At 39.8% G+C, this 57,671-nt stretch carries 52 protein-coding genes (1 of these 52 running past the window's edge); 27 read left to right on the forward strand and 25 right to left on the reverse strand.

The window, feature by feature from the left end; translation table 11 throughout:
• The first annotated feature begins 258 nt into the window (after positions 1-258).
• The gene (locus I6F40_RS16380; RefSeq protein WP_007580571.1) at positions 259-669 is read left to right on the forward strand and encodes a CBS domain-containing protein; all 411 of its coding nucleotides are present in this window, start codon (positions 259-261) and stop codon (positions 667-669) included.
• Positions 670-727: 58 nt separating this feature from the next.
• Here the strand turns inward: I6F40_RS16380 and add are convergent, their stop codons facing one another.
• From add to cyaY, 8 genes are all read right to left on the reverse strand, one after another.
• Positions 728-1,729, reverse strand: coding sequence for an adenosine deaminase (gene add, locus I6F40_RS16385; RefSeq protein WP_024592609.1), 1,002 nt, complete (start codon positions 1,727-1,729; stop codon positions 728-730).
• Between the two features lie 126 nt (positions 1,730-1,855).
• A complete protein-coding gene (locus I6F40_RS16390) occupies positions 1,856-4,543 on the reverse strand; it encodes a CHASE domain-containing protein (RefSeq protein WP_166377852.1) in 2,688 nt (895 codons plus the stop codon).
• Between the two features lie 50 nt (positions 4,544-4,593).
• Positions 4,594-5,703: a heme biosynthesis HemY N-terminal domain-containing protein gene (locus tag I6F40_RS16395; protein ID WP_166377854.1), complete on the reverse strand. Its 1,110-nt coding sequence runs from the start codon at positions 5,701-5,703 to the stop codon at positions 4,594-4,596.
• The gene (locus I6F40_RS16400; protein ID WP_010554569.1) at positions 5,700-7,541 is read right to left on the reverse strand and encodes a uroporphyrinogen-III C-methyltransferase; all 1,842 of its coding nucleotides are present in this window, start codon (positions 7,539-7,541) and stop codon (positions 5,700-5,702) included. The genes I6F40_RS16395 and I6F40_RS16400 overlap by 4 nt, the downstream gene beginning before the upstream one ends.
• Positions 7,542-8,480 carry a hydroxymethylbilane synthase gene (hemC, locus tag I6F40_RS16405; protein WP_166377856.1) on the reverse strand — a complete coding sequence of 313 codons (939 nt, stop codon included), beginning with the start codon at positions 8,478-8,480 and terminating at the stop codon, positions 7,542-7,544. It abuts the gene before it with no gap.
• A 35-nt stretch (positions 8,481-8,515) separates the two neighbouring features.
• Positions 8,516-9,403 carry a DUF2914 domain-containing protein gene (locus tag I6F40_RS16410; RefSeq protein ID WP_166377858.1) on the reverse strand — a complete coding sequence of 296 codons (888 nt, stop codon included), beginning with the start codon at positions 9,401-9,403 and terminating at the stop codon, positions 8,516-8,518.
• 22 nt (positions 9,404-9,425) lie between these two features.
• On the reverse strand, positions 9,426-10,082 hold the full coding sequence (locus tag I6F40_RS16415; protein WP_007580555.1) for an alpha/beta hydrolase: 657 nt from the start codon (positions 10,080-10,082) through the stop codon (positions 9,426-9,428).
• Positions 10,079-10,402: an iron donor protein CyaY gene (gene cyaY, locus I6F40_RS16420; protein WP_002960979.1), complete on the reverse strand. Its 324-nt coding sequence runs from the start codon at positions 10,400-10,402 to the stop codon at positions 10,079-10,081. The genes I6F40_RS16415 and cyaY overlap by 4 nt, the downstream gene beginning before the upstream one ends.
• A 341-nt stretch (positions 10,403-10,743) precedes the next feature.
• On the opposite strand from cyaY, the gene lptM reads away from it, so the two are divergent.
• The 8 genes from lptM to I6F40_RS16460 all read left to right on the forward strand — a co-directional run bounded on the left by lptM (position 10,744) and on the right by I6F40_RS16460 (position 16,864).
• Complete coding sequence (gene lptM, locus I6F40_RS16425) at positions 10,744-10,938, forward strand: LPS translocon maturation chaperone LptM (RefSeq protein WP_166377860.1); 195 nt, start codon at positions 10,744-10,746, stop codon at positions 10,936-10,938.
• Complete coding sequence (lysA, locus tag I6F40_RS16430; RefSeq protein ID WP_166377862.1) at positions 10,939-12,192, forward strand: diaminopimelate decarboxylase; 1,254 nt, start codon at positions 10,939-10,941, stop codon at positions 12,190-12,192.
• A 64-nt stretch (positions 12,193-12,256) separates the two neighbouring features.
• A complete protein-coding gene (gene dapF, locus I6F40_RS16435) occupies positions 12,257-13,087 on the forward strand; it encodes a diaminopimelate epimerase (protein ID WP_166377864.1) in 831 nt (276 codons plus the stop codon).
• Positions 13,084-13,695, forward strand: a complete 612-nt coding sequence (locus I6F40_RS16440; RefSeq protein ID WP_166377866.1) for a DUF484 family protein — start codon at positions 13,084-13,086, stop codon at positions 13,693-13,695. Before dapF ends, I6F40_RS16440 begins: the two co-directional genes overlap by 4 nt.
• Positions 13,692-14,636, forward strand: coding sequence for a tyrosine recombinase XerC (locus I6F40_RS16445; protein ID WP_166377868.1), 945 nt, complete (start codon positions 13,692-13,694; stop codon positions 14,634-14,636). The genes I6F40_RS16440 and I6F40_RS16445 overlap by 4 nt, the downstream gene beginning before the upstream one ends.
• Before the next feature lie 10 nt (positions 14,637-14,646).
• Complete coding sequence (locus I6F40_RS16450; protein WP_197193209.1) at positions 14,647-15,354, forward strand: HAD-IA family hydrolase; 708 nt, start codon at positions 14,647-14,649, stop codon at positions 15,352-15,354.
• 28 nt (positions 15,355-15,382) lie between these two features.
• Positions 15,383-16,486, forward strand: coding sequence for a retroviral-like aspartic protease family protein (locus I6F40_RS16455; RefSeq protein ID WP_197193210.1), 1,104 nt, complete (start codon positions 15,383-15,385; stop codon positions 16,484-16,486).
• A 21-nt stretch (positions 16,487-16,507) separates the two neighbouring features.
• On the forward strand, positions 16,508-16,864 hold the full coding sequence (locus I6F40_RS16460; RefSeq protein WP_197193211.1) for a HopJ type III effector protein: 357 nt from the start codon (positions 16,508-16,510) through the stop codon (positions 16,862-16,864).
• A gap of 10 nt (positions 16,865-16,874) precedes the next feature.
• Here I6F40_RS16460 and I6F40_RS16465 read toward each other — a convergent pair whose 3' ends face one another.
• Positions 16,875-17,282: a GNAT family N-acetyltransferase gene (locus I6F40_RS16465; RefSeq protein ID WP_165722702.1), complete on the reverse strand. Its 408-nt coding sequence runs from the start codon at positions 17,280-17,282 to the stop codon at positions 16,875-16,877.
• 40 nt (positions 17,283-17,322) lie between these two features.
• Positions 17,323-17,628 carry a DUF6482 family protein gene (locus tag I6F40_RS16470; protein WP_024589642.1) on the reverse strand — a complete coding sequence of 102 codons (306 nt, stop codon included), beginning with the start codon at positions 17,626-17,628 and terminating at the stop codon, positions 17,323-17,325.
• A gap of 109 nt (positions 17,629-17,737) precedes the next feature.
• Here I6F40_RS16470 and I6F40_RS16475 point away from each other — a divergent pair, with 109 nt between their 5' ends.
• From I6F40_RS16475 to I6F40_RS16485, 3 genes are all read left to right on the forward strand, one after another.
• Positions 17,738-18,430 carry a pseudouridine synthase gene (locus I6F40_RS16475; RefSeq protein WP_166377876.1) on the forward strand — a complete coding sequence of 231 codons (693 nt, stop codon included), beginning with the start codon at positions 17,738-17,740 and terminating at the stop codon, positions 18,428-18,430.
• 102 nt (positions 18,431-18,532) lie between these two features.
• The gene (locus I6F40_RS16480) at positions 18,533-18,907 is read left to right on the forward strand and encodes a BlaI/MecI/CopY family transcriptional regulator (RefSeq protein ID WP_166377878.1); all 375 of its coding nucleotides are present in this window, start codon (positions 18,533-18,535) and stop codon (positions 18,905-18,907) included.
• Positions 18,908-18,916: 9 nt separating this feature from the next.
• The gene (locus tag I6F40_RS16485) at positions 18,917-20,125 is read left to right on the forward strand and encodes a M56 family metallopeptidase (RefSeq protein WP_166377880.1); all 1,209 of its coding nucleotides are present in this window, start codon (positions 18,917-18,919) and stop codon (positions 20,123-20,125) included.
• Positions 20,126-20,199: 74 nt separating this feature from the next.
• Here I6F40_RS16485 and I6F40_RS16490 read toward each other — a convergent pair whose 3' ends face one another.
• A complete protein-coding gene (locus I6F40_RS16490) occupies positions 20,200-20,583 on the reverse strand; it encodes an MAPEG family protein (protein WP_166377882.1) in 384 nt (127 codons plus the stop codon).
• Positions 20,584-20,822: 239 nt separating this feature from the next.
• Between I6F40_RS16490 and I6F40_RS16495 the strand changes: the two genes are divergently transcribed.
• The gene (locus tag I6F40_RS16495) at positions 20,823-21,701 is read left to right on the forward strand and encodes a DMT family transporter (RefSeq protein ID WP_197193212.1); all 879 of its coding nucleotides are present in this window, start codon (positions 20,823-20,825) and stop codon (positions 21,699-21,701) included.
• Between the two features lie 70 nt (positions 21,702-21,771).
• Here I6F40_RS16495 and I6F40_RS16500 read toward each other — a convergent pair whose 3' ends face one another.
• From I6F40_RS16500 to I6F40_RS16515, 4 genes are all read right to left on the reverse strand, one after another.
• Positions 21,772-22,089 (reverse strand): DMT family transporter, encoded by a 318-nt coding sequence (locus tag I6F40_RS16500; protein ID WP_007580521.1) that lies wholly within the window; start codon positions 22,087-22,089, stop codon positions 21,772-21,774.
• Complete coding sequence (locus tag I6F40_RS16505) at positions 22,089-23,621, reverse strand: bifunctional GNAT family N-acetyltransferase/carbon-nitrogen hydrolase family protein (RefSeq protein ID WP_010554553.1); 1,533 nt, start codon at positions 23,619-23,621, stop codon at positions 22,089-22,091. The genes I6F40_RS16500 and I6F40_RS16505 overlap by 1 nt, the downstream gene beginning before the upstream one ends.
• A 99-nt stretch (positions 23,622-23,720) precedes the next feature.
• Positions 23,721-24,569, reverse strand: coding sequence for an MBL fold metallo-hydrolase (locus tag I6F40_RS16510; protein ID WP_197193213.1), 849 nt, complete (start codon positions 24,567-24,569; stop codon positions 23,721-23,723).
• 79 nt (positions 24,570-24,648) lie between these two features.
• Positions 24,649-26,934, reverse strand: coding sequence for a penicillin acylase family protein (locus I6F40_RS16515; protein WP_197193214.1), 2,286 nt, complete (start codon positions 26,932-26,934; stop codon positions 24,649-24,651).
• A 156-nt stretch (positions 26,935-27,090) separates the two neighbouring features.
• Between I6F40_RS16515 and ycaO the strand changes: the two genes are divergently transcribed.
• The 7 genes from ycaO to folX all read left to right on the forward strand — a co-directional run bounded on the left by ycaO (position 27,091) and on the right by folX (position 35,784).
• Positions 27,091-28,851, forward strand: a complete 1,761-nt coding sequence (gene ycaO, locus I6F40_RS16520) for a 30S ribosomal protein S12 methylthiotransferase accessory factor YcaO (RefSeq protein WP_166377890.1) — start codon at positions 27,091-27,093, stop codon at positions 28,849-28,851.
• 115 nt (positions 28,852-28,966) lie between these two features.
• Positions 28,967-32,329 carry an ATP-binding protein gene (locus I6F40_RS16525; RefSeq protein ID WP_197193215.1) on the forward strand — a complete coding sequence of 1,121 codons (3,363 nt, stop codon included), beginning with the start codon at positions 28,967-28,969 and terminating at the stop codon, positions 32,327-32,329.
• Between the two features lie 43 nt (positions 32,330-32,372).
• Complete coding sequence (locus I6F40_RS16530) at positions 32,373-33,002, forward strand: YceH family protein (RefSeq protein WP_007580511.1); 630 nt, start codon at positions 32,373-32,375, stop codon at positions 33,000-33,002.
• A gap of 68 nt (positions 33,003-33,070) precedes the next feature.
• A complete protein-coding gene (nadE, locus tag I6F40_RS16535; RefSeq protein ID WP_166377895.1) occupies positions 33,071-33,901 on the forward strand; it encodes an ammonia-dependent NAD(+) synthetase in 831 nt (276 codons plus the stop codon).
• 225 nt (positions 33,902-34,126) lie between these two features.
• The gene (gene folM, locus I6F40_RS16540) at positions 34,127-34,846 is read left to right on the forward strand and encodes a dihydromonapterin reductase (RefSeq protein ID WP_166377897.1); all 720 of its coding nucleotides are present in this window, start codon (positions 34,127-34,129) and stop codon (positions 34,844-34,846) included.
• 22 nt (positions 34,847-34,868) lie between these two features.
• Positions 34,869-35,423, forward strand: coding sequence for a GTP cyclohydrolase I FolE (gene folE, locus I6F40_RS16545; protein ID WP_002962341.1), 555 nt, complete (start codon positions 34,869-34,871; stop codon positions 35,421-35,423).
• Between the two features lie 4 nt (positions 35,424-35,427).
• Positions 35,428-35,784 carry a dihydroneopterin triphosphate 2'-epimerase gene (folX, locus tag I6F40_RS16550; protein WP_007377309.1) on the forward strand — a complete coding sequence of 119 codons (357 nt, stop codon included), beginning with the start codon at positions 35,428-35,430 and terminating at the stop codon, positions 35,782-35,784.
• Between the two features lie 17 nt (positions 35,785-35,801).
• On the opposite strand, the gene I6F40_RS16555 is transcribed toward folX, so the two are convergent.
• Positions 35,802-36,236 carry a YqaA family protein gene (locus tag I6F40_RS16555; RefSeq protein WP_024607729.1) on the reverse strand — a complete coding sequence of 145 codons (435 nt, stop codon included), beginning with the start codon at positions 36,234-36,236 and terminating at the stop codon, positions 35,802-35,804.
• 227 nt (positions 36,237-36,463) lie between these two features.
• Positions 36,464-36,829, reverse strand: coding sequence for a DUF4870 domain-containing protein (locus tag I6F40_RS16560; RefSeq protein ID WP_007580507.1), 366 nt, complete (start codon positions 36,827-36,829; stop codon positions 36,464-36,466).
• Positions 36,830-37,013: 184 nt separating this feature from the next.
• On the opposite strand from I6F40_RS16560, the gene I6F40_RS16565 reads away from it, so the two are divergent.
• The 4 genes from I6F40_RS16565 to I6F40_RS16580 all read left to right on the forward strand — a co-directional run bounded on the left by I6F40_RS16565 (position 37,014) and on the right by I6F40_RS16580 (position 40,749).
• Positions 37,014-37,715 (forward strand): spondin domain-containing protein, encoded by a 702-nt coding sequence (locus tag I6F40_RS16565; protein WP_166377899.1) that lies wholly within the window; start codon positions 37,014-37,016, stop codon positions 37,713-37,715.
• A 10-nt stretch (positions 37,716-37,725) separates the two neighbouring features.
• Positions 37,726-38,463, forward strand: coding sequence for a spondin domain-containing protein (locus tag I6F40_RS16570; RefSeq protein WP_166377900.1), 738 nt, complete (start codon positions 37,726-37,728; stop codon positions 38,461-38,463).
• 62 nt (positions 38,464-38,525) lie between these two features.
• Entirely contained in the window at positions 38,526-39,251 is a 726-nt protein-coding gene (locus I6F40_RS16575) for a response regulator transcription factor (protein WP_166377902.1), read from the forward strand.
• A gap of 10 nt (positions 39,252-39,261) precedes the next feature.
• The gene (locus tag I6F40_RS16580) at positions 39,262-40,749 is read left to right on the forward strand and encodes a sensor histidine kinase (protein ID WP_166377904.1); all 1,488 of its coding nucleotides are present in this window, start codon (positions 39,262-39,264) and stop codon (positions 40,747-40,749) included.
• Positions 40,750-40,793: 44 nt separating this feature from the next.
• On the opposite strand, the gene I6F40_RS16585 is transcribed toward I6F40_RS16580, so the two are convergent.
• On the reverse strand, positions 40,794-42,968 hold the full coding sequence (locus tag I6F40_RS16585; protein WP_197193216.1) for a S9 family peptidase: 2,175 nt from the start codon (positions 42,966-42,968) through the stop codon (positions 40,794-40,796).
• Between the two features lie 139 nt (positions 42,969-43,107).
• Positions 43,108-46,806: a S8 family serine peptidase gene (locus tag I6F40_RS16590; protein WP_166377908.1), complete on the reverse strand. Its 3,699-nt coding sequence runs from the start codon at positions 46,804-46,806 to the stop codon at positions 43,108-43,110.
• A 229-nt stretch (positions 46,807-47,035) separates the two neighbouring features.
• Here I6F40_RS16590 and I6F40_RS16595 point away from each other — a divergent pair, with 229 nt between their 5' ends.
• The gene (locus I6F40_RS16595; RefSeq protein WP_165729344.1) at positions 47,036-47,506 is read left to right on the forward strand and encodes a DUF2721 domain-containing protein; all 471 of its coding nucleotides are present in this window, start codon (positions 47,036-47,038) and stop codon (positions 47,504-47,506) included.
• A 90-nt stretch (positions 47,507-47,596) separates the two neighbouring features.
• Positions 47,597-48,049, forward strand: a complete 453-nt coding sequence (locus tag I6F40_RS16600) for a c-type cytochrome (RefSeq protein WP_166377910.1) — start codon at positions 47,597-47,599, stop codon at positions 48,047-48,049.
• A 102-nt stretch (positions 48,050-48,151) separates the two neighbouring features.
• Here the strand turns inward: I6F40_RS16600 and I6F40_RS16605 are convergent, their stop codons facing one another.
• The 4 genes from I6F40_RS16605 to I6F40_RS16620 form a co-directional block, all read right to left on the reverse strand.
• Positions 48,152-51,319, reverse strand: a complete 3,168-nt coding sequence (locus I6F40_RS16605) for an efflux RND transporter permease subunit (protein WP_166377913.1) — start codon at positions 51,317-51,319, stop codon at positions 48,152-48,154.
• A 14-nt stretch (positions 51,320-51,333) separates the two neighbouring features.
• Positions 51,334-52,512: an efflux RND transporter periplasmic adaptor subunit gene (locus tag I6F40_RS16610; protein WP_166377915.1), complete on the reverse strand. Its 1,179-nt coding sequence runs from the start codon at positions 52,510-52,512 to the stop codon at positions 51,334-51,336.
• Between the two features lie 219 nt (positions 52,513-52,731).
• The gene (locus I6F40_RS16615; RefSeq protein ID WP_166377917.1) at positions 52,732-53,520 is read right to left on the reverse strand and encodes a PhzF family phenazine biosynthesis protein; all 789 of its coding nucleotides are present in this window, start codon (positions 53,518-53,520) and stop codon (positions 52,732-52,734) included.
• Positions 53,521-53,592: 72 nt separating this feature from the next.
• Positions 53,593-54,207, reverse strand: a complete 615-nt coding sequence (locus tag I6F40_RS16620; protein ID WP_166377947.1) for a PQ-loop repeat-containing protein — start codon at positions 54,205-54,207, stop codon at positions 53,593-53,595.
• A gap of 290 nt (positions 54,208-54,497) precedes the next feature.
• Between I6F40_RS16620 and I6F40_RS16625 the strand changes: the two genes are divergently transcribed.
• Positions 54,498-55,631 (forward strand): PepSY-associated TM helix domain-containing protein, encoded by a 1,134-nt coding sequence (locus I6F40_RS16625; protein WP_166377919.1) that lies wholly within the window; start codon positions 54,498-54,500, stop codon positions 55,629-55,631.
• Between the two features lie 453 nt (positions 55,632-56,084).
• Here the strand turns inward: I6F40_RS16625 and I6F40_RS16630 are convergent, their stop codons facing one another.
• Both I6F40_RS16630 and I6F40_RS16635 read right to left on the reverse strand, forming a co-directional pair.
• Positions 56,085-57,632, reverse strand: a complete 1,548-nt coding sequence (locus tag I6F40_RS16630; protein WP_197193217.1) for a PH domain-containing protein — start codon at positions 57,630-57,632, stop codon at positions 56,085-56,087.
• Positions 57,625-57,671: the 3' portion of a PH domain-containing protein gene (locus I6F40_RS16635; protein WP_166377923.1), read on the reverse strand. It continues 487 nt past the right edge of the window; only the last 47 of its 534 coding nucleotides appear in the window; its start codon lies beyond the right edge, outside the window; it ends in the stop codon at positions 57,625-57,627. Before I6F40_RS16635 ends, I6F40_RS16630 begins: the two co-directional genes overlap by 8 nt.

Consider the following 57,671-nt stretch of genomic DNA (forward strand, 5'->3'; position numbering starts at 1 on the left):
GGTCTTATTTAAGCTTCCAGCTAGACGAGAGGATAGAAGATATCCCCGATGGGTTAAGCCAAAACCATCTAAGTATCCCCATAAAAAGAAAAATGCCAGTCAGCTTAACTGACTGGCATTAACCTAATCGGTGCTTTTATTTTATATAACAACAAATACTTAATAGTTAAAACCTATCAATCTCATCAACATAAACAATTTCCTAAATCCCTATCTATAAACCATACTTTGTATAGAACATCAGCGGGAGAGACCCAAATGCTAAATACAAAAGTAAAAGATTTTATGCAACGCAAGTTGCCAAATATCACACCAGATACAGAAATGACAACAGCCATAGCAGAACTACAAAAATTTAAACTACTTGGCGCACCAGTATTTGATAAAGATAAATGCCTAGTCGGATTTATATCTGAGCAAGAACTATTAAAACCACTTACGCAAAGCAGTTATTTTTGTGATGGGATGGTTAAAGTATCGCAACTTATGCAAACAAAGGTAGTGACCGTTAGCGGCGATACCAATATTATTGAGCTTGCAGAGCAAATGCAGCCCGGTAAACCAAAAAACTACCCTGTTGTAGAGGGTGTTAAAGTAATCGGCATGATCAGCCGAGCAGATGTACTTAAAGCACTTTACGATAATTACATGAGCTGCCAAACACACTAAATTGCAGATAACAAAATGCCGCTTATAAAGCGGCATTTTTAATGTGTATTAAATAGAGTTAACGTGCGCTAACGATTGCTGAAAGTTCTTTTTTATCGCCATCGCTTAAAAATGCTATTTCTAATGCATTTTTTTGGGCTTTTTCCATATCAGCTTGAGATAAGCCCGCTTTAGGTGCTGCAACGGTATATTCGTACTCAATTTCAATGCCTTCAACCGCAGGGTCATCAGTATTAATACACGCTAAAATACCGTGATCTAAAAACTGTTTAAGTGGGTGCTTAGCTAAATCGTTTACTGTACTGGTTTGAATATTACTTGTTAAGCACGACTCAATACCAATACGGTTATCGCGTAAGTAATCCATTAGTTTTGGATCTTCAATAGCTTTAACGCCATGCCCTATTCGGCTTGCACCTAACTCATTAATTGCTTGCCAAATACTTGGAGCACCGAGTGCCTCTCCAGCATGAATAGTCGAAGCTAAATAAGCATTTCGTACTTGTTTAAAGTGCTCTACAAACAACTCACCAGGAAAGCCAATTTCGTCACCGGCTAAATCAACAGCGACTAAATCATTTTTAAATGCGAGTAAAGCATCAAGCTCTTTTTGACATGTTTTTACGCCATAAGTACGCGATAAAATACCAATCAAGTTAGCTTTTATATTTGCATCCTTTGTTGCTGATTTAATACCATCAACAACCGCCTCTACAACCCCTTCTGGGTGTAAACCTTGGCTTTGTGCCATGTAGTAAGGGCTAAATCGAAGCTCTACATAATCAAGGCCTTGTGCTTGTGCATCTTCAATGTTTTCAATCGCTATGCGTCTACACGCATCGTAGTCGCCAAGTACAGTGACACCCCAATCTAACTTTTGTAAAAAAGCCATAAGGTTTGGCTCAGGGTCAATAACTTGAACATGAGGAATTAATGCCTCAACGTTATCTGCAGGTAACTCTATATTAAACTGACGACCAAGTTCTAATATGGTTTGCGCACGTACATTACCATCTAAATGACGGTGAATATCTAGCAAAGGTAATTTTCTATTGATCATAATAGCAACCCAGTTTAGTTAAATTTGCGCGCATGATACGCAGATATAGTTATTTTTCAAGTCTATATGGTTTGCGTTAAGTTTAAGCGGTCATATGTCTGCTTTTTGTGCAAAAAATAACGTTACTTATTTATTTGATAAATAATGCCAAAGAGTTTTAAAAAGCGTATTTGCATCAATAGGTTTGGTAATATAACTATTCATTCCAGAGGCTAATGCCTTTTTAACGTCATCGTCATGGGCATTCGCCGACAAGCCAATTATTGGTAAATCAATTAACCCTAAGTCATTTCTAATTACTTTTGTTGCTTGGAGTCCATCCATTTTTGGCATCTGAATATCCATCAAAACAATATCGTAGCTATTTTCGGTTAGCTTTTCTATGGCTTCAAAACCATCATTAGCAATGTCGGCAATACACCCTTTTGTTTTTAAAATTGCACTGGCAACATGCTGGTTAAGTGGGTTATCTTCGACTAAAAGTAACTTATAGTTTACGAATGATAAGGTACTTACATCTATTTCGTCGTATTGCTGTTGAATTTGCTCTGCCTTTGGTAAAGGCGATATAAGCGGCAAACTAAATGTAAATGTAGAACCTTTACCTTCATAACTGACTAAATCAATTGCACCACCCATTAACTCAACCAGCTTTCTGCAAATACTTAACCCTAAGCCCGTGCCACCATATTGACGTGAGGTTGAGCTATCAGCTTGGGCAAATGGTTTAAACAATTGTTTTTGTGCTTCGCTACTAATACCAATACCCGTATCGTTAATACTAAAGTAAGTCATTTTTTTCGACTGCCAAATTTTCAGAGTGATCTCACCTTCCCCTGTAAATTTAACCGCATTATTGAGCAGATTCAGCAGCACTTGTTTTAAGCGGATTGGATCGGTATCAATGACCAAATTTGATGTTTTATCAAAATCGAGACTTAACTTTATTGATTTAATGTCAGCTTCAAACTGAAGTAAATTAAGCATTTCATCCGCTAAACTCGCTACATTAATAGGCTCTTGCATTAAGTCTAGCTTGCCTGCTTCCATTTTTGAAAAGTCGAGTACATCGTTTAATACCCGCAGTAAAACACCTAATGCACCATCTGCTTGCTCTATGTAGCTCCTAGCTTGTTGCCAATCGTTTTGCTGTAGCGCTAAATAATGCAGCCCCTTTATGCCGTTAATAGGGGTACGCACTTCGTGGCTCATATTCGCTAAAAACTGTCCCTTAATATGACTCGCTTCATCTGCTTTTTGTTTTTCTTTACGTAAAGTACGTGTTTGCTTAGCCACTTGTTCGCGAATTTGTATATTTGTACCAGTAACCGAAATCAAAAATGTAATCAGTAACCACACAAATAACATACCCACTATTTGTGCAAGCCAATAAACTAGCCAAGACGTTCTAACTATTGGTTCGTATAACTCGACCTGCCACATGCGCTTGCCAATTAATAATTGATACTCTTTAAAAAGCGTTTGCGAATTATTTATGTCAGCCATATAAATTGGCTGCTTTTTCCCTGGTATCGTTGTATCAAAAAAACTGGCTGAAATTGAGTTGTTGTGATCAAATAATAGTGTTTGCGATAAGCGTTTAGGGCTGACAATCGCTGCTACAAAACCTTGAAAATCATCTTCGGTAGACAACTCGCCAAAAACTGGATATAAAAAGAGTACACCCTGTTCGGCTGTATTTTGGACTAAATTAATTGGCTCACTTAGCGCAAGTTCATTAAGCTCTTTCGCTTTGCTAAGCGCTGCACCTCTTACTTTACTAGAAGCTAAATCAAACCCTAAAACACCTTCATTATCTTTTAAGGGATATACATATTTTACAGGAAAGTAATTACTACGAGTACCTGCAGGTTGCCAACCTCCATCAAGTGATTTTTCTTTTATGTATAAAGGTTTTCCTGTGGCTGTATTTTCATGTATTTCAAAATCTGCGAGCTTATTTGCTGGTACATAAGGTATCCATTCAAATGCTAAAATTTCTTGGCTATAGTCCAACTGCTTTGAAGTAAATTGTTTAAACTCTTTAAAATTAACGTCATCACTACTAGCAAAATATGCCGCTAGTAATCCTAAGTGAGCAGTAATACCGTCGAGCTTTTGGCTTATAGCATTTTGCACAGTAAGTATTTTGGCTTCTTGCTTTTGAATGTCTTTTTCTTTTTTAACACTGGCAGCGCCATAAAAACTAACGCTGATCAGTATATAAATTAATAGTGAAGGTAAAATTACCAACATACGGTGGCGTACTTGCGTGTAATTAAAGGCTGCGAGCATGAGTGGAGTAAATATAAGTACACCGATACTGTCACCAATCCACCATGCTATAAAGCTATCAAAAATAGCATGCATAGGGATCACATTATTCAATGCTAATAAGCTAGTTCCTACACCTGCTGCAATAACGCAGCATATTGGTCCTGCAACTATTAAGCTCTGTATACTGTGTTTTAAAGAAGATAGGTCCAGTGGCGCTTTTATAACATTTACTATAATTTGACGGCCAACCCAAGCCTGTAAAACAGAGGCTAAAGTAACGCAAATGGCCTGTAAAAAAACATTAAAGTGAAGAATATCGACTGCGTTATCAAGGTGAATTAAGTTAGTACAAAAAGCACCAATAATAAGGCCAATAAATGACTTACGTCCCCAAATTAAAAAGCTCGCTAAAGCAATTCCTGAGGGCGGCCAAGAGGCGACCGCATAGCCATCAACAGCAAGAAGTGAGTTACTAAAATACCCAGTAAAAAAATAAGCACAAGCCAAACTAAGGGTTAATATTAAAAACTTTCTCAAAGCTTGTGCTCCTGAACTACAAAAATGCTAAGTAGCTATAGTGTAGTCATTTATTGATATAAAACGAGTGCCTTTTCTGCCTGTGCACTATTTTTATAACTCAAAACAGCTTGTTCAGAAAACTGTTTTTTATTTTCCATATTCAGTGCTTTATCAAAAATTCTAGCTGCTAAGTCATAATCACCTTGCGCGTTAGCCAGGCAAGCCAATGCAAGTAATAATGAGTTATTTGAATCATCTTTTTTAAGACGATCTTGAATGCTTACTTGCAGTTTAGCTGCATCAGCAGACGTCGCTTTACTTAATATATTAGCCAGTTGCGCATGCTGTTCGTTGTGTTTAACCATTTTAATTAGGTCACCCTCAATAACAGCCAGTTGACCTGCTTGCGCCATTTGCATTAAATAGGCAGTGTGTGCATGAGCTTGCAGCTTTTTAGGAAGCTGTTTATATTTTTCACTCAGATTGTCTGCATCTAACGCATTAAAGTAGGCACTAAATAACTGCGTCCACTGTGCATCAGTAAGTGCTTTTTTGCGTAATAAACGCGGCAAAAAATCTTCCAGCGCACTAAAGTGTTGTTGCTGTACTAATACTTCTGCATAAAGTTTTAACTCAAGTGCGGTGGCTTTTTTAGCTTCTGCGCTAATACGCATTTGTGACTCAATCGCACTACTGTCGCCACTTGCCAACCATAGCTTTGCTACTTTTAATTGATGCTCTGGGCTTATTTCAAATAAACGCTCAAGTGCTTTATCTGCTTGATTATTAGCAAGCGCTGCTTTTGCAAGTAATGCTAAGCGTATATCTTCAAACTTATCTGGTACGCTATTACCCGATAGAGCCTGCTCTACATGCTCATAGTCATCGTTAATAGCACTCCACAACGCCTGTTCAATCGCTGCTTGTTTACGCTCTTGGCTACGTGCAAAAAAGCCATGTTTAGTATTATGATAAATCGATAATAAGTAGCGAATTAGCTTATATGTTAAATATAAAACAACAGCGGTAATGACTGCCATTATACAAAACGATACTATCGTGCCTTCTATCGTCGTATTGTTAAATGAAATAAGTACATAACCTTTTTCATCTAGCACAAATGGAGTAACCGCTAGTACAACAACAATAGCTACAATTAAAATAATTAGCCCTATCATTGCGCCCACTCCTTAACCTTTTGTGTACTATTTAAGGTTATTTTTGGATTAAAATTAAGCTGCTCTTTTTCGAGTTTAGACAACGCTTTAAGTACCGTTTTGGTTGCATCATCGTCTTGCTTAAAGTACTCACCAACTAAACGTTTTGCTTCACTTAAGGCGCTAAAGAAAATACTCGCCTGCTTACTCATAAGTGCATCTTGTGCCTGAGTTATATTAAGCTTGATTCGTTGATTAATTAAATGGCGCTCTTGATCTGTAAGTAATGGCTCAATGGAAACACCTTCGTGCTGGCGAATAGTAATAAAGCTATCCACAATTTTATTCCAGCTATTACTCAGGTTTTGCTGCCAATCACTCACGTCATCACTTAAAGCATTTTCATCTATTGCAGCCGCTTCTTCTGGCAAGTTAACCGCATTAAAAACTAAATTATCAACGCTATTAAGTGCACTGTTTAGCTGTAAATAAATAGCCTCTGTTGCTATAGGTTTAAGGCTATCAAGTGTTTGTATGTCTTGCATAATAGCTTGGCGAACTTCAACTGTTCCTGGGTGTTCGCTAAGTAATGCATCTAAGCGCTTTAAAACAGCACTAGTGCCTTGGTAATCTTTTTCAGCCCATAGTTTAAATTCAGCCATACGCTGTAAGCTGGTTACTTCTTGTGGGTTTAAAGACGAGCCTTGTTGCTGCGCTTTTTGCAGGGCTGCTTTTAGTTCTTGCTGATTTTGAGCTGCACTTTCACTTAGGGTTGCGGCTACTTTTTTCTCACTATTAAACAGCGCTTGCTGCAAATTAGATTGCGCCGATTTAAGTGCTTGCAGCTCTTGAACGAGTAACTTATTTTGCTCGCTTAACTCATTAACGGCTAGGTTTTGCGCCTTACCAGCATTTAATTTTTGATAAAACTCGTATCCAACACCAGAGGCCACAATTAACGAAATAAGAAGCGCAAGTGCTGCAACCTTACTTACCTTTTGTTTGTTTTTTTCTGTCGTATTTTTTGTAGCTGCTGGCTCTTGCTTAGCTGATTTAGCTGAGGCCGGGTTAGCTATTGTTGATGTGGCTTTTTCTGCCGTAACTGGCTTTGACTGTTCGCTCATGTTGCTACCTTGCTGATTTATGCAGGTAAACATAGCATTATCGCTAGCCCCTGCTGCAATGTGTATATTAGCCGAACTTACCTGTTGCAACTTTAAATAAGCGGCTATCCGCTCGCTTGCAACATAAAATCGGCACTGTTGTAACCATTGTAGTTGGTGTGCAGTAAGGCTTTTAAATATAGCATCAACTGCTGCATTACTTGTTATGACTATACCGTGTACATTCTGGCTTTTCCAGTGGTCTGTCCAGTTAGGGGTGATACTCTCTGTGGGTTCACGTTTGTACACAACACAATTATTTAAAAAAGCTCCACGCTCTTTTAGCGTTTTAGCTAACTCAGGGCGGCCACCTTGCCCCTTAACTAACACTATATTACTGCCATCAACCTCGGCGAGTGATTTGAGCGCAAGTAACCCTTCTGAATCATACTGCTTTGGTACTGCTGCGCGCACACCAAATTGCTCATATATAATGTCGGCTGTTTGTTGTCCAACCGCATAAAACTGCGCTTTGGTATTTATATCGGGTTTTAATTGCGAAAGTGCACTGACTGCATCTTGCGATATAAATATTATTTTATCTGCATTTAACAGCGGACTAAGTTCAGTGCTGGAGGGTGTTAAATGCGTTATTTTTAATACCGGAAATAAAGACGCCTGATAACCCGCTTGCTCAAGTTGCTGTGCAAGGGCTGCGCCTTTTCCTTCGGGCCGAGTTATCAGAATATGTGTCATTTATGCGTCTCTATAAACTTCAGCTAATATTTTGTCTGCGCCTTGAGCTAGTAATTTTTTAGCAAGCTCAATGCCTAGTTTTTCTGCATCATTTACATGACCAGTTACTTCGTCGCGTAAAATTTCGCTGCCATCAACAGCACCCACTAAACCACGCAAATGTACCTGCTCGCCATCAACTAATGCATAAGCACCAATAGGCACTTGGCAACCACCTTCTAAATGGCGATTCATCGCACGCTCTGCATTTACGCGAATACGTGTTTGAGTATGCTCAAGTGGTGCAAGTAATGCTTTTGTTACTTCATCATCAATACGGCACTCAATACCTACAGCGCCTTGACCATTTGCCGGTAATGACACTTCTGGCTCAATGTAGTCAGCAATACGCGACTCCATTTCTAAGCGAATAAGCCCTGCTGCAGCTAAAATAATAGCATCGTATTGGCCATCATCTAATTTACCTAAACGCGTATTTACATTACCGCGCAAATCACGAATATCTAAATCAGGGCGAAGTGCTTTAATTTGGCACTGGCGGCGTAAGCTCGAAGTACCCACAATGGCGCCCTGTGGTAGCTCGTTTAAATTTGCAAAATTGTTTGATACAAACGCATCACGCGGATCTTCACGCTCACAAATAGTATACAGCTCTAATCCTTCTGGGAACTCTACTGGCACGTCCTTCATAGAATGCACGGCAATATCAGCTCGGCCATCTAACATAGCTTGCTCTAGCTCTTTAACAAATAAGCCTTTACCGCCAATTTTAGCCAATGGCGTATCTAAAATTATATCCCCTTGCGTCGACATTGGGACTAATTCTACGCGCACATCTGCATGAAAACGCTCAAGCTCTGCTTTTACAAATTCGGCCTGCCAAAGTGCTAAGGCGCTTTTGCGCGTTGCGATGCGTACTAATTTTGTTTTTTCTGTCATAGGGGTATCCAATTAATTACTGCGTTTAGCTAGTTTTAGTCAGCTAAAATTCTAAATTCTTTTTGGGCAATTAAATTACCTTGCTCATCAACTACATCAACACGCCAATGGCCTGTCTGTGTGTCCATGATATTTTTTGTTGAGTACGTTCTGTAGCGAGGCGAAGTAACATTAAGTGTAATTTCAGCCATAGTCTCACCCTCAAACGACCAAACATGCTTAACTTGCTGGCCTTGAAGGTTTTTAATCTCACTAAAAAACGATACACCTTCATCAAACTGACTTAATCGAATATCAGCAGCAAACACATTAGTGGGCTCACGCTTACTTACTTTACGAGTAAGTACCGCACGGCTAATTTTACCCGTGTCTATTTGCGCGCCCAAAGCCACACTTGCCACTTGTGCTGTCGGCGAAAAACCTTCAGTGCCACTCAATGCGCCATCATCACTTTCTAACTCTAAAAGTAAGTCGCTTTGACTGGCTGGCTTAGCTACGTTTTGAGCTTCTGCGGTTTCTTCTTGCACATCATTATCAAGGTTTGAGTTTAACTCTGTATTAATACTTTCGCTTTGTTCAGTAACACTATCGTTGTTAGCCAATAAAACAGGGGGATTATTTACAAGCTCAGGCTCATTATGGGTATTGTTTACTGATGATTCAGGCTCAACATACGTTACTTCAACGTTTGTCTGGTTTTGAGCGTTATTGCTAAAGCTTAAAAATTGCTCCTGCTCATTTGGATGCTCACCTTGCTCTGCACTGGCTGACGTTGTTAAGCCATACACAACTGCTGCAGAGGTCATTAATACCAACATAGCAATACTCACAATACGACGCCAATTCCACTCGTAGCTTACCGTTGGTACACTCTCTTGTAGTTCGCGTTTAACATTTGCTTTAATAACTATTTTTTGACTCATATTGACCTCAGCGGTTCCAAAATTAGCTTAAACGAGCAATTAACCATTGGCGAATAGCTTGCAATTCTTCTGCGCAAACTTGGTGAGCCATTGGGTATTCTTGCCAGCTTACATCCATGTTATGTGCTGTTAATACTTCAAACGCACTTCTTCCCGCACTATGCGGTACAACGTTATCTTGGCTACCATGAGCCATAAATACGTTTAAATCAGTATGCTTTGCTTCATCAGCAAATTTTTGCGGCACACACATATAAGTAGAAAGCGCCATAACACCCCCAAGCTTTTGCTCAAAGCGCGGCGCTAAATGCAGAGACACAACACCACCTTGAGAAAAGCCAGCTAAAATAATTTTATTAGCAGGTATACCATTAGCAATTTCTTTATTAATTAACTCTTCTACCTTTGCAGCCGAATCCCTTACGCCTTGTTCATCGGCACGCTTATCTAATTCTATAGATTTAATATCGTACCAAGAGCGCATTTCCATGCCACCATTTATGGTGACCGGTTGTACTGGCGCATGCGGAAAAACAAACCGTATACCAAGCTCACTTGGTAAATTAAGCTGCGGAGCTACTGGCGCAAAACCATCCCCAGAGTCACCTAAACCATGTAACCAAATAACCGTTGCTTTGTGCTCACTTTGGGCTGCATATTCTACAAATTCTAAACTCATAGTGATGATTGCCACTTAACTTCTTGGCCTGCTTGGCGAGTTGAGGCTTCATTTATAAACGCCCAAAATTCAGCGCCAGAACGGTTATCAATCCATAACCCATCACGCATTTCAAAATGATGTCCGTTAAACTTAGTCGCAACCCATACTTGATGAAGAGGTGCTTGCTTGTTAATCACTATTTTACTTTTATCAGGAAAAATAATTTCTAAAATACCTTGTGCCGATTCGTAATCTAAATCAGCTTCGCAATCATCAACCTGCTCTTCAATAGTGAACATAAGAGCTTCGGCTAATTGGTGATATTCGTGTTCAGTCATTGTTATTTCCTTTGCAGGCGAGCCGCCTAATATTGGGTACGTTTTAGCTTTGAATTAGCTTTAAAAATGTGCAGCTAGGGCCTGTTAACCTTTCAGGATTGAAATTTGTTCTATCTAGGGGCGATTTAATCGCGGCGCGAGATTTGTAACCTAGTGGACTAAGTTAAAACCGAGCAACAAAGAGTAAATCGTTCCTAGGACGAACCCAACGGGCAGCGCAAATTCAACCTCGAGAGATAAACAAGTCCTAGTGTAACAGGAATAAAATCATCCGCGAATAGCTGCATTTTTTAGATATTCTGTTACTCTGCGATTATAAAGCCAGCAACCGTATTAATCTAATGAAAGCGACACATACCTTACAATTAAAAAAACTATTAATAAGCACTGTACTGTTAAGCGCCTTAGCTGGCTGCGGACAAAGCGGTCCGTTATATTTACCAGAGCAACAAACAGAGCACAACCAACCTCAAAATACAGCTAAACCAGCCACTACCGCTGAGCAAGTCAAAACATCGCAAAGTCAGGAGCAATAAATGGATTATTTTAACTACAAAAACAACCAATTATTTGCCGAAGACGTAAGTGTGGCAAGCATAGCGCAGCAATACGGCACGCCGTGTTATGTGTACTCGCGTGCTACATTTGAACGCCATTATTTAGCGTTTGCTAACGCCACTAAAAATCATAAAAGCTTGGTATGTTACGCCGTTAAAGCAAACTCAAATATAGCCGTGCTTAATATATTAGCGCGCTTAGGAGCGGGTTTCGATATTGTATCCAAAGGCGAACTTGCGCGTGTAATTAAAGCGGGAGGCGATGCTTCTAAAGTTGTTTTTTCGGGCGTGGCGAAAACGTCTGACGAAATAGCTTACGCATTAAAACTGGGCATTAAATGTTTTAACGTTGAATCAGCCTCTGAGCTTGAGCGTATTTCTGAAGTGGCTTGCGAGCTTAACCTAGAAGCGCCTATTTCTATTCGCGTAAACCCCGACATAGATGCAAAAACACATCCGTATATTTCTACTGGTTTAAAAGAAAATAAATTTGGTATTGATATACAAACTGCTGTAAGTGTTTATCAACAAGCAGCTGCTTTACCTGGTTTAAAAATTATTGGTGTTGATTGCCATATTGGCTCTCAATTAACTGAAGTAAGACCATTTTTAGAAGCCCTTGATAAACTCATGGCGCTTATTGATGAGCTAAAAACCAACGGTATTGAGCTAACTCACTTAGATATTGGTGGCGGTTTAGGCGTGCCATATAACAATGAGCAACCACCGCACCCAAGTGAATATGCAGCGCAAGTTACCGAGCGCTTAGCTAACTATAAACACCTTGAACTAATTTTTGAACCAGGGCGCGCTATTGCAGCTAACGCAGGTATTTTAGTTACTCAAGTTGAATTTATTAAACAAAACCAAGACAAATTTTTTGCCATTGTAGATGCAGGTATGAACGACATGCTTCGCCCTGCGCTTTATCAAGCGTGGCAGAAAATCATTCCGGTATCAGTTCGCGACGACGAAACACCTACTCACAACTTTGATATTGTGGGTCCGGTGTGCGAAACCGGCGACTTTTTAGGAAAAGATCGTGAACTAGCGCTTAAACAAGGCGACTTACTCGCACAGCGAAGTGCTGGTGCATATGGCTTTACCATGAGTTCAAACTACAACTCGCGCCCGCGTGTTGCAGAAATAATGGTAGATGGTCAGCAGCATCATCTTATTCGTGAACGCGAAACTATTGAAAGCCTTTATCAAGGTGAGAAAGTTTTACCATAAACGTTTTTGTCTACTAGCTGCTCTGTGGCATGATTAGCACAGAGCAAAACCGAATTAGAGCGCTATGTTAGTTAATTTTTCCAAAATGCACGGCTTAGGCAACGACTTTGTTGTGATTGATAACATTACACAAAATGTTTTTTTGTCGCGAGATCAAATCAAAAAACTGGCAGATCGCCATTTTGGCATTGGCTTTGACCAATTGCTGATGGTTGAAGCGCCGTACTCTCCTGATCTCGACTTTCATTATCGAATATTTAATGCCGATGGTACCGAAGTAGAACAATGCGGTAACGGCGCACGCTGTTTTGCCCGCTTTGTACGTATGAAGGGCCTTACTAACAAGCATAAAATCACTGTGTCGACCAAGTCGGGCAACTTAACGCTCTACATAGAAAAAGACGGTCAAGTAACGGTTAACATGGGTCATCCAAATTTTGAGCCAAGTAAAATCCCTTTAAAAGCGAGCAAGCGTGAGCTTACTTATATTATTAGAACGCAAGAACACACTGTATTTAGTGGCGCGGTATCTATGGGTAACCCGCATTGCGTGCTAGAAGTTGACGACGTAACCACCGCGCAAGTTGATATATTGGGTCCATTACTTGAAAACCACGAACGTTTTCCGCAAAAAGCGAACATTGGCTTTATGCAAGTTGTATCGCATGAACACATTAAATTAAGAGTGTGGGAGCGCGGCGTTAACGAAACCCTAGCCTGTGGCACAGGTGCGTGTGCAGCAATGGTGATTGGTCATATGCAAAATAAGTTATCAACAACTGTTCAAGTAGATTTACCAGGCGGTAGCTTACAAGTACGTTGGAGTGGCGAAGGTCACCCAGTACGCATGACTGGCCCCGCAGAACATGTGTTCGACGGGCAAGTAGCGCTATGAGCGAGCTAAGTAAAGAACAGGTTATTGATTACTTACATCAACATCCTGATTTTTTGGTTCAACACCCGGAGCTACTCGCACAACTTGAGCTGCAACAGCAAGCTCAAGGTGCAACGTCGCTGGTACATATTCAGCAACGCCAATTACGCGAGCACAACACGCTTTTAAAAAGCCAAATAGACGCTATGAGCAAGCATGCATCGCAAAACGAGCTTGTATATCGTTTGTTTAGCCAGTGTCATCGCCAGCTTTGGAATCATGACGATTTTAACGCTCTTGCAAATAATCTACGCAATATAATTTGCTCAAGTGAAGATGTTAACGACTGCAAATTAGTGAAATATAATCCCGATTACGACGAACTTATTTCACATCGCCTTACTCATTCTGGGCATTATTTAGGGCGTATTAATCAGCAAGAGCGCGAATTATTATTTAGTGAAGATACACAATCTGTCGCGATTTATTTAATTGGCGACACTAAACACCCTATCGCTATTTTGGCGTTTGGTAGCAGTAACGTAAACCATTTTGAGCCCGCTCAAGATAACCTCTTTGTACTCGACTTTATAAACGCATTACACCTGCGGTTGCAAAAACTAGCATGAGTGACGATGCGCCTAATACTACCCAGTTAAGCGACAATTGGCGTACACCCATAACGCTATTTAGCGATTATTTAAAGTTTGAAAAACAATATTCAGCGCACACCGTAAACCAATATGTAAGCCAGCTTGGCTTTGCAGCCCTTTATTTTAGCAAACTATGTGATGACTGGTTTGGCGTACAAGGCGAACATATTCGCCGCTACAGCATGGCACTGCGATCAAAACAATTAAGTGGCCGTACAATTAGCTTAAAGCTCAGTTGTATTCGTAGTTTGTATAAGTTTTTAAAAGCAAAAAATATTGCCGAGCAATCGCATTACCATAATCCGGCGGTGGGTATAAAAGGTCCTAAGTTTGCAAAGCCCCTACCTAAAAATCTCGATGTGGATCAAATGGCACGCTTGCTCGAAATACCCGACGACGAACCTCTCGCAATTAGAGATAAAGCAATGATGGAGCTTATGTATTCATCAGGGCTGCGTATAAGCGAGTTAGTTGGCGCTAACATGCAAGATATTAGTGCTGCCAATGGCGAAATTTTAGTGCGTGGTAAAGGCAATAAAGAGCGATTAATTCCGGTGGGCAAAAAAGCGTTAGATGCATTAAAAAAATGGCTCACAATACGCCCTCAGTTTGCAAAGCCCGATGAAATAGCAGTATTTTTAAGTAGCCAAAAAAAACGTATTTCTATTCGCCAAGTGCGCCTACGCATGCAAGAGTGGGGAATAAAACAAGGCATTAGCTCGCAGGTTCATCCGCATAAGTTGCGCCACTCGTTTGCGTCACATATTTTAGAATCGTCTGGTGATTTACGCGCCGTGCAAGAATTACTAGGGCACAGCAGTTTGTCGGCTACACAAGTATATACACATTTAGATTTTCAACATTTAGCCAAGGTGTACGACAACACCCACCCTCGCGCAAAAAAACGAACTGATTAGGAAAATAAATATGATCCGATTTAATCGTGCTATTAAGCCATTTTCTGTCATGAGCTTTGATTTAGATGACACGTTATACAGTAACCACCCTATTATAAAAGCAGCCGTTAAAGCCCAACAAAATTATTTAAACGCACTACCTGGCTATCAAGAGCAAGGTCCAAAGTACTGGCAACTATGCCGAGAACTTGCCGTAATACAAAACCCAGATCTCGCGGATGATGTAACTAAATGGCGCAAACACACCCTACGTTTAGCGCTTTCTAAACTTGGGTTTACCGCAGATGAAGTAGAGCGCCATGCAAATGCCGCCTATAACGCCTTTGCCGATGCGCGCAGCAACATAGTCGTAAGCGATGACGTACTAAACTTACTAGATAACCTAGCCAAACACTTTACGCTTGTTGCGATTACTAACGGTAACGTTGAAATTGAACGCTTTAACTTACACGATAAATTTGAACTCGTACTGCAAGCAGGTATGCACGGTAAAGCAAAACCTCACAGCACCTTATTTGATAAAGCAGCCACACATTTAAACGTTGCTAAAAGTGAAATTTTACACATTGGCGATAGCCTAGATACCGACGTACAAGGCGCAAATAATGCCGGTTGCCAATCGGTATGGTTAAACGATCAAGGCGCCAATTATGCTTATAAAGGGCTGGCTGATATTGAAATTGCTAACATTCACGCCTTAACGCACTTTATTAAATAACCTACTCGTTTAAAAATAAGAGGTCACAATGAGCCACTATACCAAGCTAATCACCTTGCTATTAATTGGCTCGCTTAGCCTTAACGCTTATTTATTATGGCCGCAGCCTGCGTTAACTACACCACAAAAAACGCAAAGTGCCCAGCAAAGCATATCGCCTAAACAACAAGATACGTTACTAAATACGGCAAAGCAGCAATTTAAACAACACCAATTTGAAGCCGCACTTAGTAGCTATCAACAACTCAAAAACAGCAATCCAGAAAGTGCAAAAAAACTTTATTCATCGTGGCTAGTGCAGCTTAAAATATGGCTAAATAGCAATTTATTACTTAGCGAGTCATTTCTCAATGCGCTATTAAATAACAGCCCTTATAACGTAGAATTACTTAATTTACAGGTTGAGTATTTAATAAATAGCGAGCAAACACAAAACGCCATTATTGCTTTATTTGAGCTGAATTCATTACTACCTGCTGATCAGCAAAACAACGTAAATACACGTTTAAATACGCTCACTAAAAACGAATTACACACATTAACTGAGCAACAAAATTGGCAAGCTATTATTGAGCAAACACAAATTTGGCTTGATTATAAAAGCGATAACGCGCAGTTTTTATATCCGCTTGCGTACGCCTACTTTCAGCAAGGCGATTTAATTAGCGCACAAGCAACCCTTGATCGAATGCCAAACCAGCACAATCTAAAAAGCCAAGTGCAAACACTGCAAGCTATGATCAATAAAGCGCAATCGCAAGACGACTTTGTTGCTTTAACGCCTTACGGCGCGCATTACTTAATAAACACCGAAATAAATAACAATCTATCGACCGAATTAATGATTGATACAGGCGCAAGCGTAACCTCACTACCTACAAGTATAATTGAGCAAATTTCGCCACAGCCTTTGTATTTAGGCGATGTAACGGTAAATACAGCGAATGGTCAAATTGTTGTAAAACGTTATCAAATTGAATCGTTTAAAGTGGGCTCGCAAATTATTTATGGTTTTGAAGTGTTGAGCATTGAAAACACACGCGGACAAGGTTTGCTAGGGATGAACTTTTTATCGCGATTTAAATTCAATATAAATCAGCAAACAGATGAGCTAGAGTTGAGCGCTAAATAATTAAAAATCCAAAGGTAACACATGACACTAAATAACTATTTAAAAGCACTTGCAGAAAACTCAAAAAGCATTCAATTTACCGATACAATGGCGGTGATTGAAGCAAATTACGACTTTACTGCATGTGGCTTTAATAACCATGGATTACTTAGCGCTGCGAGTGAGAACAACGGCTCATGTAAAATTTTTGCGTTTGCTAAATTAAACGATTTAAGTAAACAAAATACGTTAGATTGCTTTGGTAAGTTTTACCGACAAGACGTGCTGCAAAACCCAAAAGGCGATGATCACCTAAATATTCGCACTTTTATGTTAGTACCAGAGGCAACACCTTTTTTAGGTATTACCTTTGAAGGCGAGCCACTAAAAGAAAAATAGCCAGCAAAAATTAAAGTGGCTTTTCCATAAAGTAACGCGTACCTGAGCGTGGGTAATTATTAAGTTGATACTTAACACTATAACCGCGCTTTTCGTAAAAAGGTTTTGCTTGAAAATCAAGTGTATCAAGCTGAGCAGTTGTTGCTCCTAGCTCAATAGCAGCTTGCTCAAGTGCCGTTAGCAATTTATCTGCAAGCCCTTTACCTCGTGCACTATCGCTACACCAAAGCCAACTAATCATCAGCCAATTTCCAAACACACACCCACTAATACCGGCAACAAGCTCGCCTTGCTCATCAGTAAATTTATAGCCTAATGGCACTCTTTGCGCATCAAAATGCTGGGCGTTAAATTCAACCATTTGTGCGCGAAGCGCTGAGTTTAACGCATCGGTATTATCTACTTTTAATTGATACATTTATCGCCCTTAAAAAGCAGATACTAGCAAATTAGCTCAATCAATAAAGATTATTTTTACCGTAAGGTACTTCAAGCATATTGCTACCGGTTTTTTCTGGCTGACCGCACATTTCGTCGTAAGCGCTTGTTTGGCGCAGTACCATTTCGGCATACGCTATTTTGTCAAAACGCTTTTGAACATGCAGTGGGCTTAGCGCTCTTAAAAACTCACCGCTGTCTTCTGTTACATAGTATTCAACGTTATTAATCATTACTGATACTTGATAAAGCGCCATATCTAACGAGTGAACAATGACTTTTTGTAGCGGCTCGTGCTTTTTTAACTGTGAAAATTTAATACCCATCTTGGCTACCTTTTTATATTTAACCTGAGTTCTGGTTATTTAACATTATCGATACGCAGCTTTGCTATAATCTCGATCAAATTTTTATTAGCCGCTGGCGTCACACGTTATGAGCACAAAAATCCGACTCGCTAAATATATTGCCCATGCAGGTATTTGTTCTCGTAAACAGGCATCGCGTTTAATTGATGAAGGTGTGGTGACTGTAAATAATCGCCCAGCGAATCATATAGATCACGTTGATGAGCAAGACATTGTAATAGTGAATGAAAAAGAAATTAAAGGTGCTGCCGATTTAGTTTATTTTGCGTACCACAAACCAGTAGGTATTGACTGCAAATTAAATATTGATGACCCAGCCAGCCTTATTCACCATTTGCCCACACTCACCCGCGTTTACCCTATTGGTCGATTAGATAAAGACTCTCGCGGTTTGCTTATTTTGACCAACGATGGGGATTTTTGTAATCAACTAATACATCCTGACTTCCACCAGCCTAAACATTATTTAGTCACCGTAAATAAGCCTTTAGACGATGCTTTTTGTAAAAAAATGGCAGCAGGCGTACCCGTTGATAAACACATAACCCTGCCTTGTGAAGTAAATAAAATAGCCAGCAATCAGTTTAGTATTATTTTAAAACAAGGGCTAAACAGACAAATACGTAAAATGGCGCATTACTGCGGATATAAAGTAATTGATTTATCTAGAGTGCAATTTAGTGACCTCACCCTTTCAAAACTAAACCTACCTGAAAACCAATATATACAAATTAATAAAAACGATATTTCAAAAATCTAATACCAAGTCACTTAATTACATCTCAAAAATTTAAAAAATAAACTTGCAATTACAGATTACAGGTGTAGTCTTTAATTAAAGATTACATTTGTAGGCAATAGCATGATTGAGTTATCAAAAGCAGAGTTTGACGTGCTCGACGCACTTTGGGTTAACTACCCCGCCACCGCGAGCCAAATAATTGAGCGCTTAAGCGACGATAAGCAATGGCACGAAAAAACCATTAAAACCCTACTAGGTCGACTAGTAAAAAAAGGCGCACTTACATTTGAAAAAGAAGGTCGTCAGTATATTTATATGCCGTGTATGGAGCGCGCCGACTACACCTTAAAAGAAAGCCAAAACTTTATTGAGCGCTTTTTTAGTGGACGTATTGCGCCACTTGTAAGCGGCTTTGCTAAATCGGAGCAGCTTTCTCAGCAAGATATAAACGAGCTTAAAAAAGTTATAGATGACTGGGAAAAAAACCAAAAGTAAGGGATTAACATGGTTATTCAAACTAGTTTTAATTGGTTGATTGAGCAGCAATTACTATTAAGCATTTTGTTTTGTGGATTTATTTTACTCGAGCGATTTGGTTTAAAAGCCCTTGGCTCGCGGTTTGTATATAAATTAGCATGGCTATTACCTGCAGCATTGGTTATTGCTAATTTACCAAATGCGATTAAACCACTGCAAAATAGCAATATTAGCCATTACTTAATCACCCCTAACCAGCCTTTTACACATGAAATGGGTATTAGCTGGGCGCTCATGTATGTACTTATTACCGCAGGGTTATTAATAGCTAGCTTTATTACGCATACCCGCTTTGTTAAAAGCCTGCAGTTAACTGAGTTAATCCAATTTGAAGGTACTCTTGCCACTGGTATTAATGTCTATACCAGCCAACATGTAGCCACGCCAATGGTGGTCGGTATTTTAAACAGCAAGCTGGTGTTACCGAGTAACTACAATACCCAGTTTGATAAAGCCACATTAGCGCTTATTTTAGAGCACGAAAACGTACACATAAAACGCAAAGACAACCTAACAAACGCACTTATATTACTGCCTACTATTTTACTGTGGTTTAACCCACTAGCTTGGGTTTGTTACGCAAGCATGCGCCGACTACAAGAGCTGACTTGTGATGAACGGGTACTTAGCAATAAAACCACACAACAACATATTTTATATAGCAAAGCCTTAATAAACTGCGCGGCAAATGCGCCCACAGGGCTTATGGCTTATTCACACTACGGAGATAAAAAAACCATGTTACAACGACTAACTAATATAAAACACAGTGGGGAGCGTTCAAAGCTTGCTAAAGGTGGCTTATTACTTGTAGCCGCAAGTATGCTAAGTGGATTAGCGATTGCAAAGCAACCAGAGGCAATGACTAAAGAGGATCACATTTCACCGACAATGCGTATTGAACCCCTTTATCCAATACAAGCAGCTCAACAAGGCATCAGCGGCTCAGTGGTATTAAAGTACGATATAACTCCCAATGGTGAAACCGCTAATGTTTCTGTTGTTAGTGCAAAGCCTGAAGCCATATTTGACCGTGAAGCTAAAAAGGCGCTAAGACAGTGGCAATACAAACCCTCATCAATGGGTTATCAAAACGTACTTGTACAGCTCGATTTTGCAATAAACAATGAAGTTGCTAATACCGATTTAATAGAGCGAATTAAAGTATCGCACTAACTTTATTAGATTTTTCAAGACTACAAAGCAAGCGCCCTTTTAGGCTGCTTGCTTTGTGGTTTTACGCCATAAAGTTATAAGCTCACCACAATCATGGATATGGCTGTACCCAAACCAATAAACCACACTAATGAGCGAATTATATCTAGGTTCATATAGTAAAAAACGCAATACAAAATACGCGACACAATATGCGTAACCGCTAGCGTTTCGGTCACTGCACCTACAGAGTTAGTGCCCAGTACAACTGCAATAGCGACAGCAAAAACAGCGAGCGATTCAAAACAGTTTTGATGAGCAGCGAGCGCCCGTGCACCAAAGCCGGTTAATTTTATTTGTTGCGCCCTTGGATGTTTATTGTCGTATCGACCTAATTTTGCCATTGCTATAGCAACCGGCACTTTTGCAAAGTAAGGCATTAATACCGCAAGTAATGCACATACAACTAATGTTGTCATAATTTATCCTTTTGATGTTTCGGATAATTTAGCATAAGCGCAATAAAAAAGCCGCCAGATACGTTTTATGACAAACGCTGGCGGCTAACAATAACATCAGGCTTACTATAGCTAAATATATCCTCAAACCCATGCGACATAATGTCGCAGATGATGAATATTCAACATCATAGTTAATGCATCGCTTTACTTCACAAAGCTTGTTAACTTTACTGCCTTACATTTTAACGATGACGACCATGACCTGGATATTTTTCACTTTTTTAGCCGCCTTTATGCAAGCATGGCGTAATGCCTTGCAAAGTAAATTAAGTAACGATGTGAGTGTGGCTGGCGTAACCCTCTCTCGCTTTATTATTGCAGGCCCTATTGCTGCCGTGTATTTATATGGCCTTTATCAATATCAAGATACCGCCATGCCTACGTTTAATAATGCCTTTTGGGGATTTATTATAGGCGCAAGTGTGATGCAAATACTTGCCACTGGTTTAATGGTTAAGTTATTTAAAATGAATAATTACGCCGTAGGTGCTGGTCTTGCCAAAAGCGAGGCGTTAGTGGCTGCTATTTTAGGTGTATTATTTTTTGGCTCGGCACTTTCTTTACTCGGTTGGCTTGGTGTGTTTTTTGGCGCTATTGCCGTATTGCTACTCAGCGGCATAACAAGCGTTAAACACTTTAATGCTAAAACGGCATTATTAGGCCTTGCTTGTGGTACTTGCTTTGCACTTACCTCACTGTGGGTACGTGAAGCGAGCTTAAATTCAGGATTATTATTCCCACACTCAGCCGCTTGGGTTTTGCTGTTTGTAATTAGCTTACAAACACTAATACTACTGGGCTATTTATTATTAAAAGAGCCGCAAACGCTCAGTAAATTGTGGTACTACAAAGGCACTACAGCCGCTATTAGTGTTTTTAGTTGTATCGGCTCTATTGGCTGGTTTAGTGCAATGAGCTTACAACATGTTGCTTACGTTAAAACACTTGGACAGGTTGAAGTATTTTTTACCATGCTAATTGCCGTACTTTGGTTAAAGCAGCCACTTAAAAAACAAGATACTGCAGGCTTAATACTCATAGCCATTGCCGCTGTTTTGGTTATGTTGCCGAATTAATGGCAACATAAAAAAGCGCAGGCTTTTATACCTGCGCTATTCATAATTAAGCGTTTATTCAAATTACCAATTAAGAGCTTATTTTAAGTGTTATCACACCGCTAATAATCATTAATACTCCCGCAATACGACCAAATGTAGCTGCATCGTTATAAAACAATATACCTACTAAAAACGTACCCGCAGCGCCAATACCTGTCCACACCGCGTATGAGGTGCCCATTGATATTTGCCTTTGAGCAAGCCACAACATAAAACCACTAGCGACTAAAAATGCCACCGCTATTGCGATGCCCTGCCAGCGAGTATCTGAGTTTTGCGAAATTTTTAAACCTATCGGCCAGCCAATTTCAAGTAAACCGGCAATAACCAAATAAATCCACGCCATTAAACATCTCTCTTTTTCAATATAACTTCATATAAATCTTCGCGGCGATCTTTTAAGTTACGCACTGTGCCTTCGCTGTGAAGAATTTTTAACTTATCCATATCAAGGTCACTAAATAACAGCATTTCTGTATTAGGTGTGGCTTCGTTAAGTGTTGCATCGTGCGGGAACGAAAAGTCCGATGGCGTTAACACAGCCGATTGTGAGTACTGCACATCAAGGCTTTCTACTTGTGGTAAGTTACCTACCGAGCCTGCAATAACCACATAACATTCGTTTTCTATTGCACGCGCTTGTGCACAATGGCGCACACGTAAGTAGCTATTTTTAGTGTCGGTCCAAAATGGGACGAACAAAATATCTAACCCTTGTTTTGCTAAGATGCGTGAAAGCTCAGGAAACTCTACGTCATAACAAATTTGAATACCTACACGCCCAGCATCGGTTTCAAATACGGCAATTTTGTCACCGCCTTGAATAACCCAATCGTTTTGTTCATGCGGGGTAATATGTATTTTACGTTGCTCGTCTATTTTACCGCTGCGGTGGCATAAATAACTCACGTTATAAATTTTATCGTCTTCGGCAAGCGGCATAGAGCCGGTAATAATATTGGCGTTGTACTCTATTGCCATACGCGACATCGCGTTTTTAAACGTTTCGGTATATTCCGCTAAATAGCGAATCGCCTCAGTTTGGTTGCTTTGATTTCCTAAGCCCATTAATGGCGCGTTAAAAAATTCAGGGAATAGTATAAAGTCACTTTTGTAGTCAGATACGGTATCTACAAAGTATTCAACCTGCTTTAGCATTTCTTCAACCGATTCAACACAGCGCATTTGCCATTGCACAGCACCTACACGCACAATTGATTTAGTTGACTCAAGTACCGTGTCGGTTGGTTCATACATAATGTTATTCCACTCAAGTAAAGTGGCGTAACCAACTGACTCTTGATCCTCCGGTAGGTACTTTTTAAGTAAACGCTTTACCTGAAAATCGTTAGATAACTGAAAGCTTAAAATAGGATCGTATAGCTCTCTCTGATCTACTTTTGCAATGTATTCCATTGGCGTCATTTCACTACTGTGATTGTAATAACGTGGAATACGACCACCCGCTAAAATAGCGCGTAGGTTATATTGGCGGCACAGTTCTTTACGGGCATCATAAAGGCGACGACCTAAGCGCATGCCTCTGTGAGTTTCGCTAATGGCAACATCTAAGCCGTATAGCGCATCGCCGTCTGTATCGCTAAATACACGGTCGTGACCATCTGCAATGTCTTCGTATGTATGCGGGTTTGAAAAACGTGTGTAATCAACTTGTACACTTAATGCTAAGCCCACCAGCACGCCGTCATCTACAATCCCTATTTGCCCTTCAGGAAATTGGTCTATTAATCTAAAAATGGTATGACTTGGCCACGCACCACCTAAGTCGGGATACGCTTGATCCATCAAGGTTTTAATTTGCGGATACTGCTCTCTGGTTAAGTTACAAATTTCAAGATGGGTTTTTTCTGCCGACATACACAACTCCTTTAGGCATAAGAAAATAAAAGCCGAATGTACGCTCGATTAAATCAAGAATACACTCAGCTTTGTATCATGTTTTTTACTTTAGATGTACTACTTTAAGCTACGATAAAAGAGTGTGGTTACTTTCTCTTTTGGTAACCAGCCAGCGTATTCAAGACCAAGCTCAGCCAGTGGATCGGCTTTAAGCACTTGCTCTAGGCTGGCATTATTTTGCATTGCTTTTAGCATCACGTCTTTCGCGTTTTGAACAAGTTTACCATACGCTATGAGTCCTGAACGGTTACTTACCTTACCGTGCCCTGGTATTACTTGAGTATTGTCGTCAATTTGTTTAACTACATCGTCTACTGCCGCTAAAATACCATCAACGCTACCGCCGCTATCTACATCAACAAACGGTAGGCTGCCAAAGTTAAAGTAAATGTCGCCCATGTGCACTATGTTGTCGTTACTAAAAAAGACAACCGAGTCGCCGTCGGTGTGTGCATGTTCGTAATGCACTACATGCGCGTGTTCGTTATTAAAATGCAATTTTAAATCGTGACCAAAACTTATGCGCGGTAAAAAGTCTGACCCTTCCCCATGCTGCTCTTCTAAACGTTTATGTACGTTGTCGTGTGCTATAACGTGCGCACCCGCTTTAGCAAAGTTTTCGTTGCCGCCGGTATGATCGCCATGATGATGGGTATTAATAACAAACTCTGCACTGCCTGGTTTTAAATCGCTAATGGTTTTTTTAATGTCGTCTGATAACTTAGCAAACTGATCATCAATAATATAAATGCCATCATCGCCTACACTTGCTGCAATATTACCGCCTTGCCCAAATAGTACGTATACATGCTCACTTAGCTTTTGTGCTGTTACTGGACCCTCGTCTGCTTGCGCTGCTGTACTTAGTAATAAACCTGTTATTAATGCGGGTAGTATTTTTTTCATTTTTATTCTCTGTTGTATGAATTAATAAATATAGAACGTTTTTATCACTATTTAAGCTCACTCACTGATCACTTAAACGTTATTTAACAGGGCTTATGACTATTTGATGTATAAGTGTTTGCGGCAATAAAGGTGTATGTTTACCCTCTACGTAATCACTAAACCCCGCTCTATAAAATTCAGATAACGGATGCCCCGATTGCCCACCCGGAATAGCTAAAATTGCATGTTCTAAATGCCCAGGTTGAGCAATAAAGCGCTGCGATGCGCCAAAACTACGCCCTTGTACGGCGGGCATGTAGCTATCACCAAAACCCGCTGCTGTGGGCATATTTAATAACTTAGCAAGTAACGGCATTTGCTTTGCAAACGGATGCTCTATCACTAACTCATTGACCTTGCCCCACTGCCAGCTTTGTACATTATTGCCAAATTGCTCAGTAAGCTTAGTAATAGTTTGGTCAAATGCACCGTGTAATTGTGCATCCCAGTTTTTAAATTGTGGGTTTAGCCATGTGTCGGGTTTGTTATTAATAAGCTGCCACACAGCAGGCTCTAAATCTCGTTTTACGTATTTAAGTGTGCCTTGTTGTTTATTTAGTTTGTCTTCAATATTACTAAATAAAATATTAATCACTTCATCGCGGTAACGCTTAACTAAGGTATACCCTATGGAGGTTGAACACGCACATTGCTGCCAATTTTCGAGCGCTGTTATATATTGCTTATTTTTGGTTTTATCGGCTTTTAATTGCTTTAATAGCAAAGCATGCCAAGGCATTAAAAAGCGAGCTTGGTTATCAAGCTGTAATGCGTAAAAGTCACTCTCTGCGAATGTTTGTTTTTCGAATAACCTATCGCGTATTTGGCTTGAGCGCGCTCCCAGTGCATAGCCTCCATTACCAAAGCGTGCGTTGTCATCAGCCGATACAACGCGTGAGTTACCAGTCCATAAACGGCCGCTTTGTGGATTTTTAACAAGCGGGCGCTCTAATTCGTTTTGCTGCCAAAGTGTTGAATATTGGTTTGTGTTTACACTCAACTCACTTGGTATTTTACGAGCCGGTATGCCCCCCATATGCTTCCACGCTGCGCCGCCTTGGCTATCTACCACCATTAAGTTTTGTACCGGAATACCCACATTGCTTGCTATTGCTAATGCATCATCAACAGTACTTGCTTGTTCAAGCTTTAGTAACTCCATATCAACGGCATAAGGCTGATGTGCAGCCCAACTCAGTGCGTAAGGTTTTTCGTTAATGTATTTTACAGGGCCATATTCGCTGAGTATTAATGAATAGCTTTCGACTCCCCCATCGGGTAATGCAATGGGTTCATCAATTTGCCATGTTTTACTATCGTCATTTAATGCAATCCAATCTGCCGTGTCTATATAGCCGTTAGTAAATCCCCACGCAATCTTGTTATTGGTGCCAACCACAATTGCCGGCGCACCAGGCAGCGATACACCTGTTACCTGAGCGGTTTTTCCATTTTGTATATAATTTAATTGTGCTCTGTACCAAATAACCGGCACTGCCATCGATAAATGCATATCATCCGACACCATACCAGCACCTGTTTTAGTAAGCGTTCCTGTAACTGCCCAGTTATTACTACCGCGCTCTTGATTGGCTTCAATGCTTTTAACTGTGTGCTGTGTTTGAGTGGGCAAGGTGGGTATACCGGCGTTATAAGGCGCTAATTTACTGCCATCAAGTGCGGCTTGGTACTTACTCGGTTGCGTTAAAAAATCAACCATTTGCTTTGTGTACGCTTGCTCAATTTGAATAAGTGCTTGGTCGCGTTCAAATGTGGCGCTTTGCAAATCAAGGTACATGCTAAATATCACAAGTAGGCTGTCTTCACTTTGCCATGGCTTTTGTGCTGCACCTGTTAGTAAATATTCAAAGCTTGAATACCCTACTTGCGCTAAGCCTTCGTTTACACCTTGAGCGTAACTTTTAAGTAATTGCTTATCGGCATCAGGCAGCGTTTGTAAAATAATTTGGCTGCGTTTACGCAATTGATGAAAACGCATCTTTTTATCGAGCCCCAACGCGGCTTCGCCAAATAACTCACTTAGCTCGCCTGCGGCGTTACGCCTTAGTAAATCCATTTGAAAAAATCGGTCTTGCCCATGCGCATAACCTAAACCGTAGGCGGCGTCGTTTCGGCTATTTGCATTTATCACTGCTTGCCCTAGTGCATCGCGCGAAATTTTTACAGGCTCTACTACCGCATTACTGCGTCCGTTTCCATCAAGGGCGGGTAAACTTAAACTAAGCACACCATAAACGACGGCGGTACTTGCCAGCCCTAAAATCACAATTAATAATAACAAGCGTTTGATTACTTTAAACATCAACCTTTCCTTTGCACGTTTTGACCAAGCGTTAAGGGCATATAATAACCACAGTTTTATTAAATAATAATGTTCTTGCTCGCAAAGGGTGAAATAAACATCAAAATCCACGATAATGTCAGCTCCACACATCGTGCAGAACTAGTTGAGATCAATATGACTGAAAAAACATTTATCAAAGGTAAAGACCGCGACCTAGAATCGTCAATCTCTACCATGCAAAACAAGCTTGAAGCCCTACACATTAATGTTGAAGAAGCGCTTTGGCTTAATCCTGTAGCTAACTGTTATTCGGTTCATATAAAAGACAGTGACTGCGGTGTTATGTTTACCAATGGTAAAGGCGCAACCGACAAAGCCTCTATTGCCTCAGCACTCGGTGAATACTTTGAGCGTTTAAGCTGTAACTACTTTTTTGCAGACTTTTATCTAGGTGAAGAATTTGCCAATGGCGAGTTTACTCATTACCCAACCGAAAAATGGTTTAAAGTTGAAGGCGATGAAGTGCCAGAGGGTATTATGGATGAAAGCTTATGGGATTACTTTGACCCAGAGCGCGAACTTAACGCATCACACCTTTTTGATTTTAACTCAGGCAATATTGATCGTGGCATTTGTACCCTGCCATACACGCGCCAGCGCGATAACCAAGACGTATACATTCCGGTAAACGTTATTGGTAATATTTTTGTATCTAACGGTATGAGCGCAGGTAACACAAAATTTGAAGCTCGCGTACAAGGTTTATCAGAAGTATTTGAACGCGCTATTAAAAACCGCATCATCGCCGAAGGCATTTGTTTACCAATCGTGCCTGAAGACGTTGTTAAGCAATATCCTAAAATTCACGAAGCGTGTGAAGAGCTTCGCAGCCATGGCTTTCATTTACGTATTGCCGATGCATCGCTTGGGGGTATTTACCCAGTAATGAGCGTAACGCTTATTAACCCAACTGATGGTTCTGTATTTGCTTCTTTTGGTGCTCACCCATCATTTGAAGTTGCGCTTGAGCGTACCGTTACTGAGTTACTACAAGGTCGTCGTTTAGATCAGCTAGATGTATTCCAACCTGCAACATTTGATAACGATGAAGTAGCAACACCAGAGAACATTGAACTGCACTTTATTGATTCAAGCGGTTTGATTTCGCATGATTTCTTCCGTGCAAAACCTGACTTTGAATTTGTACACTGGGACTTTAGCGGCACAACAGAGCAAGAATATAACTTCTGTACTGACCTGATTCACAGCATGGATCACGATATATACATCATGGATTACACGCACTTAAACGTATACGCATGTCGTATTTTAGTGCCGGGCATGTCAGATATTTACCCTGTTGATGAGCTTATTTGGCGCAACAACAACGAAGGCGCAAAATTTCGCGAAGCATTCCTATCGCTTGATCAGTACGATGCAGAGCAATGGATGGAAATTTACGACAGCCTAGAAGAAGCCGGTCATAGCGATATTATCCGCGCCGCAGAATTTATTGGCTTAGCAACTGATGCCGACACACCATGGCACACACTGCGTATAGGTGAGCTTAAAGCGCACCTATGCTTAGCCGCAGGCAGCGAAGAAGCCATTGATTGGGTTGATTGGATACTTCATACGGGCCAAGTAAACGAAGATGCAATGCGCCACTTCCGCTGTTTAAAAGCGATTCTTGAAATTAAATACGATGACGAGCGCGAATACGCTGATTACCAAGATGCATTAGGCTTAATGTTTGGTGCTAATAATGTAGCGCTGGCTATAGAAATTGCCGAAGGTAAAAAGCAATTTAACGGTTTAACTTTTCCAGGTTTATCGCTTGAAGGCTTTAAAAAGCATGCGGCACTACTTGATGGTTACCGCAAGCTACACGTAGCAAAGCAAAATCATTGGGCACGTGAAGTTAGCGATTCGTAACTCGCTAAACTACTAATTATAAAAAATAAACGGCGCATTTGTTAATGCGCCGTTTTCATTTATGTCATAAATTAGCTATAGTTAATTTGCCTAAATTAACGCCACGATGTAGCTAATGCCACCGTCTAGTAATAACAAAAAAACGAATGTTCATAACTTTAAGCTGACCTTTTGGTTATCGCTTACGCTAACTGTACTAGTTGGTGTTGTTCTTGATCGTATTAACTATAATCGTGTAAAAGATGCTCACCGCCTACAAATTCTTTCAGAAGTAAGTACTTATAGAGCTCAACTCGAATCAACCTTAGTTTCTAATATTCAACTAGTACGGGGTTTAGGTGTTGCCGTTGCCGCAGAACCGGGTTTAGAACAAGAACGCTTTGAACAAATCGCAGCTCCTCTTTTTGATACATCAAATGAACTTCGTAATATTGGTGGCGCTCCCAATATGGTCATTCAAATGACCTATCCTTTAAAAGGGAACGAAAAAGCAATTGGCCTTAATTTTTTAGATAATAAAAATCAGCGTACTGATGCACTTAGAGCTCGCGATACCAACACAATTATTATGGCAGGACCGCTAACATTAGTTCAGGGGGGGGAAGCATTAATCGCCAGGGTTCCGGTATATACACCTCCCAATAATGAGTTTTGGGGGTTGTTGTCGGTTGTACTCGATATTGACAAGGTTTATATCAATTCTGGTGTTTACGAATTAGAAAAACAGTACAACGTTGCCATTCAAGGGCGTAATGGTTTAGGTAAAAAAGGCGAGTTTTTTTTCGGCAATCAAAATATTATTCAACAAGATCCTCTTGAGTTCACTCTAAATTTTCAAGGCGGCAGCTGGCAGTTATATGTAGCGCCAAAAATCGGTTGGAGCCCTCCTATTTCATCAATATGGCCACTTCGGTTATCGATTATTATTATTTGCGGATTATTAATTTGGGCCTTTTTATTCTTTTTGAAAATGCTTAATCGTCAGCAACAAAACGAAAAAATGCTTGAAGCAATGAGTGATCTAGCTCAAATAGGCGCATGGTCATTTAACTTAGAAACTAAACAAGTGTATTGGTCTGATATGACCAAAAAACTATTTAAATACCAATTAAATAACCAACCAGAATGGCCTAAAGATTTAAACTACTTTAAAAAAGGCGCTAGCCGAGAAACAATTAAACCTTTAATTGAACGAGCCATAAAATATGGTGAAAGCTACGAAGTTGAATTAGAAGTAATGGATGCAGAAGGTGAATCTGTTTGGGTACTCGTACATGGTGAAGCAGAACGAAAGAATGGACGATGCACACGCATTTTTGGCTCACTACAGAATATTGATACCCGTAAAAAAATTGAATTAGAAAATAATAAAACCGCATTACATAACGAAATTTTAGCTTCTCTTACCGTTAATAAATTAATATTAAATGGGCAACTTAGCCAATCGAAAGATATTATCACTGAAGCAATCTGCCAAGCATTCGATATTAAACGTGCCAGTATTTGGTTTTTTAATGAAGACAAGTCTCAACTAAGCCCCTTTGCCATACATAGCAAATATTCGTCTAGTGACAAAATTGACTCTATTTGGCTAAGAAAAAACAACCCCGGCTTTTTCAATGCAATAGATCATCAAGCAGTATTTAATGCACCCGATGCACTAGAACACCCAATACTCGCACCAATTAAAGAGCAGTATTTAATGCCACTCGAGATTAAATCAATGCTGTGCGTAATTATTCCTGCGGGAAGTGGTGCTATAGGCGTTGTTTGCGCCGAGCAATGTCAATCCAAGCGCCACTGGTCTAAAAACGAAGAAAGCTTTTTAATTGCCGTTGCAGCGTTAATAGGCAGCTTGCACTCGAGCCAGCAACGAATTGAAACTGAACAAAAGCTGGTTGCCGCCAAAGAAACTGCAGAACAAGCTGTTGAAGCTAAAAGTGAATTTTTAGCGAGTATGAGCCACGAAATTCGCACCCCAATGAATGGTGTTTTAGGCATGCTTAATATAGTTAAGCAAACGCAACTAGACCTGCAGCAAAAGCATCATATCGAACTTGCTCAATCATCTGCTCAATCTTTACTTAATATAATTAACGACATATTAGACTTTTCTAAAATTGAAGCCGGTAAGCTCGATATTGAAAACGTGCAATTTAATTTACCTCGGTTATTAGGAGAAGTGGTTGAATCGTTTGCTTTAAAAGTAGAGCAAAACAATACAAAGCTTATTTTAGATGCCACTCAAATTACAGTTAGCGAAATAATTAGTGATCCGAACCGCTTACGCCAAATTTTGAACAACTTAATTGGCAACGCCGTTAAATTTACTATTGATGGCGAAGTAGTTATTACCGCCAAAGTAGATGAAACAACGGATGGCTCGTTTCTACAATGTTCAATTATTGATACTGGCATTGGTATTGACCCAAAAAAACAAGCATCGTTATTTGACTCATTCACACAAGCCGATGCTTCAACTACACGCCAGTTTGGGGGCACAGGGCTTGGCCTTGCCATAGTAAAACAACTGTGTGAGCTGATGAACGGTGAAGTAAGCGTAAACAGCATGCAAGGTGAAGGAAGTACATTTTCTTTCACAATACAAATACAGCCTCGCTTAAGTAAAGAACAAGATTTACCGAGTCATTTAATTAAAAACAAACATATTTTAATTATTGATGAGTGCTCGTTAAATGCAAATACAGCCAGCAAACAACTCACGGTATGGGGTGCAAAGGTTAATTGCATACATGACTATCTTGAGGTTGATGATTATTTAAATAATGTAACCACCCACCCTGAAGCTATTTTAGTTGATTACTACTTTTTTGAAAAAGCGCCGCAAACGCATATAACTGCGCTTAAAAACTTTATAAATATGCATAGTTGCAAGCTAGTTCTTATGGCGCCAATGAGTTATTCACCTGAGGAGTCTAAAGTAGGTATGGAAGTCGACTGTATGATTTTTAAACCACTCACACCTTCTGATTTGTTTGACTCACTCACTAACGATAAATACATTGAACAACAGCAGCAACAAGCACAACTACAAAATAAACTAACTAAAGCACCGGTACTCGATTCATCAGAGCCACAACTACTGCTCGTTGAAGACAATAAAATAAACCAAGTAGTTGCCTCGGCGCTCTTAAAGCAAGCAGGTGTGACTTTTGATATTGCTGAAAATGGGCTTGAGGCAATTGTAAAACTCAATGCAAAACAAGGTAAGCCATATAAACTAGTTTTAATGGATTGCCAAATGCCTGAAATGGATGGCTACCAAGCCACTAAAGCCATTAGAGAAGGCGATGCAGGTAAGGGTAATGAAAATATTACTATTATTGCACTTACAGCCAATGCCATGCAGGGCGATAAAGAAAAATGCCTAGCAGCAGGCATGAACGACTATTTAAGTAAGCCGCTCGATTTAGCCGCACTAAAACCTAAACTCCAGCAATGGCTTGGTATCCAATAAAGGTGTAAGCTAATAAAATACGCTTACTAATTTGAGATTATTTATGCAGTTATCAGCAAATCAACAACGTATTCTTGGTTGCTTACTAGAAAAACAAAGCACAACGCCAGAACATTATCCGCTATCGTTAAACGCTCTAGTGAACGCATGTAACCAAAAGTCTAATCGCGATCCTGTGTTAAATCTTACAGATAGTGACGTGCAAAACGCACTTGATGAACTAATAGACATGCGTTTGGTAACTATAGATGAAGGGCTTTCTGGTCGCGTAAATAAATACGACCACCGCTTTTGCAACACTGAGTTTAGTAATCTGCAATTTTCTGCTCAGCAACGTGCCATTGTTTGTTTATTACTTTTACGTGGTGCCCAAACCCCAGGTGAATTAAGAACTCGCAGTGCTAGGCTTGCTGATTTTAATAACGTAAATGAAGTAGAAACAGCGCTCAATAAACTGATTGAAAGCGATTACGCCCGTAAATTAGAACGAGAAGCAGGTAAACGCGACAGCCGATACATTCATTTATTTGGCGAACAACAAAATAATCCCGCCGATGCCTTTGTTGCTCTACCAAGCGAAGTAATTAAAGATAAAGAATTAAGTGATTTACTGGCAGAAGTAGAAGAATTAAAAGTAGAGCTTCGCAAAATAAAAGCTCATTTAAAACTTTAATTAATTAAGACTAAATCACATAATAAGTTTATTGCGTATCACATATTAAATTTTATAAGGATCTGGCAATGCGCGCCGAAATTATGGCTGAAATGAAGGTTCAGCCAACTATTGATGTAAATACTGAGATAACTCGCCGGGTTGCTTTTATTAAAGCACGTTTAGTAGCAGCTCACTCACGATCACTAATATTGGGTATTAGTGGTGGTGTTGACTCATCAACTTGTGGCCGCTTATGTCAACTTGCCGTAAACGAGCTAAATAAAGAACACGATACTGACAAATACCAATTTATTGCTGTGCGCTTACCTTATGGCGTACAAGCCGATGAAGACGAAGCGCAAATGGCGGTTGATTTTATCCAGCCAAGTAAACGTATGACCGTAAACGTACAACCTGCGGCTGATGCACTGCATGAGCAAGCGATAGCTGCTGTAGTTGGCTGTGGTGAAGCACTGCCTGAGCAAGCTCAGATAGATTTTATTAAAGGTAATGTTAAAGCACGCCAACGTATGGTTGCTCAGTACGAAATTGCTGGCTTTTGCCAAGGCTTAGTAGTGGGTACCGATCATAGTGCTGAAAACATTACTGGTTTTTATACTAAATTTGGTGACGGCGCGTGCGATTTAGCTCCGCTATTTGGTTTATCAAAACGCCAAGTACGTGCACTTGCTACTGCACTCGGTGCCCCAGCTTTATTAGTAGATAAAGCACCTACAGCTGATTTAGAAAGCGACCGCCCAGGCTTAACAGATGAAGAAGCACTTGGTTTGAGCTATGAGCAAATTGATGACTTTTTAGAAGGTAAACCTCTGTCTAATGATGTTGAACAAAAGCTTGTGAGTATTTACATGCGTACACAACATAAGCGCCAACCAATTCCGACAATTTACGATTAATGTTTTAGTAAATAAAATAAAGCAATTAACGCCTTTGAGGATTAATTGCTTTTTTGATCGACAGATTAAGAAACTGCGTATATTTTAATAAATTAACGCTTTAAATTTTATAATACCAATTGCGTTAAATTAGTGATCTATTATAGCCCTAAGAAAATAGCGATAGATCGATCATGTTTTAACAATATTGGTATAAGTTACCCGCCAAAGAGAACACTGCCTTATATGACATCGCCCATCTTAATTACCGGCGCAGGCCAACGTATTGGTTTAGCGCTCGCTCAGCATTATATAGCCCAAGGGCAGGCTGTTATTATTACGTATCGTACTCGCCACAACGCTGTTGATAAATTAGAGCAACTAGGCGCTGTATGTATTTATGCCGATTTTAGTACCGATGACGGTATAAGTGCATTTATAAATACGCTTAAAGAGCATACAAAATCGCTGCGCGCTGTTGTTCACAATGCATCAAGCTGGGACTGCGAAGCTAACAATCCTGACTTTGCAGTACTGTTCGATAATATGATGCGTATACACGCCAAAACACCGTATTTAATTAATTTAATGTGCGCTGAGCTGCTTATAAACTATCAGCAAAGTGAAAAAGTACCTGCTGATATAATTCACCTTACTGATTATGTAGTTGAAACAGGCAGCCCTAAACACTTAGCTTATGCAGCAAGTAAAGCAGCTCTCGATAACTTAACTAAATCGTTTAGCGCTAAATATGCACCAAACATAAAAGTGAACTCGGTTGCTCCATCACTCATTATTTTTAATGAACATGACGATGAGCAATATCGAGCTAAGACCCTTAAAAAATCATTAATGGGCATTGAACCCGGATGCCAAGAAATTATCAATAGCATTGATTTACTATTACAAAGCCACTACATCACAGGGCGCTCTTTGCCTGTTGATGGCGGCCGTCATTTAAAGTAAATATAAATAAACTGAGATATTTATGCACAATGAATTAAAAGAAAGTTACGAAAAAATCATCACCGCAGTAGGCGAAGATGCTAACCGCGAAGGCTTACTTGATACGCCAAAACGTGCTGCAAAAGCAATGGAATATTTAACGCAAGGGTATCGTCAAACGCTTGATGAAATAACTAATAAAGCGGTATTTACATCTGACGCTGACGACATGGTGTTAGTGCAAGACATAGAGCTTTACTCTATGTGTGAGCATCATTTACTACCTTTTATTGGCCGTTGCCATATTGCTTATATTCCAAACGGTAAAGTATTGGGCTTGTCTAAATTTGCACGTATTGTTGATATGTTTTCACGCCGCTTTCAAATTCAAGAACAGCTAACGCATCAAATCGCTAAAGCAGTTGAAGAAGTTACTGGCGCTAAAGGTGTGGGCGTTATTGTTGAAGCAAAACACATGTGTATGATGATGCGTGGTGTAGAAAAGCAAAATTCAAGCATGCGTACATCAGTAATGTTAGGTAACTTTAGAAGCGACCCTAAAACACGCAACGAATTTTTGCAGCTTATAAAAGGTTAACCCTATGGCTAATGCAATTATTAACGTTACTAATTTGCGCCTGCGTACGTTTATTGGCTTTAACCCCGATGAGCGTGAAAAAAAGCAAGATGTAGTGATCAACCTAGAGATTCACTACCCTGCTGATGACGCGTGTAAAACGGATGAAGTTGACCAAGCACTTAATTATAAAGTGATCACCAAAGAAGTAATTAGCTTAGTAGAGCAAGGCCACTTTTTACTGCTCGAAAAATTAGTGGCTGAAATTCTTGCGGTTTGTCACTCACACCCAAGTGTTCATTACGCTAAAGCACGTGTTGATAAACCGCATGCACTGCGTTTTGCCGACTCGGTGTCGTTAACGCTTGATTGGGCTAAATAAGGCCTTAAAAAATTTATTTAAAAAAGCTTTTCGAATCCTACGGCAAGGGCGATAACCGCTAAATAGCGCGCGCCTTTGCCTAGTGTTACTAACAGTAAAAAGGTGTTAAATCGCACTTTAAATATGCCTCCAATCACCGTTAATGGGTCTCCCACAACCGGTAACCAAGCAAATAACAAACTATATACACCATATTTATTAAATTGCTTTTGTGCGTTATCAAGCCCTTTTTGCGATACAGGAAACCATTTTTTATCTTTAAAACGCAGTACCTGCGTGCCTAACCAGTAATTAACGCAGCTCCCCAATACATTTCCAAGTGTTGCTACACACCACATAAGCCATAAATTAACTTTACCTTGGGCAATCATCCCCACCATTATCACCTCAGAAGAGCTAGGCAGTAATGTGGCAGATATAAATGCGCTAATAAATAACGTGAGATAAAGCATAATGTCCTTATGGCTAAACGTAAAAACCCAGCCTATAGCTGGGTTTATAATACCAATTTTATTAAAAACATGATCATTCTAGCGTATTAAATAACTCACTAACGACGTTAAAAATTATTTATATAGAACAACTATGTATCATAATTTTAGCCTTGTTATTGAGCTATTTTCTTATCGCTATAATAGATCACTAATTTAATGCAATTGGTATAAAAATAACTGAGGTTTTATTTTATCAAATTTAAACTAAACGGGTAATTAAACTCTTTACCTTCGTTAGCTTTAATACTTGCCATTACAACCATTACAAACCCAAAAATTGCCACTATAGGTAGTAATATTAAGCCTACTGCTACAAACATCAGTAAAAAACAAACTACATATGCAATTGCCATCGTTATTTGAAAGTTAAGCGCCTTTTTACCGTGCACGTCAACAACTGGCATCTCATCTCTTTTAATTAACCACACAATTAATGGCCCAATTATTGAGCCAAACGGCACAATAAATCCGGCAAGCGCACTCAAATGGCATAACATAGCCCACATACGGTCATCTTTATTAACTGGTTCAACCTGTTGATTTTCTTCCATAACACTCTCCTTTTTGTTTTATGTATGTTGCCTCTTAACTAAACCAATGTCTACAAATCAACCAACGTATTTGTATTTAAAAATCACAGCGTAAAATCTTGTGATAAAAAAGTGATAAGTTTGTGAGAGTTTCTGGAGACGATTATTCAATACTTAACTCGAATCATCACTTACAGGAATAATAATGAAAACTTCTACATTAACAATTGCAATTCTTTTAGCGGCAGCTAGCCAATCGACTATGGCCGCAGAATTAGACCTAAAAGTTACTAACCTAACCAAGGGTATTCACTTCACTCCACTGTTAATTACAGCACACAACAGCGAAGACACACTATTTGAAGTAGCAACGCAAGCATCTACAGCATTACAAACAATGGCTGAAGGCGGCAATATTGCAGAGCTAGTTGCACAAGCAACTGCTGCAGGCAGTGATATGGCTGCAAATCCAGCTGAGGGCTTACTTGCACCAGCAGCATCTACAACGGCAACACTGACAACTACTGACGGTAACGAGTACCTATCTTTAACTGCAATGATGCTACCAACTAATGATGGCTTTGTAGGCTTAAACAGTTGGAAAATCCCAACAGAAGCGGGTACTTACACAATTAATTTAAATGCTTACGATGCAGGCACTGAACAAAACAATGAGCTTGTAGTTGAAGGGTCTGGCGCACCAGGTACTCCAGGCATTCCAGCAGCTCCAGGTGGCGACGCTGGCACTGGCGGTACAGGTATATTAAGTAGTGATACAAATACAAGCATCCATATTCACCCAGGTAGCTTAGGCGATGACGATTTAGAAGCCGGTAATAGCGATTTAAGCAATACGGTACACAGATGGTTAAACCCAGTAGCTCAATTAACAGTTACAGTTAAGTAGGAGCATGATTATGTCATCTACTAACAACCTCAAAAAAAGTCTACTAGTGCTTGCACTTGCAACCACGCTTGCAGCGTGTAGCGATAACGATAATGACGATTCAATAATAGAAGAGCCGGTCGTTGTTGAACCAATTGTTGTAGAGCCTGTAATTAGCGAGTTTACTATTACTTTTAGTAATTTAACTGCTGGGCAGCCTTTATCACCGCTCTCTGTCATTGCTTTTGAAGATGAAGCACCTTGGACATTCGGTACCACACCTTCTGTTGGTTTAGAAATGCTTGCTGAAAGCGGTGCGAATGATGAATACCTATTGTTTGAAAACGCGTTAGAAGCGGTTTCTGCCGAAGCTGGTATTGGTCCAGGCGAAACAACCACGGTAACTATTTCGACTGAATCACTGGAAACCCTTAATTTGTCATTTGCTGCAATGCTTGGGAATACAAATGATGCTTTTACCGGTCTTAGTCTTGTAGATGTATCTTCATTAGAAGTTGGTGACTCGCTAATGCGTACCACTGTTGCTTATGATGCAGGTACTGAAGCGAATACAGAAACAGCTGAAACTGTGCCAGGTCCTGCCGCTAGCGGTGAAGGGTTTAACGAAATACGTGACGATACAGCCGATATAATAACGATGCATCCAGGCATTGTTTCAAATCAAGATGGATTATCTACATCAGCACTTGGTGTTGAACATAAGTTTGATAACCCAGTATCGAAAATAGTAATTACGCGCACGCAGTAACGTTCCAGCTTGTAATGGGGAAGTAAGGGAGCACGGATGCCCCCCTTTTTACGAGGTAATACATGCGTCACGAAAAAATATTAGTAGTAGAAGATGACAGAGAAATAGGTAAGTTAATTACCACGCAGCTAACGTCGCTTAACTTACATGTTGATCATGTTGTGAGCGCAGAACTTGCCTTAAAAAAAATAGCTAAGCATCCCTACGGACTTATTTTACTCGATATAAACTTACCCCAAATGGATGGTTTGAGCTTATGCCGAAAAATAAAAGAGCATTACCCAACTACCTCCGTAATTTTACTCACCGCGCTTAGTAGCGATATGGACAGAGTTATTGGCCTTGAAATGGGCGCCGATGATTATATTTGTAAACCCTTTTTTGCACGCGAATTACAAGCCAGAGTAAAAACCCAATTACGCCACAGAGCACAACTACTCGCTGGCCAAAATAACGACAACTCCCCCGTTGATAGCGAACAAACACTAAATGTAGGCTCACTCAATATAGAATTTAGCTCGCACCAAGTGTATTTAGGCAAGCAAGCCCTTAACCTTACCGCCACCGAATTTGATTTACTCGTTTACTTTGCACGCCATCCTAATCATGTTTTTAGTCGCCAGCAGTTACTCGATAAAGTATGGGGTTACCAACACAGTGGTTACGAGCATACGGTTAATTCACATATAAACCGCTTACGTGCCAAGCTAGAAGAACACCAACAAGCGCCTATTATCGAAACAGTTTGGGGTGTTGGTTACAAACTAAACCCTAGCCAACTCAATTAAGACACCTATTATGAAATTATCTTTGTATCAAAAATTAGCTATATCGCTAGTCGTGATTTTTTGTTTTATTTGCGCCCTAGTTTACGGCTGGAGCAAGCAATTAGAACTGACTTCAAAACACCACGCCGAACAAAATCTGCACTTAGCGTTAGCGGAACATTTAGTACAAGATAACCCATTAATAAAAGAAGGTGTTTACGATTATAAAGCGCTTGAAAACCTCTTTCATACCTTGATGTTATTAGGCCCTGCGTTTGAATTTTATTTTGTAGACGAAACCGGAAAAATTCTTACTTACTCAGCAAAGCCAGGGAAAGTTAAACGTACGCATATTAGTTTAACGCCTTTAAAAGAGTTGATTAACAACCCAAGCGCTGCACCTATTTATGGTGATAATCCTCGTAATAAAGAGCAACAAAAAATATTTTCAGCCGCGCCAGTATTTAATCAAGATAAGCTACAAGGTTATTTATATGTAATTATTGGTGGTGAGGCTTACGATACCTCACTAAGCACTGTAAAAAATAATGATAAGTTATGGCTAGCTGCTTTATGGCTTGGCTCTGCACTCGCATTTTTATTTATTGCGATGCTCATTTTACTACGTTTTTTTACCAACCCAATTCAGCGATTAGCACGCGATGTTAGTAATATTGAAGCCGCTAACTACAGCCTTACCGACACCAAGCTAAGTAACTATTCAACGCAAAAAAGTAACGAAGTGCATAGTTTAGGGCGAAGTATTCAAGCCATGCTAACGCGTATTAACGAGCAGTTTAAAGCGCTTGAACAAGGCGATAAACAACGCAAAGAGTTACTAACTCACTTATCGCACGACCTACGTACACCACTTGCTTCACTGCAGGGGTTTTTAGAAGTATTAAATCAGTCGGGCGAGCAGCTAAGTAAACAAGAGCAACAAGAATACTTACAGGTATCGCTTAATAATTGTGGGCAATTAAAGCTACTCATAGAACAAATATTTGAACTTGCTCACTTAGAAAATGGCGAAATAAGTATAAATAAAGAAACCTTTAATTTAGGTGAACTCATTTACGATTGCATGGCAAAATTTAGTTTAGCCGTTGATAAAAAAGGCATTAGTTTGTCGGTAGAACCTGCGATTTGTGATTTTCCTGTGGTTGCCGATATAGCTAAATTAGAGCGCGTGTTAAGTAACTTAATTGATAATGCAATTAGGCATACCCCTCGCGGCGGCAGCATTGCAGTACATGTAAAACGCAGTGACGATAATCAACTATTTGTGCATGTATCAGACACGGGCGTAGGCATAAAAGAAGATGAGCTGAATGCTATTTTTGATCCGCACTACCAAGCAAGTAATTCTAATAAGGAAGGGCGCCAGCAAGGTGGTTTAGGATTGGCTATTTGCAGAGGGTTATTAAAACTGATGGATAGCGAAATTTACGTACAAAGTGAAATTGGTAAAGGCACTATGTTTAGCTTTAACTTGCCACAAAAAAAGGTGCTTTCTTAAAAAGCACCTTACATTTTTTTGTTTATTTTAAATATATAAATTAATTACTTTTTAATACCCGCTAAATCAAGCATAAATGCATAGTTTAGCGCGGTATCTTCTAAGCGTTTAAAGCGACCCGATGCGCCGCCGTGCCCTGCTTCCATATCTATTTTAAACAGTAACTTATTGTCATCAGTTTTATAGTCACGCAGCTTAGCAACCCATTTTGCAGGCTCAAAGTATTGAACTTGTGAATCGTGCAAACCAGTCGTAACTAGCATATTAGGATATGCTTGCTTAGTTACTTGGTCGTATGGCGAGTAAGACAGCATGTAATCGTAATACGCTTTTTCGTTCGGATTACCCCATTCGCCGTATTCATTTGTTGTAAGCGGAATGCTCGCATCAAGCATCGTTGTTACTACATCTACAAACGGTACCGCAGCAACCATGCCTTTATAAAGCTCAGGCGCTTGGTTTGCTACTGCGCCCATTAATAAGCCACCAGCACTGCCGCCTAACGCAAATATTTCATCTTTTGCGCCATACTTTTGAGAAACCAGTGCTTTAGTTACGTCAACAAAGTCGTTAAATGTATTCTTTTTAGTTAGTAGCTTGCCGTCTTCGTACCAAGGACGACCTAGCATTTGCGATCCACGTACATGGGCAATTGCAAATACAAAGCCACGGTCTAACAAGCTCAAACGTGAGCTTGAGAACGTTGGATCCATGGTAGCGCCATAAGAACCGTAACCATATTGCAGTAGCGGGTTAGTGCCATCTTTTTTAAACGCATCTTTACGGTAAACTAAGCTTACCGGTACTTTTATGCCATCACGTGCTGTTACAAAAATACGCTCTGACGCGTAATTGTCAGCATCAAAATCACCTAACACAACCTGTTGCTTAAGAAGCGTTTTATCGCCAGTCGCTAAATCTACATCGTACGATGAGCTTGGAGTGGTCATGCTTGTGTAGTAAACACGTAACGTGCTGCTATCTATATCGTTATTGCCATAAGTACCAATTGTATAAGCGCTATCGTTAAAGCTCAGTGGTAACTCTTTACCTGTTTTAAAATCACGCGCAATCAACTTTGATTGGCCCATTTCACGTTCTTGGTAAACTAAGTAGTTATTAAATAAATCAATGCCTTCGAGTTTAATATCATCGCGCGCAGGGATCACACTTTGCCAATTAGCCTTGTCGCCTGCTTTATCAATATCAACTTTCATCAGCTGAAAATTTACAGCATTTAAGTTAGTTACAATGTAGTAAGTATTCCCTAGCTTCGAAATATCATATTCAAGCCCTGCTTCGCGCTCAATTAAGCGTTTAGGCATTGCCTTAGTATCATCAGCACTTAATACAGATACGCCTGATGCAGCCGTGCTGCTGTGCCAAATATAAATCTCTGACTCATCTTTGCTTTTACTCATACCCATGTAGTAACTGGTATCAGTTTCTTCGTAAATTAGCTCGTCATCAGCTTGTGGTGTGCCTAATGTATGACGATAAACTTGGTAACCTAATAAAGTTTGTAAATCTTTTTTAATGTAGTAAACCGTTCTATTATCGTTTGCCCACACAATGCCACCGTTAGTGCCCTCGAGCGTGTCTTCGAGTAATTTACCGGTTGTTAAATCTTTTATTTTTATACTATAAATACGACGGCTAACAGTATCTTCGCCATAAGCCATTAAATTGCCATTCGGGCTTACATTTAAGCCACTTACTGCATAATAATCATGGCCTTTCGCAAGCTCATTTACATCTAAAATAACTTGCTGATCGGTACCTGCAAAATCGCTGCTGCGTAAGTAAGTAGTGTACTCGTTATCGCCACGTGTTTGTGTTGAGTAAAAATAATCACCGTTTTTAACTGGGACCGAATCATCGTCTTTTTGAATACGCCCTTTTAGCTCTTCAAACAACTCACTTTGCAGCGTTTTAGTATGTGCAAGCATTGCATCAGTGTATGTATTTTCAGCTTCTAAATAGTTAATTACCTCTGGTGCTTTACGCTCGTCATCACGTAGCCAATAGTAATCATCAATGCGTGTATCACCATGAATAGTCATTTCATGCGGTACTTTTTTAGCAATAGGGGCAACAGCTTGGACTACTTGAACCGTTTTAACTTGTGTATTACTTTTTTTGGTTTCTTCAGGGGCTTGATTACAGCCACTTAAAATAGCGAGTGATAGTGCTGCGAGTGCGAATGGGTTGCGTTTCATCAGTCAAAGTCCTTGTTATATTTTTATTTTTTATTAAGTAGTTAAATATACCTATAAATTAGAGTTTGTAGTTGTTTAGTTTGTGAAGCAATGTAAAAAGGGAGCCGAGACTCCCTTATATAACTATTAAGTTATAAAATTACTTTTGTTTACGACGACGCATAAATGCAAACGGCGCTACTAGTAACGTTAACCATGCAAGTGAACCAGACGATCCATTGCTCTCAGGCTCTGGCGTAACTGGCTGAGGGTCAGCAATTGTATCATTAACAACTATTGATACTGTTGTCTCTTCAGCGGTGGTACCTGACGCTTCACGTACTGTATATGTAAAGCTATCTTCGCCAGAAAACTGGGTATTTGGTGTATAATCAATAGTGCCATCTTCCTTAACTGTTGTTGAACCATTTGCAGGTGCAGATACAACCTCAACAGTCGATGCTACAAGACTACCCTTAACTCTCACACCTTTATGCGCGGAGAACTCCGCATTTTCTGTTGCCGATGAAGCGACCGCGTCGAATACAAAGCGAGATTCAGCCATATCGTTAGCTAATACGTTAATATTAATTGTTTGCTCTTCGTCAACTTCCACTGAGTCTGCAGTAGTGTAATGGCTACGATCTTTTGCAAAAGCTTGATACTGAATATCAACAGTTCCGCCTTTAATCTGATCAACTAGATAACCACTACCAATACCTGCTCCTGTTGGAACTGTATCTATCATTGCACCTACATTACCATCTGCAGACTCGACACCTGCAGAGTAAGGTGAAGGTAAAGTTGGAACATCAATGTAGTTTATGCGAACTTCATCAGTACCTTCTTTTAAAATAACTTGGAAAGTGTACTTATCACCAGAAGTGCTTCCATAAAGTTCAACGTCATGCCATTCAACAACAACATAGCCACTTTCAAATTTAGCTACATATATATCGCCGCCACCAGTTCCACCCGCCAAATCAAAATCAGCCCATAATGGAGCAATTACACCGCTTGGTGCACTTGCATTAGGCATAGCTTGAGGGGCAAAAGATCCAGATGTATTTACATCAGCGCCAACAGCAATAAAGCCGTTATCTGAGATTGTAAATGCTGAGTACTCTTTACCATCAAAAATAAAATCTGCTTCTACGGTAATCGTTATCTCATCACATCCATCAGGGCAAGATTGTGGGTCAAAACCTTCGTCTGCAAGAGAGAGCGTGCCTAAGAGGTCACTGCTGTTAATGCCAAACTCTTTTGGACCAAGTGTACCTGTCCAAGTTAGCTCCTTGTTGTCTTCACTTAAAGTTACTGCACCAGCGCCATTTGTTACTTCAACTACAGGCGGAGCACCTTTGAGGAGTTCAGCATTTTCATCAAGCTTCACATTTACTGATAACTCATCAGTAAACAAAGTATTATTAAATTGCACACCAATCTTTGCTGGCGTAGAAGAATTTAGTGAGTCTGCATCAACTGTTGCGCTAAATACGCTACTATTTGTGGCTTCATTATCGTAAATAGCAAATGGTAAATGCGCAACTTGTCCTGTTTCAGTGTGAGTCCATACTACATGGCCAAAGTTCCAACCTTTCACACTATTAAATGTAGAATCAATATCTAAGTTAAATTCAGCTACGTTAGCTTTTATTCCTGCACTGTCAGTACTTGTAGAAACAGAACCATTTGCTTCAAGCATAATAGTACTTGGAGTCACTGTAATTTCAGCACCTTCCATATCTGTTACTATCTTAGCCGTCCACTCTCCTGCCACGTCAGTCATGTTCTCAACTGTATTAGTAAAGCTACATACACTTAAACAACTTGGATCAGCATATGAACCATGACCAAATGTAAGGGATGCATCTAACGCACTAGGCATATCTAAACGTCCCGCGCCCACATCAAATGCATCAGCTTTCGTTACTAGGTCTTCTTTATGTAAGCCATCCATTTTTGACGAGCTCATTAAAGCTGTTTTAATTTGAATTGCATTCCATTCAGGGTGTGCCTGTTTCATAAGCGCAGCAGCACCAGCTACATGTGGGCTTGCCATACTTGTACCAGTAATCGCATTAAAAGTAATACCATCGCCTTCATCAGGAGAATATGCTGATAAAATATCTGTACCAGGAGCTGCAATATCAGGTTTTAAGAAGCTAGGTTCGCCGTTAGGACCACGAGAGCTTGAGGAGTTCACTGCATCTGTAAATTTCTCTTGAATTGTGCGCTTAACACTTGGATCTAATAATGCAATGACAGACTCTTCAGCCTCAGTTAATAACTCAACTAAACCTAACCCATCTTCTTGGCTAATTGATGATGCTGGAATAGTCGCATCATCCATAGCCATACCCATAGCTCCGCCAGGGGTATTATTGTGGATAATAACAGCTTTAGCTCCTGCTTTTTCAGCATTTGCAGCTTTGGCTGAAAATGCACAGCTACCACGAGAGATTAATGCTACAGAGTCAGCAAATGATACGTCTTCAGCAAACTCTTCACACCCTTCAAAGTTATCTGGAGCAATCACTTGCGCAGAAATAATAGGTAATGAAGTAGGGTCTGTTAATAAACCATTACTACCTTCAATACTCATGAAGGTCTCACCGGCAACCTCAATCGACTGTGAGAAAAAACGACCAGTTTGTGTATTAGCTACAGTTAGACCCGATTCGATACAACTTGGACAACCAATTGTCTGGGCACCATTACCGTCATTACCAGCGGCAGTAACAACTACCACACCTGCCTCTTCCGCAGCTGTGAATAAATCGCTATAGGCACTAGTAGAAGGGTTACCACCTGCGCCGCCGCCCCAAGAGTTATTAATAACATCAGCACCATCATTAATGGCTGCTTCTAATGCAGACATTAGTGCAACAGTTGTACCGCTACCACGACCATCAGCTGTATGCCAAAGCGCTTTATAAGCCATTAACTGCGCAGCAGGAGCTACACCTGAGATAGACACGTTGTTATCTTGATACGTAATTTCAATAGGATTACCAACTGCAGTACCAGCTACGTGAGTACCGTGGCCGTCATAACCTAAAGGAGATCCAATGTATTCATCTGGGTGCACATCACTAGGGGTTGGGCCAAAAGCACGCGCTACAATTAATTTGTTATTACAAAAATCAGCTTCGCCGCCGTCTACACGACAGAAATCTGGGTTTTCAGCAATGTAAGCAGCTTCTTCTTCACTAAACTCTGCTGCTGCAAAACCAACATCTGAAAACATGGGGTTTTCTGGACGAATACCAGAGTCAATAATAGCAACTTTAACGCCCTTACCTGCTTCAGATTGGCCGCCTAAAGCCTGCCATGCTTCTACACCTTTGATCACATCGATAGATGCATCCATTAAGGTATGATATTCAGTATCTAAAAATACTTTTTTAACGCCTGAAAGCTTAGCAAGCGCTCCACGCTGACCTTCCTCACCTTCAACAACAATACCGTTAAATAGCGTACTAAACGAATGAGATACTGAACCACCACTTACAGACGCTGCAACTTGCGCTACGCTTTTTTGCTTTGCTTTTAGGTAGCTGCTGTATTTTAAAGCGGGTGCAGAAGATAGCTTAACTTTACTATCTCCAGTTATAACTGCTGAAGTTGCTTCTAGCCCTACAATACCACCTCTGTAAGTCGCTAATGGTTCATCTTCAAGTTGAATAATATAACGCGCTTTTCTAGATATTGTTTTATCTTGAGAGTAAGTTTTAACACTTGAAGTTTCAGGTGCATACCCTTTAGAAAAATCAGGTGCTGCAGCTACACCGTATGACATCATAGCTAAACCAATAGCAGTCGATATAGCTGTTTTTCTCATTATTATATTTGACATTATTTCCCCTGAGGTGAGTTTTATATTATTGTACTTATTACCAATCGTAATTGGTCTGTATTTAGAATATAAAACTTTACACCCATCCTGAGCAACACCTTGATTACAAACAAATTACAACTTATGTATGAAAAGGTTACAAAAAATTATAAGTAATTGATTTTTAATAGGTATTATTTATTTTTGCTTTGTAAATGAGTGTAAACACATTAACCCTTTTGAGAAAAATATGAATAGCGAAGTAATTAACATTTTAACTATGGCAAAAGTAATTCAAACGGCCGTTGCTCCCGTATTTTTAATCACAGGTATAGCAGCAACTTTAGGTGTTTTATCGAATCGCTTAGCACGAATTACCGACAGAGCGCGCTTATTGGAGCGAAGATTAAAAGTAAATACAGATGACGATTTTAATAAGTCGCTAGCAACAGAACTGCGCGCTTTATTAAAAAGATCGCGTTTTATACATATTGCTTTTAGTTTAAGTGTATTAAGTGCCTTACTTGTATGTGCTGTGGTCATGTTTTTATTCTTGTCGCACATTCAATCAATTAACTTAAGCGTGACCATTGCTTGTTGTTTTGTAGCTGCCATGGCGTTACTCATTTGTGCATTTATTTCGTTATTAGGTGAAGTGTTTTTAGCAACCCGCAGCATGCGACGAGGCATGATATTTGCCGATATAGGCATTAATGATTAACTTTTCATTAAATCCATCGTATTCGCTTGAATAAAAATGACGTTACATACAAGATATTAAATTAGGAATAATACTCAACAGGGGCAAACTATGAAATTTAAAAAAATATTAGCAGGTATAGCATTAGCTACATGTGCACTTAGCGTATCGGCAAATTCTGCATTTAAAGAACCAAGTGACGCGATTGAATACCGCCAAGCTGCGTTTTCAATGATTTCAGTGCAAATTGGTGACATGGGCGCAATGCTAAAAGGTAAAGTACCTTTTGACGCAGAGCAATTTAAAATGCGTGCTAACAACGCTGCTGCACTTTCAAAAATGCCATGGGAAGCGTTTTACGAAGGGACAGATAAAGGCGAAACAGCTGCACTTGCTGCTGTTTGGTCTGAAAACGATACTTTTATGAAAAAAGCAACTGCATTTCAACAATACGCAGATGAGTTAGCAGTAGCGGCTCAATCAGGCGATAAGGCCGTAATTGGTAAAGCTTTTGGTGCATGGGCTAAAGGCTGTAAAGATTGCCATAAGCAATTTAAAGATTAATTATTGTTGTTTTAATACTTGATGTAGTAACAACAAATGATAAAAAGCACTGAACGGTTAATCATTCAGTGCTTTTTTGTACCCGGCATTTAGGCCCGTATGTTATTTATTGAGCGAAACCTTCTGCGGGCGACGTTTAAATACAGTCCTAATCCCACCCAAAATGCGTGTAAACACCTTACCAATATCACTTAATATAATGTACAAGCATGGCACTAATATAAGTGTTATTAATGTTGCAAACATCACTGCAAAACCAAGCGCTACCGCCATAGGTATTACAAACTTAGCCTGCAGGCTTGTTTCAAACATAATGGGCAATACACCTGCAAATGTAGTAATTGAAGTAAGTAATATAGGTCTGAATCGAGCACAACCGGCATCTATTACAGCATTTTTAATACTAACACCTGTTTTACGGGCTTGATTCACATAATCGGTCATAACGAGTGAGTCGTTTATAACCACCCCTGCTGCTGCAATAATACCAAAGCCAGACATTAAAGTTATATCCAAACCAAACCAGTAATGCCCCCATATTGCTCCCGTTAAGCTAAATGGAATCACCGACATAACAATAAGTGGTTGCGCATAACTCTTGAGGGGTACGGCTAATAAAATATACACCAAAATCATACCGCCGAAGAAAAACATCTTCTGCTGATTAGCCTGATCTTGTTGCTCTTCAATGGCGCCACCAAGTTCTGACTTAACACTTGGATATTCTTCTTTAAGTTGTGGTAGTAGCTCTTCTTTAATTTGATCTACAACTTCGTTTGGCTCGATCACTTCTTCATCTATGTTTCCATAAACATACACAGTACGATAGCCCCCTTCACGGCGGATATAACTAATACCTGGTGTTTCAGTAAGTTCAACTACATCACCAAGCAGTACTTCACGGCCCTGCGGGGTAGTAACAACCGCATGCTTAAGTGACGAAAATGCCTCTCGAGTCAGTTTAGGGTAACGCACCATTACACGTACTTCCTCGCCTCGGCGAATAACACGTTGAGCCTCACCACCATAAAAACTAGCACCCACTTGATTTGCAATAGAAGCTAAGTCTAAACCTAAGTCGTAAGCGACCGGTTTTAGGCTCATTTGCACTTCTTTACTTGCAGGGTCTATTGTTGAGCTAATATCAAACAAACCTTCTTGCTGTTGCAGCAATTCTATAAAGCGACGACCAGCATCATTCAATGTATCAATATCTGAGCCATATAATAAATAACCAAATTCGCCGTCACTTCCCCCTCCATTTACATCATCATAAATGGTTAATGATTTAACACCGGCAATATCAGGCATGGCTTCGCGCCAACGGCGTGATAATTCAAATGCGTTATAAGGCCGTACACTTTCATCAACAAGAGGTACAAGCACTTGGGCTTCGGTGCGCCCTTGGTTATAGACTAAAATATCTCTTATGAGCTTTTGACCATATTTGCGCTCGGTATCTTCATCAATCGCAATCACCATCGCCTCTATTTCGCGAATAGCATTTATTGTTTGTATGTCTGATACATTGTCATTCATTTCTAGATTTATTTGTGGGTAGTCATGCGGGATTTTTGGCATAAACCCAGTACGAACTTGATTTGATGAGATCAAAGCAAAGGTTACGATCAATAGGGCGATAAATGAAAATAATACTGACCAACGCCATTCAACACAACGTACAACAAAGCGCTTATATGGGCCATTTACAAAACCAAAAAATCGCGTATTAAACCGATCTCGCCAGCCCCCCTCTTTTATTGGTGAAAAATGAGTGTGGGCAATATGGGCAGGCAATATCAACTTTGATTCAATCAAACTAAATACCAAACACAGCATTACCACCACAGCTATACCATAAAAGAAGGCACTTTCTGGACCTGTAGATAACGTAAATGGAGCAAATACTGCAATGGTAGTTAGTACACCAAAAGTTGCGGGGGTTGCTACGCGTTTTGCGCCATTAACCACATTAACAACACCGCCGCCTTTTTTCTCTATTTCGGTGTAGGCACTTTCGCCTATGACAATGGCGTCGTCCACCACAATCCCTAGCACCATAATAAAAGCAAAAAGTGATAAAATATTAATGGTTACACCAAACAGTGGCATCATCATCATTGCGCCCAAAAAGCACACTGGTAAGCCAATCATTACCCATAATGCCAACTTAAAGCGTAAAAAGATTGACAGCATAATTGCAACCAAAACAGCACCCTGAATAAGGTTTGTAACCATCATGTCTAAGCGAGCATTTAAGTAGTACGTCATATCCATTAATGGCTCTAAACGAACCCCCAGCGGTAGCTCTTTATTTTTTAATTCTATAAATGCTTTTACTGAATCAGCAACTGGGATAATACTTTGCTCTTCGGTCGCTTTTACCGATATATAAACTGCATTTTCACCATTGAATTTAAAGTAACGCTCACCTTCAGTGAACTGATCTTTAATCACGGCAATATCTTGCAGTAACACTTTAGCGCCATTAGCCCCTATTTTTACCGGTATTTTCCTAAATTCTTCACCAGAGTAAAACTGATTTTCGACGCGAACAGAAATAACACCTGCGTCTGTTTTTAGCTGCCCCGCCGAAAAGTTAGCTGAGTAACGACGCACTGCATTCATTACATCACTAAGGGTTAGGTTATATTGACGCAGCGTATCGGGTTCGATTTCAATTGCTATTTCATCAAGAGGAACATCGTTTACCACTAACGACACGTTAGATAGCTGTAGTAACTCATCTTCTATTTGGTTTGCTATAGGCTTAAGCTCAGTTAGCGGTAAGTCAGCAACGAGCGTCATACCTATAACATCTTGCCTAAACTCAACTTGACTTATGGTGACCGGTTCCATACCGGCTGGGAACGTTGCTATACCATCAACCCGTAATTTAACTTTATCGAGTATATCGGTCAGCTCTACATCAGTATTAATTTCAAGACTTGCTCTACCGCCATTTCTAAATGCTCTGTACACACCTTTTTTAATTTCGGTCACATCTTTTAGCGACTCTTCAATTTTTATAAGTATGCTTTCTTCTATTTCCTGAGGAGAGGCACCGGGGTAATTAGCCTCAATATTAATGTAGTTAATCTCTACATTAGGAAACATTTGGCGTTGGATATTTAGAAAGCTAATAATTCCCATCACCACAATAAAAATCATCATTAGGTTGGCAGCAACGGAGTTATTAGCGAAGTAAGCAATAATACCGGTTTGTTTTTCAGCGTTAGGCGCTGTATTTGGTAGTTCAGTGTTACTCATAACTCAGCCTACCTTTATAATTTTTCAGTGGAAGCATTTTCAAGTGCCTCTGTATTTTTAGTATTTTGAAGGCCCGCAATTTTTACAGCCATGCCTTTTTGCGGATATTCTGGCAAAGTAATCACCAACTTATCATCTGCTTGCAAACCATCACTAATGTAAAAATACTCACCTTCTTCACGAATAACAGTTACTTTGCGTGGCTCTAGCTCTTGGTTCTCGTTCACTACCCACACAGTTTGGTTATTTACTAAAGCTTGCGGTAAACGGTAAATGTTATTAAGCATTGCTCCTGCAAAATTTACCTGTACGTAACTACCAAACTTGATGATAGGCTGTTTTGTTTTTAAGCCGTATGGGTCTTCAATACGCACCACTAAACTACTCATACGCGTAGCGTTATCAACAATCCCTAGGTCGCGGTCAATCACGCCTTCACGGGTAAAGCTGTTTAGTCCTTTTTGAATAATCGTTGCAGTAATACCTTTAATACGCTCTGGTAAAAAAACGCTGTCGAATCCTGCGATAGGAATAATCACTTCAGCAGTTTCAATATTATTTAGTTCAGCAACTTGCGAACCCATAGTGACATATTGGCCAACACCTACATTTCGGCTAATAACCAATGCATCGTAAGGGGCTGTTACTTCACAATTATCTAAGTCACGTTGTGCACGTTTTAATGCAGCTTGCGCCGACTTTACAGATGCCTGCGCACTTAACACTTGAGGCTTACGTAAAAATAAGTCGGTACGCGCTTTACTTGGAAAACGCTTTGCTTCATCTGCGGCTACTTGAGCTTGGGCCTGCTCTTCAATTAAGCCTGCTTGTGCACGAGCAATTTCTGCCTCTGCAACAAGTACTGCTGCTTCGTAGTTGTCTTTTTCGATAGTGAATAACGTTTCACCGCGAGCAACGATGCCGCCGGCTACAAAATTAGGATGCCAACTTAACACTTCACCCGACACCTGCGCCGAAAGCTGTGTACTTTCAAGAGGCTTTACTTCACCGTAGCTATTAATAATAACTTGATGATCGTTTGCAGCCACTGGCTCAACTTGCACTGTTGGACGAGTATCAATAACTTCTTTTTTTTCTGGCTCTTGTGCAATGGCATTTATTCCCATAAAGCCAACAACACCAACAACTAGTGCTACAAATGGAAAAACCCATCTAAGTGAATTTGTTTGCATATCCTATTATCCCCAAAATTCTATTAACGTCATAATACCAGAGCCATATGAAACATTAAGGTGACATTTGTAAGCAACTGTTACAAATGCGTATATTAATAGATAAAATAAAGGAAGTAGCTTAAGAAAACGACTAGTATAATAATAAAAAACAAGCCGTTGGTATGATTTTGAAATGAATAATTAAACCTTGTTCCTTGTCAAATATAAAGTTCCTAATTAAATATAAATAGTGCCTTTTAAATACCTTACAGCATGCCCCGTTAAGGTGACGGTTGTATCACCCACTTCACATAGTAAATACCCGCCTCTGCTTGAAGCCTGATAAGCGCTTAACGTAGTTTTACCCAATTGCTGCGCCCAGTAAGGTGCCAAGCCAGTATGAATAGAGCCTGTTGCATAATCTTCGTCGCCACCGCTTGCAGGCCAAAAATAACGAGATATAAAATCATATTCAGCACTTGCAGCAGTGGCCACTACATCAAGTGGATAAAGCGTTTTTAAAAGCTCTGAGCTAGTTTTTAATTCAAGTATTTGATCGGCGTTTTCATAAATAACAAAGTAGGCTTGGCGATTTTTAAGCACTTTACTCGGTTGTATAGACAGGCCATCAAGCAGTTGCTGAGGCACATTTTGCACTTCAACCGGTGCTTGTTTTGGAAAGGTCATTGCAAAGCTGCCATCAGCGTTTTTATTAACGATTAGCTCGCCCACCGCATCAGCAATAAAGCGAATTTGCGATATATTATGCTCTTCACATAAAACATAGGCAGCCGCAAGTGTGGCGTGACCACAAAAGTCGATTTCCATTAAGGGCGAAAACCAGCGAATAACAAAACTTCCATCGTCTTGCAGGCAGGTAAAAGCAGTTTCAGATACGTTATTCTCAGCGCCAATCTTTAGCATTAAATCGTCACTTAACCACGATTCTAGTGGGATCACTGCCGCATAGTTACCTTTGAATAACTCATTCGTAAACGCATCAATTTGATGAATAGCTAATTGCATTGTTTAAACTTTGTAATGATTAATAGCTTAAAACTGCCATACCTAAACTAAATTAGCACTTTTATTTTGGCTTTAAGCCATTACAGGCCGCATTCTATAATATTGCATACAACCAAATTGCACAGCATTGGTAAGCAACAGCATAATAAACATAAGTAAGTGCGCCGTGCTTGGAGCCGCTGTTGTAAGCTCAACAACTAAGCCGCAAATACCAGCAATAAACTGCAAGCTAAAGTAGCGCGCGCTTAAATTACTTACATTACCCGTACGCAATGTTTTATAAGTTTGTGGCATAACACGTACCGAACTCATCACAAGGCCAACATACGTTAAAGCGCTTAATACCGTTGCAGTATCGAGGCTTGAATTCAAAAGTAGTGAAAAAGGCAGTAACGAAAAACCTAGCATAGTAAACAACTGTACCCGTTCTCGTTTAGCTGCGTTATAACGTGCAAAAAAATACAAAATAAGTCCGCTTAACGCACCGGTTACAATAAATGGTAACGCAATATAAAAACGCTCAAAATAAATATTGTAGGTTATAAAATAAAGGCTTTGTGCTAACCCAAACGTCATCATCAATAGTGATAAACCTGAGACACTACGATTTTTTCGAATTTTGTTTAGTAATGGTAAAAAACTAAAAACCAAAATAAATGAAGACAATATAGGCAAATAATACGGCAAAGCAACCTCGCTCGTTACATAAATGTTAATTAAAAACGAAAATAAAAACATTTAATAAACATTTGTTTTAAAAGGCTTTTACTATGAGCGCGGCATTGTAGAGCCGCGTAAATTTAACTCAACTAAATAAGACATTCTTGTTTTAGGTACTGGCAAGCTAGGTATACAAAAACCGTAGAATTAAGTTCACGGTTTACCGGTTTAATAGAAAGCCTCACCGCCAAACTGTTAAATAAAAATGATAGTTGTTATCATGCGCAAGTCATTAACTGCTGTATATAAAACTACCTATGAGAAAAACTCTTTTTAAAATTCACAGTTGGATCGCTCTAATAGCTATCATTCCATTGATTGTTATTAGTATTACAGGGAGCGTATTAGTTTTTAAAAGTGAAATAGATGGCTTACTTATGCCAAGCAGCCACTTTGTTGTAAATGCACTGCCAGAGCGCATGCCAATCGACACGTTAATTGCCAAAACAGAGCATGCTTACCCTGAATATGTAGTAGGTAGTTGGGAGATTTTTAACGATGATACAGCTGATCGGGTTTACTTAGTCAAACGCGGCACAGAGCAATGGTATAAGTTTCATTTAAACCAGTATACGGGTGACATTTTGTCTGAACCTGTTGGTACCAGCCATTATTTTACCGATTGGTTTTTAGAACTACATTACACTTTTTTACTGAACGACTTTAAAAACCTGCCAGGGCAAACAGGCACTGTACTAGGCTTCTTTTTTGCCCTGTTTTTATTGGTATTAGGTATTACTGGGCTTATTATTTATCGTAAATTTTGGCAGCGTCTATTTAGTGTGCGCTGGCGTTCAACACTGCAAATTGTACTTAGCGACATTCATAAAATGACGGGGGTTATAGGATCTCCCATCATTATTCTTTTAGCTATCACAGGTGGCTACTTTAACTGGGCGGTGTGGTATCACGAAGTTATTGAACACGCAGAGGAAGAGCACTTTGTACTAACCAAAAACCTACACAGTAGCGATATTTCGTTTCAACACATACTTGATGACAGCAAAAAACAAATACCCACTTTTAACGGCACGTTTTTAGTTATGCCACTCGAGCCTGACGAAAACATTACCTTGTTCGGCGAAGTCGATACCGCCAACCCACTTGCTAGTGAGTATGCCAATACGGTTAGCTATAACAAGCTAACAGGCGAGCACATAGCTAACTGGGATATTCGCGAAGTAGGCGTTGGCTGGCAGGTAATTGATAGCTTTAGAAAGCTTCATTTTGGCTACTTTGCAGGGCTAATAAGTAAAATACTGTGGTGCGTAATTGGTTTAAGCCCAGTGTGGCTAGCAGGTACTGGTTTTTACTTATGGTTTACTCGCCGAAAACGTAAAAAACAATCACAAAAAAATCGTTTAAGTAGACATTGCACTGTAAGCGATTGATTATAGAGCAATCAGGGTTTTAGGCTAAGTTACCGTCCTTACAGGTGGAGAAGTAACTTAGCTTAAATCATCATTAATTTAATAATTGTAAAGTAAACAATAAAAGCTTTGCCAAGCTCGTATTCTATCTTCAAAACTGCCACCTTCTAATCACGACAGTCCCCTGTTAAACGTTAAGTCATTTACAACACCTGCAGACCCCACCCAAAGCTAAACTCACCTAGTATTTTATGTCGTAAATTTGTGCTTATACGGTGTCGTCGAGTTGATGTTGCTTGTAATAAAGCCATCGCATACTTTCTTTAATGCTTAATCCGCCTAACGTAAATAAGTTTGCATATACTCAGCCATTGATTTGGCTGATGTCTTACTCTGTAAGTTTTTACTCGTCTACCATTTAGCTTTACTATGACATCTTCAACCTCTGGTGGCGTTATTTTTAATGAGGAGGTATTACATCCAGCTGCGAGTATCTGACTCAATCTGCTTAATTGTAAAATCAATTATAAAGTCAGCATCTTGCTGCTTTATGTAGGGCATAAATGCAAACCCTGAAGCAAGTTGTATATACAGGCTTTTTAAGCCTGATTTCCTCATTAAGTACATACTTATACTGCGCGCACTTTGCGCTTTATAAAGCTCAAAAACACGGTAATGAACGCCAATCATACCTTTGCGTACAACCATGTAAAATCGACCATTATCCTCATGCATGTAATAACCATAACGCTGATACGACAAAGTTACCAAGCCAGAAAACACCACCAAAACACCAAGGCTTATCAAAGTATTAATATCAGCAATAAAACAAAAGCCAAACACTAATGCACTGGGTAACAATGAATAAAAGCCTAGATTTTTATACAAAAGCGCTCGCTCTGCGCGCTTAAAAGCGAGTTTTTTACTATTAAACCACGGGTAAATCCATTGGCATACACTATCAACTTGTTCGCTATTTAATACAGGTAATACTAAAGTTTGTTTATTTTTTTTAGCCGCAACACCGGCTGCTATTCCGCCGCTACTTGCTTGCAAGCACTCAACGGTAAATCGCTTTAGTAATCGCCCCATTAGGTTTTGCTTAATAACAATAGACTGTACTTTATCCATGCTCATCGAAAGCTGATGGCGCTCTAACAAGCCAGCAATACGTTTAAACTTTTGACCTTTAAAATAAAGCTCAAAGTTATAAAAACGAATAAGCGACATAGCCACCGATAGCATCACAGCCACCAAAACTAACAAAATAATTAAGGTGATCATTGCAAAGGTAGCAGCACTTGCCAGCATACCAAGCTCTTGTTGGTAAAAGCCTTCTACTTTCGCAATAATTTGCTTCTCTAAAAAATCGATAATCAAGTTTATAAAAGGGGCCAAAGCAGCGATTGCTAAAATAGCCATATTCGACATTAAACCAAATTTAGCTATTTCTTTATTGCTAATGCTTAGGCTGTTTTCGATAATGTCTGTTTCGCTTTGTTCAGTATTTTGTGCTTCTTCTTGTTGCTGCGCTTTAAAATCAAATATTTGTTTACGCATTTGCTGTGCGTAATCTTTAGTGACGCCAGGTAAAACAACTTCTTGTGACACACTGCCAGCAGCATCAAAAATACAATTAACTAAGTTTACGGGGGTAAAATAAAACGGCTCGGCAATATTAACGTTTTGCACACGGCCAAATTTAAGCGTAAGTCGCTCTTTTTTAAATACACCTTTGTTAAGCAATATTTCGTTGTCGCTACTAATACAAAACTTAAAATTTAAATAATATAAAAATGAGTAAATAAGCAACGAAATTAGCGCAATCCCACCTGCAACCTGCGCCCAAAACAACTTATTTTCTACTTGAGTAACAAACACGACAAGCATAGGCAGTAAGTTTAAAAGGCCATCTTTTACAAAGCGCACACTAAAGTGCACAACAAAGTATAAAAGTGCCCAGGGCGATACTTTCTGCCAGTAAATAGGGCTCGCTTTATCTTCGATAGTTGTATTACTCATCGACTAAAGCTGCCTGAGTAGTTGCGTCGTCTTGGCGGT

It is taken from the genome of Pseudoalteromonas sp. SWXJ133 (assembly GCF_015864365.1).
GTDB lineage: Bacteria > Pseudomonadota > Gammaproteobacteria > Enterobacterales > Alteromonadaceae > Pseudoalteromonas > Pseudoalteromonas arctica.

What these genes read in the sequence shown, in the direction of transcription:
- I6F40_RS16380 (WP_007580571.1), top strand. Translation starts at nt 259, where the DNA reads ATGCTAAATACAAAAGTAAAAGATTTTATGCAACGCAAGTTGCCAAAT.
- add (WP_024592609.1), bottom strand. Translation starts at nt 1,729, where the DNA reads ATGATCAATAGAAAATTACCTTTGCTAGATATTCACCGTCATTTAGAT.
- I6F40_RS16395 (WP_166377854.1), bottom strand. Translation starts at nt 5,703, where the DNA reads ATGATAGGGCTAATTATTTTAATTGTAGCTATTGTTGTTGTACTAGCG.
- I6F40_RS16400 (WP_010554569.1), bottom strand. Translation starts at nt 7,541, where the DNA reads ATGACACATATTCTGATAACTCGGCCCGAAGGAAAAGGCGCAGCCCTT.
- hemC (WP_166377856.1), bottom strand. Translation starts at nt 8,480, where the DNA reads ATGACAGAAAAAACAAAATTAGTACGCATCGCAACGCGCAAAAGCGCC.
- I6F40_RS16410 (WP_166377858.1), bottom strand. Translation starts at nt 9,403, where the DNA reads ATGAGTCAAAAAATAGTTATTAAAGCAAATGTTAAACGCGAACTACAA.
- I6F40_RS16415 (WP_007580555.1), bottom strand. Translation starts at nt 10,082, where the DNA reads ATGAGTTTAGAATTTGTAGAATATGCAGCCCAAAGTGAGCACAAAGCA.
- cyaY (WP_002960979.1), bottom strand. Translation starts at nt 10,402, where the DNA reads ATGACTGAACACGAATATCACCAATTAGCCGAAGCTCTTATGTTCACT.
- lptM (WP_166377860.1), top strand. Translation starts at nt 10,744, where the DNA reads ATGAAAGCGACACATACCTTACAATTAAAAAAACTATTAATAAGCACT.
- lysA (WP_166377862.1), top strand. Translation starts at nt 10,939, where the DNA reads ATGGATTATTTTAACTACAAAAACAACCAATTATTTGCCGAAGACGTA.
- dapF (WP_166377864.1), top strand. Translation starts at nt 12,257, where the DNA reads ATGTTAGTTAATTTTTCCAAAATGCACGGCTTAGGCAACGACTTTGTT.
- I6F40_RS16440 (WP_166377866.1), top strand. Translation starts at nt 13,084, where the DNA reads ATGAGCGAGCTAAGTAAAGAACAGGTTATTGATTACTTACATCAACAT.
- I6F40_RS16445 (WP_166377868.1), top strand. Translation starts at nt 13,692, where the DNA reads ATGAGTGACGATGCGCCTAATACTACCCAGTTAAGCGACAATTGGCGT.
- I6F40_RS16450 (WP_197193209.1), top strand. Translation starts at nt 14,647, where the DNA reads ATGATCCGATTTAATCGTGCTATTAAGCCATTTTCTGTCATGAGCTTT.
- I6F40_RS16455 (WP_197193210.1), top strand. Translation starts at nt 15,383, where the DNA reads ATGAGCCACTATACCAAGCTAATCACCTTGCTATTAATTGGCTCGCTT.
- I6F40_RS16460 (WP_197193211.1), top strand. Translation starts at nt 16,508, where the DNA reads ATGACACTAAATAACTATTTAAAAGCACTTGCAGAAAACTCAAAAAGC.
- I6F40_RS16465 (WP_165722702.1), bottom strand. Translation starts at nt 17,282, where the DNA reads ATGTATCAATTAAAAGTAGATAATACCGATGCGTTAAACTCAGCGCTT.
- I6F40_RS16470 (WP_024589642.1), bottom strand. Translation starts at nt 17,628, where the DNA reads ATGGGTATTAAATTTTCACAGTTAAAAAAGCACGAGCCGCTACAAAAA.
- I6F40_RS16475 (WP_166377876.1), top strand. Translation starts at nt 17,738, where the DNA reads ATGAGCACAAAAATCCGACTCGCTAAATATATTGCCCATGCAGGTATT.
- I6F40_RS16480 (WP_166377878.1), top strand. Translation starts at nt 18,533, where the DNA reads ATGATTGAGTTATCAAAAGCAGAGTTTGACGTGCTCGACGCACTTTGG.
- I6F40_RS16485 (WP_166377880.1), top strand. Translation starts at nt 18,917, where the DNA reads ATGGTTATTCAAACTAGTTTTAATTGGTTGATTGAGCAGCAATTACTA.
- I6F40_RS16490 (WP_166377882.1), bottom strand. Translation starts at nt 20,583, where the DNA reads ATGACAACATTAGTTGTATGTGCATTACTTGCGGTATTAATGCCTTAC.
- I6F40_RS16495 (WP_197193212.1), top strand. Translation starts at nt 20,823, where the DNA reads ATGACCTGGATATTTTTCACTTTTTTAGCCGCCTTTATGCAAGCATGG.
- I6F40_RS16500 (WP_007580521.1), bottom strand. Translation starts at nt 22,089, where the DNA reads ATGGCGTGGATTTATTTGGTTATTGCCGGTTTACTTGAAATTGGCTGG.
- I6F40_RS16505 (WP_010554553.1), bottom strand. Translation starts at nt 23,621, where the DNA reads ATGTCGGCAGAAAAAACCCATCTTGAAATTTGTAACTTAACCAGAGAG.
- I6F40_RS16510 (WP_197193213.1), bottom strand. Translation starts at nt 24,569, where the DNA reads ATGAAAAAAATACTACCCGCATTAATAACAGGTTTATTACTAAGTACA.
- I6F40_RS16515 (WP_197193214.1), bottom strand. Translation starts at nt 26,934, where the DNA reads ATGTTTAAAGTAATCAAACGCTTGTTATTATTAATTGTGATTTTAGGG.
- ycaO (WP_166377890.1), top strand. Translation starts at nt 27,091, where the DNA reads ATGACTGAAAAAACATTTATCAAAGGTAAAGACCGCGACCTAGAATCG.
- I6F40_RS16525 (WP_197193215.1), top strand. Translation starts at nt 28,967, where the DNA reads ATGCCACCGTCTAGTAATAACAAAAAAACGAATGTTCATAACTTTAAG.
- I6F40_RS16530 (WP_007580511.1), top strand. Translation starts at nt 32,373, where the DNA reads ATGCAGTTATCAGCAAATCAACAACGTATTCTTGGTTGCTTACTAGAA.
- nadE (WP_166377895.1), top strand. Translation starts at nt 33,071, where the DNA reads ATGCGCGCCGAAATTATGGCTGAAATGAAGGTTCAGCCAACTATTGAT.
- folM (WP_166377897.1), top strand. Translation starts at nt 34,127, where the DNA reads ATGACATCGCCCATCTTAATTACCGGCGCAGGCCAACGTATTGGTTTA.
- folE (WP_002962341.1), top strand. Translation starts at nt 34,869, where the DNA reads ATGCACAATGAATTAAAAGAAAGTTACGAAAAAATCATCACCGCAGTA.
- folX (WP_007377309.1), top strand. Translation starts at nt 35,428, where the DNA reads ATGGCTAATGCAATTATTAACGTTACTAATTTGCGCCTGCGTACGTTT.
- I6F40_RS16555 (WP_024607729.1), bottom strand. Translation starts at nt 36,236, where the DNA reads ATGCTTTATCTCACGTTATTTATTAGCGCATTTATATCTGCCACATTA.
- I6F40_RS16560 (WP_007580507.1), bottom strand. Translation starts at nt 36,829, where the DNA reads ATGGAAGAAAATCAACAGGTTGAACCAGTTAATAAAGATGACCGTATG.
- I6F40_RS16565 (WP_166377899.1), top strand. Translation starts at nt 37,014, where the DNA reads ATGAAAACTTCTACATTAACAATTGCAATTCTTTTAGCGGCAGCTAGC.
- I6F40_RS16570 (WP_166377900.1), top strand. Translation starts at nt 37,726, where the DNA reads ATGTCATCTACTAACAACCTCAAAAAAAGTCTACTAGTGCTTGCACTT.
- I6F40_RS16575 (WP_166377902.1), top strand. Translation starts at nt 38,526, where the DNA reads ATGCGTCACGAAAAAATATTAGTAGTAGAAGATGACAGAGAAATAGGT.
- I6F40_RS16580 (WP_166377904.1), top strand. Translation starts at nt 39,262, where the DNA reads ATGAAATTATCTTTGTATCAAAAATTAGCTATATCGCTAGTCGTGATT.
- I6F40_RS16585 (WP_197193216.1), bottom strand. Translation starts at nt 42,968, where the DNA reads ATGAAACGCAACCCATTCGCACTCGCAGCACTATCACTCGCTATTTTA.
- I6F40_RS16590 (WP_166377908.1), bottom strand. Translation starts at nt 46,806, where the DNA reads ATGTCAAATATAATAATGAGAAAAACAGCTATATCGACTGCTATTGGT.
- I6F40_RS16595 (WP_165729344.1), top strand. Translation starts at nt 47,036, where the DNA reads ATGAATAGCGAAGTAATTAACATTTTAACTATGGCAAAAGTAATTCAA.
- I6F40_RS16600 (WP_166377910.1), top strand. Translation starts at nt 47,597, where the DNA reads ATGAAATTTAAAAAAATATTAGCAGGTATAGCATTAGCTACATGTGCA.
- I6F40_RS16605 (WP_166377913.1), bottom strand. Translation starts at nt 51,319, where the DNA reads ATGAGTAACACTGAACTACCAAATACAGCGCCTAACGCTGAAAAACAA.
- I6F40_RS16610 (WP_166377915.1), bottom strand. Translation starts at nt 52,512, where the DNA reads ATGCAAACAAATTCACTTAGATGGGTTTTTCCATTTGTAGCACTAGTT.
- I6F40_RS16615 (WP_166377917.1), bottom strand. Translation starts at nt 53,520, where the DNA reads ATGCAATTAGCTATTCATCAAATTGATGCGTTTACGAATGAGTTATTC.
- I6F40_RS16625 (WP_166377919.1), top strand. Translation starts at nt 54,498, where the DNA reads ATGAGAAAAACTCTTTTTAAAATTCACAGTTGGATCGCTCTAATAGCT.
- I6F40_RS16630 (WP_197193217.1), bottom strand. Translation starts at nt 57,632, where the DNA reads ATGAGTAATACAACTATCGAAGATAAAGCGAGCCCTATTTACTGGCAG.